Consider the following 57,671-nt stretch of genomic DNA (forward strand, 5'->3'; position numbering starts at 1 on the left):
GACAACTAAAACCGGAACTTTGGATTTTTCAAGAACTGAATAAGCATTGCTGCCAATAATCACTTCTTCAATTCCGCTTGCCCCTTTAGTGCCCATTATAATAAAATCAAACTTCCCTTCATCAACAGTTTTTTCGATAGCCTGTATTGTATTTCCTTCGGCAGTAATTTTATCGTCTACAAAATCTTTGAAGTCAGGATATGATTTTTGAAATTCCTCTATTAATAAATTTAAACCTTCTGAAGAATTTTCAGATGATTGCTTTATTACGTCAGATAAAATTTCAGGCGGCATGTTAGGATCGTAAACTGCAAAGTTGTAAACATTCATTAAGGAAAACTTACATCCTTTTTCTTTACAGTAATGATATGCGAATTTTACGGCATTTGCAGCATCGCTTGAAAAGTCAGTTGGAACCAGAATCTTTTTCATAAGCATTATTAGGTTTCTCAAATTTACTTATATAATGGCAATTAAAAAATGAAAAAAGGTCAGCCACATGCTAAAATGCGTTTTCAATAATATTTCTTCTGCAAAATAAAATTCATAGTTTATATACTATTTTTTTTCATTTAATTCTCTTAAATTTGCTTATTAATTATTGTAGATAACATATTGAAATATAACACAGGTATATTTACAATTTTTTACAATAATTTGATTTCTTTATATATATATTAAAAAGTAAATTTCTTATATATTCACTATTAAATTTCACTAGCGGGGAAATTTTAAAATTCTAACTAAAAAACGATAAATGAAAAATCTCTTCATTTTTATGAGCAGAACTGTTTTTCTGGTTTTGATCACAGGAATAATAGCACTCTCATCTGCAAACATAGCGTTTTCGGGCACGCCTAGAACTTATGATATCCAAATGTTCGAGACTGACCAGTACAATAAAGGACCGGTAAGTTCTTCGGTTTTCTTTTTTGACTCAAAACCTTACGTTGAGGATTATACAAACATTACTCTCGACGTAATCTATTCAAATGCAGAGATTATCTTGCCTCGTGTGAGTTTCATAACTATCGCTGTTAATAATATTCCCCTGGCTAGCCGTGAGGTGAATTCCAGAAATCCTGATACTGCTTCCTTTAAGGTAACCATCCCTAAAGACAAGCTTTTACCGGGATTCAATGAAATCAAGATTGTTTCAATCTTAAGAACATCTGATGACCCTTGTAAAGATATCTATAATAATGCTTGCTGGCTTAGAATTTTAAAAAGCTCAACAATGCATATAGAGGCAGTTCTTAATAATAACTACCCTCTATATTATTATCCTTATCCTTACATCGATACTTATATGAAGAACCCGATTCAGGCATCGGTATTTCTTCCACAGAAACCTTCAACAAATGAAATTGAGAACGTATTGAAATTAATCAGCGACTGGGGCATCGGCTCACCGTTCGGTAATTTCAATTTCAAAGTCAGCACAGATGCAACCGGAGTTCCCGGAAAACAAATTAAAGTCGGTGATATTACAAAATTAGGAACAGACGGATTCGGCGTTAGCGAAGGCAACGGTCTTGTAAAACGCGAAGGCGGACCTGACAGAGACCCTATTTTATTCGTATCAGGAAAAGGAACTGAAGGCTTAAATAAATCAGTTTCTGCTCTTACAAATACAGGAATGGTAAACCAGATGGACTCTACAGTTTCCATTATTACCAAATTCCCGAACGTAACCAACACAAATAAGAAATCAACTAAAGCAGGTTTATTCACCTTAAATCAGCTTGGTTTCCCGCAAATAGTTTTAGCAGGTATCTTCAATCAAAGAAAAGCATTCATTTTCAGAAGACCATTAAATTACGACATCAGCAACGATTCATACATCAAAGTAAATTACTATCACTCGGAAGTAATGAATCCGAGAATGTCCATTCTTGTTATCTATATTAATGGCGTTCCTGTAGGTTCTGCAGCATTAAATGAAACCAATGCAAAGGGCGGTTCATTCACAGTTAAAATTCCGGACAGCGAACTTGATAAAAACGAATGGTCAATTGAATTCTCAGCTTACCATGAAATCGGTGGTATCAAAGACATTAACTGCGACCACTGGTATGATGAATTAACATGGACAGTAGTAGAAGGAACATCAGAGCTTTACCTTTCACCTGGTAACTACAGCGCTCCTCCTTCATTAAAGAATATTCCTTTTGCAATTACAGATAACGGTTTATCTTCAGATCCTATAGTTTTCTGGCTTCCTGCAAAAATGACAGATGCTCACCTTACTTTAGCAGGTTTACTTGCAGCTAAATCAGGTCAGGCAAATCATCAGTTAACAGGTTACAGAGTAGTAGTCGGCGAAACATTAGATGACAGTTTAAAGAAATCTTCAACTATCGTAATGCTTGCTTATCAGAATGAAGGCGCAAGATGGAATACATTAAAAGACAAACTTCCTGTAACTCCGCAAGGACAGGGATATGCAGTTGATAAGAATTTTAATACAATCAATAACGAGTTAGCAACATCCAGCGCAATCTTACAGGCATGCGTAAACCCATGGAACTCTAAGGGAGTCATATACTCCATCATGGTTGATAACGATAACACAGTTAACACAGTCAATAATATTCTGATTAACAGAGAGTCGTTCATGAAACTGAACGGACCGCTTTGCTTAGTCAAAAAAGACGGAAGAATTGTTGAAGTAAGTCCTGCAAGAAGCATGTTCAAGAACGTAGAAAAAACTACGAACGTAAAATTATGGTACTTCTTAGTAGGCGCAGTATTAATATTAGCATTACTCTTGATTATTTTCAGAAGAAAGATTTTCAGACAAAAATAAAATTCAATCTGCAATAAACTGATATAATAAATTTGTCAGCAAAAAGAGTACTATTTGTAGAAGACAACAAACTTGAGCAGCAGGTCTTCCTGCAATACATGAAGTTTCATAAACTCCCTTATGAATTTTCAGTTGCAGGCTCAGTTGCCGAAGCAAAAGAAATCCTCACGAAGGAACGTTTCGACGTTGCCATTACTGACTATTTCTTAGGCGATGGCATTGCTTTAGATTTATTTGAAATGCTTACTGCCACACCTGTAATTGTTATTAGAGGCGCAGGAGATGAAGAGACTGCCATCAAGGCGATGAAGGCAGGCGCTTATGATTACTTTGTAAAAAGCTCGAACAAAAATCACCTTAAGCTTTTACCGCTTACGCTTGATAATGCCATAAAGCAAAAAGAGAATGAAAGTAAAATTAAAATTCTCTCCAATGCTTTAATGAGCATCAACGATGCTGTTTTTATCACGAACCTTAATGACCAGATAATCTACGTTAATAATTCGTTTACAAAGATATACGGATACACATTTGCCGAAGTAATGGGTAAAGCATCAAGCGTTATCTGGAAAGACGACGAATACAACGCTTACAAAAACTTATTAAACTCCGAAAAGCATAATAAGAAGTTCGAAGGTGAATTTACAAACTGCAGAAAAGACGGAACTACATTCCCGATTTCTTTGTCAGTATCTCATATAAAGGATAACTTCAGCGATCAGATAGTTGCTTACGTCTGTATCGCAAGAGATATCACGGAGAACAAGAAAATCCGTGAGGAACTTAAAAAATATTCAGAAGAACTTAAGAAATACTCTCAGGGACTTGAAGTAAAAGTTGATGAGCAATCCAGGAAGCTTGAAGAAGCAAAACGATTTGCCGCTATCGGTGAAACTGCTACAATGGTCGGTCATGATTTAAGAAATCCTTTACAGGTTTTAGTTAATACTATCTTCCTTGCGAAGATGAAGCTAAGCCCTAAGTTCCTTGAAAAAAATAAGAACTCAGTATCAGAAACTACTACCCATACGCTTCAGGTATTTCAGGAGCAGGTAGATTACATGAATAAAATTGTTTCGGACTTGCAGGATATTGCCCGGAACATAGTAGTTGACTGGAGAGATGTTCAGTTCAAGCCATATATCGAAGAGATTATGACTTCAATTGCTCATCCTTACGATATAAAACTGCATTTAAAGCTCAACCCAAGTCTGCCCCCTATAAAATTTGATAACGGACTTATGAAAAGAGTTCTGACAAACCTTTTAACCAATGCAGTACAGGCAATGGAAAAGATGTCAGGCGATATTGTTTTATCTGCCGATACAGAAGGCGGCAACTTTGTAGTTAGAATTTCCGATGAAGGCACGGGTATTCCCGATAATGTACAGCCCAAGTTATTCCAGCCGCTTGTTACATCTAAAGCAAAAGGAATGGGAATGGGGTTATCTGTTTGTAAAAGAATAGTCGAAGCTCACAACGGAACTCTTAACTTAGAAAACAACAAGAAAAAAGGCGCAACAGCAATTATAAAAATCCCTTTAAAATAGGAGAACAATTTAATGGAAAATGTTAGAATTATTATTGTCGATGATGACGTAAGTATCGTTCAGACAATCAAGGAAATCCTTGAGCTGACCGGTTACGACACTGATACTGCCGATACTGCAAAAGAAGGTCTGGAAAAAATCAGAAGAAACGATTACAATCTCGCATTGTTCGATATTATGCTTCCTGATATGCTCGGCACTGAGCTGTTAGCTGAGGCGCACAAGGAAAAACCGAAAATGAAAAAGATAATGGTAACGGGTTTTGCAAGTTTAGAAAATGCTGTGCTTGCTTTGAACTCCGGCGCCGATGCTTATATTATGAAGCCTGTTAATCCTGAAAATCTTTTGAAGGTTATCGAGGAAAAACTTATCGAACAGGAAAAAGAAGAAAGAATAAACGAAGATAAAGTAAGCGACTGGATCGAAGACAGATTAAACAATCTGGATACTTAACAGAGCAGTCAACTTGTTCAACTAAACTACATTGAATGTACACAGAAGAAACCAGAGGCATACTCGCTAATTATCTTAAAGAGCTTCTAAAAAAGTACGGCGTTAATAATGAAAAATTCTTAGGAACCGCTTCCAATGAGCAGAACTATATCAATATCTTACGCGATAAGAAAGTTCTTTTAGACGATGAATTCTTCAGACATCTTGCCAAGGACCTGAACCTTGAGTACATCGAGAAATCTGCCCTTCGCAACAAGAGCAATCTTGCAATGGGTCTGCCGTTCAATGTTATCAAAAAGAATTTAATTTTTATTCTAAGCGTTTCCGCAAAGAAAGTTAAGATAGCTACCGCTAATCCTTTCAACTTCAAACTTTTCAAAGAACTCGGTAAAATTTTCAAACGCGATATTGAGATATGTGTTGCGACAATTGATGCTATCGAAGAATCACTTGATTACGGCTACCGTGAAATTCATACTTACAAAGCACTTGGTGAACTAAGAGACAGAGCACCTGAAGAATCAGCATTCACAGTTTTATACAAATGGCAGAAGATATTTATTATCTGCTGCGCAATCTTCCTGATTATATGTCTTATCCTCGCTCCGATAGGCACAACGTTTATATTATTTCTTTCAGTTAATCTTTTATACTTCTTCTTAAATCCGTTCAAGCTTTATATATCGCTCCGCGGATTTGAAAACTCGGGTAAAGGTATTACAGTTACTGAAGCAGAAGTAAGAAACCTTAACGAAGATAATCTTCCTTTATACACAGTGCTTATTCCTGTTTATAAAGAGGCTGAAGTTCTTTCAGATATTATCATCAACATGAACAGAATGGATTATCCTAAGGATAAGCTTGATATCAAAGTTCTTGTTGAAGAAAAAGATGATATTACTTTAAACGAAGCAAAACGCCTTGGACTTATCGGCGGAAGACCTGAAGTTATGCTTGGCAATATGTCAGCAGAAGAATATCAGGAATACACAAAAATTTTTGAAATACTCATTGTACCCGATGCCGATATTAAAACAAAGCCCCGCGCATGCAACTACGGGCTTTACAGAGCGCGCGGTGAATATACCTGTATCTATGACGCAGAAGATGAACCGGATATTGACCAGCTTAAAAAAGCTATCATTGCTTTCAGTAAAGTTGATGACTCCTACATTTGTTTACAAGGCCACTTGAATTTTTACAACCCGAAAGAAAATCTTCTTGCAAGATGGTTCTCGCTTGAGTATTCTTTCTGGTTCGATTACTGGCTGCAGGGACTTGACTTCGTTGACGCTCCCCTACCGCTCGGAGGTACAAGCAATCACTTTAAAACAAAAACTTTAAAGCAGCTTGGCGGCTGGGACCCTTACAACGTAACTGAAGATGCAGATTTAGGTATTCGTATCTCTATCAGAAATTATAATACAGCAATGTTGAATTCATACACTCTTGAAGAAGCAAATCTTGAAGTGTGGAACTGGATTCGTCAGCGCTCACGCTGGTTCAAAGGCTACATGCAGACCTTCCTTGTACACATGAGATTCCCGTTAAGATTTATCCGCGGACTCGGCTGGAAGAAGTTTGCATTCTTTATGTTTACATTCGGCGGAAACATTCTGCTTCCTTTGATTAATCCCCTGCTATGGATTGTAACAATTTTAACATTGTTCTTCCCTGCTGCATCGGATTATCTTTTCCCGCCGGAGCTTCAGACAATCTGCGAATTCAATTTAATTCTCGGTAACTTAATTTATATCGTTCTGCATATCGGACCATATTTGTTAAAACGAAATTACGGGTCTATTCCCGTTGCTCTTACAATTCCGATCTACTGGATTATGATCAGCATCGGCGCATGGAAAGGTTTTGCACAGCTTATTACAAAGCCGTTCTACTGGGAAAAGACAACTCACGGACTCAGTTCGTTCAGTAAAAAATCCGCGTTCGTTTCGGTTCAGCAGTAAAAGTTCTTTAAATTTTATTACGATTCTACCAACCCCTCTTATGATTCTTTAAGAACTTTTTGAGGGGTTTTTTGTTTTAATCATATTATGAAATTATTCTTCTCAGGGATTTTCATTTTTACAGTATTTAGTTTATGTAACGCCCAGGATATAAAATTACTTCCACCTTCCACCGGCATATACCACGGCACGATGGCAGGCTGGGGAATTAATGGCGACTCAGTCAATGCTGAACGTGTAAAAAATTTCACACGCACTGCAGGCAAAGATGTTGCCGTAGTTTACTTCGGGCAGAACTGGTTCGACGGTATTAAATTCCCCGCTGCGCAGGCTCAGCAAATTTATTCAACAGGCGCTATTCCATTCATAAGCTTACTTCCCCGTTCAAGTTACAGGCAATACCGCATGGACTCAGTTTTTTCCATGCTTGAAATTGTCGAAGGTGACTTTGATAAAGAACTCACTCAATGGGCTATCGATGCGCGCAACTCAGGCATCCCTATGATGCTCGACTTCGCTCCCGAAATGAACGGCAACTGGTTTCCATGGAGCGGCCAGTACAACTTCTATGACGGCAACGTAAAGACTGCCGGCAAATTATACAAAGATACTTACAGACACATAGTGGATATCTTCCGCAAAGCCGGAGCAACAAACATCACATGGGCATTTCACCCTAACGGAGGCTCAAGCATTCAGGAAGAATGGAACAACATGAAACGTTACTATCCCGGCGATGACTATGTTGACTGGATAGGAGTCAGCATTTACGGCTCACAGCGCATCGGAGACCGCTGGCTTGAAATAATTGATAACTTCGATGAAATCTATGACGACATGGCTCACATCTCCGCTAAGAAACCTCTTGCTATTTTTGAATTCGGAGTTACTGAAGACAAAGATAAAGGCGATAAAAGCCAGTGGATAAAAGACGTCTTCGATTTTGTAACCGATAAAAAATACAACCGCATTAAGTTAATCTCCTACTGGAACCAGAACTTCCCTATTTACGATAAGCAGGGCAGAATAATAAACTACTCTCTCATGCAGATAGACACTTCACCCGAAGTTTTATACGTCTACCGCGAAAATATCAATAAAAATATTTTCATTTCAAAACCCATTTTAAGCCGTTAAATTACAGTATTAGTGTTTTCAGGGCTTACTTTTTACAACACTAATTGTTTACCCACACATAATTCCTTAATTAAAACAAATTCCTATGTCTGACATTTTTAAAAAAATCATTCTGCTTGGACGACCTGCATCAGGTAAATCCGAAACAATGGCTTATCTTAAGAACACTTCACCTGAAGAACGTATAAAAAGATTTCACGTCGGTAAAATATTAGAGCTTGACGACTTCCCTATTCTATGGGAATGGTTCGAGCAAGACCACATCCTCGAGAATAAATTAGGCAAGCCAAGAATGATGTCAACTCCAGATAACGATTTTATACACGAGCATCAATGGCATTTACTGATTGAAAAAATTTCAATGAACTATGATAAACTCTTAAGAGATAATCCGAATCTTCACGATGATACAACAGTATTAATAGAATTCTCCCGCGGCACACAGCACGGCGGATACAAAGAAGCATTCAAACATTTATCGGAAAATATTTTAAAAGACGCAGTGCTTGTTTACATAAATGTTCCCTATGAAGAATCATTAAGAAAGAACAGAAAAAGATTTAATCCCGATAAACCTGACAGCATATTAGAGCACGGACTTCCTGATGCTAAGCTTGAACAGCTTTACAAAGTTGTTGACTGGGAAGAAGTATCTAAAGGATTTACGACTCATATAAAAATCAACAACGTAGATGTTCCTTTCATGGTCTTTGAGAACATGCCTTCTAAAACAGATGACAGAGAACTTCTTGGACCCGAGCTCGACAGAATTTTCACAGCTCTCTGGAAGGAATATAAAAAATAATTTCATAGCATTTATTATTTGTTATAGAGTAAACACAAATAGAACTTCTCACTATTGTGCAAAATAATTTACCCGAAGAAATAACCGAATCTCTACATAAGCTTGAGCTTGCAGAGGGAGCTGAGAAAATTGATATTCTCAACTCCCTTGCTCATTATTATTTAGATAAAGACAGTTCCAGATCAATTCAATATTCCGAATCAGCTTCGCAGCATTCCAATTCAATAAAAGATGACGGAAGAATGGCAAACAGCATTCTTCTGCAGGGAGTAAGCCGTTTTCTTTCCAACGATATCATCACAGCGCTTGAACTCTTTTCAACGGCATCTATAATCTTTGAAAAAGCCGGAGACACAGAAAAACATTCTGAAGTGCTTTTAAGAATTGGCAGATGCCAGACATTCTTAGGTGATAATAACGGTGCGATGGAAACGCAGCTCAAAGCTTTGAAGCTTTCGCAGAGTATAAGCAGCATAAAATTGGAAAGCTGGGCTTATATGGAGCTTGGTCTTTCGTGCTGGTCGAACAAGGATAATAAGCTTGCTCTTGAGTACATGAATAAATCTTACGAACTAAGAAATAAGCATGAAGATAAAAGAGACCTTGCGGCAATTACAGGAAATCTTGGCAATGTTTATATTAGCTTAAACGATTATAAAACTGCTTACTATTATTTTGAAAAATGTCTCGGAATTTTTAAAGAACTTGATGACCATGAAGGCATGGGCAGAGCATACATCAATATGGGAATCTGTCTCTGGGGTCTTGAAAAATTTGATGATGCACTTGAGTTAGTCAATGAAAACCTCAGCTTGTTTTATGACCTCGATAACAAAGAAGTAATCACAGAAGCTTATTCCACATTAGGTTCTATCTATACAGATAAAAATGATTTTGCAAAAGCACAGGTATACTTAGATAAAGCGCTTAATACTGCCAAAGAATATCATCTTAATTATAAGTTTGAAAATCTCTATGAAGGCAAATCCCGCTGCGCATATTTAAGCGGCGATTACAAAACTGCATACGATTTTTCGCTCAAACATCACGAAGCATCTAATAAAAGAATCCAGCATGCATCAGAAGTAAAAGCAAAATATCTGACAACGATGCATGAAGTTGATTCACTTAGAAGTGAATCTGAAATTCTCTCTGCAAAAAATTCAGAGCTCAGCGAGTTAAACGAAGCGCTGAAATCCAAGAGTTTAGAAGTTGAAAGAGTAAACACTATTAACACAAAACTCCTTTCAATTCTTGCCCACGATTTAAAAAATCCGTTGTGGACTATTCAACAGGTTGCTGAAATACAAATTGCAGAGCCATTGCCTCCCGAAGATGTTGTTGAAGTTTTCCGTGAGTTAAAAAGCAGCGCTAATGCATCACTAAGCATGCTCGATGAAGTTCTTCAATGGGGAACATTACAGGTTGAGGGGAAAAACGCTGCTTCATTTTCTGATTTTAATTTTTATGAACTTATAGAAAAGCAAAAGGAAGATTACAAGCTTTTGCTGAAATCAAAGAATAACAGAATAGAAAATCTTGTAAGCGAAAATTTTACTTTCAAAGCTGATATAAATATGATAAGATTTATTATCAGAAATCTTATCATGAATGCAAACAAATTTATGCATAACGGAGTTATTTCTATTAGTGCTTCGGATAACAAAGAGCATACGCGAATAACTGTTTCCGATACAGGAATCGGAATGAAGCCTTCGCAGGTTGAAAGGCTTTTCGACTGGGATAAAAGGCAAAGTACAGACGGTACTTCCGGGGAAAAAGGCACCGGACTCGGTCTTCTTATCTGCAATGAGTTTGTACAAAATCATCGCGGTGAAATAAAAGTTGAAAGCGAACCGGGCAAAGGCAGCAGTTTTCATTTTACTATTTCAAAATATTTATAAAGAAATAGAATTTCATTTATGGATAATATTAATGATGTATCGGACCTGTTAAACCAACTTGAAAATACTGAAGGAACCGAAAAAATTGATGTACTCAACAAATTAGCTGTAAGTCATTTCAATATAGATGTTATTAAAGCTGTCAACTTTTCTTTCCAGGCAAAAACACTTTCCGAAGAGCTGAATGATAAAGAAAGACTGGCAAAAAGTTTACTGCTTCTCGGCAAAGGCTATTACAGAATTCCTGACTTTCTCTCTGCAATAGACCACCTTTCCACTTCAGCATTTATAGCAGAAGAAATTGAAAATATTCCCGCACAGATAGAAGCGTTAACTGCTCTTGGAATGTCACTGAACTTTGCAGGTGATTTTTCCCGCGCATTGGATTCACAATACAAAGCTCTCAACCTTTGTGTTCAAACAGCAAATAAAAGCGGCGAAAGCGAGTGTCTCATGCAAATAGGTCTCTCATATCTAGGTAACAAAGAGAACGATATGGCTCTCGAATTTCTTAACAAAGCCCTTCAGATAAGACTTAAATCCGGTACTAAAATGGAGCTGGCATCTGTGCTTGGCAATCTCGGCAATATACATATCAATCTTGAAAAACATGAAAAAGCACTGGAGTATTTTGAACAATGCAAGGCGCTTTTTGAAGAGCTGGGAAACAAAGTGCAAACAGGCAGAGCGTATATGAATATGGGCATCAGCTACGGAGCATTGGGCAGATACGAAGAAGCAGTTGATTATGTTAACACGGGTTTAAAAGCTTTTCTTCTTGTAAGTGATAAAGAACCCGTTTGTAAATGCATATATACTTTAGGTTATATTTTTGCCGAACAAAAAAATTATGAGAAAGCCATTCAATATTATGATGAAGCAATTATCATAGGAGAAGAATACAAATTGATTCATACACTTGAACATATTTACGGCGCAAAATCAGATGCTGCTGCAAAACTTGAAGATTATAAAACTGCTTACGAATATTACATTAAAAGCCATAGTATGGTTGAAGACAGACTTAAGAAGACTTCTGATTTTAAAACCCGTTATCTTAATGTTGCACACAAAGTCGATAAGCTGCAGGAAGAATCTGCAATTCTTTCAGAAAGAAATGCAAAGCTAAAAGAACTTAACGACAGACTTACTTTGCTCAACAATGAAAAAAGTGAATTCCTTGGAATAGCTGCGCACGATTTAAAAAATCCATTAAGCTCTATTTCACTTTCAGCATCAACATTAAAAAAATATCTAGATACTCTTCCGCATGAAAAAATCATAAGCCATCTTGAACGCATCGAGAATACATCGACTAAAATGAAGAACATTGTAACAAACCTGATTAACATGAACATCATAGAAACCGGTGAATACAAAATAAAAAAAGAAGAACTCAATTTATCAGCGCTTATCAGTTACATAATAGATGATTTCCAGCACAGAGCTGTTGAAAAAAATATTCAGATTATTTTCAATGAACCCAAAGAAATAAAAATTACAACCGATGAAAATGCTATATATAGTATTTTAGATAATCTGATATCAAATGCAATAAAGTACTCGCATCCGAATTCTTCCGTCTATCTCAATCTGGAAAAAAAAGATAATATTATTATTAAGATAAAAGATAATGGACTCGGAATACAGGAGTCCGAAAAAGATAAAGTATTCCAGAAATTCTCACGTATATCCAATAAACCCACAGGAGGAGAGAACTCAACAGGTTTGGGTTTATCCATAGTGAAAAAACTGACCGAACTCATCGGAGGCAATATAAACTTCGAAAGCGAATACGGCAAAGGCACGACTTTTACGCTGGAGCTTCCTCGGTAATAGTTCTCAGTTATTAGTTACTAGTTTCAAGTTTTAATCTTGAACCGCATAACTAATTTTCCTTTTTAACTTTTTGCCTATATAATATTTTCAAAGTAACATTATTGTCACATTTTATTGTTCACTGTTTTGTGGTTTCATATCTATAGCTTTCATTGTCACATTATTGTCACATTTTACTTTTTGCAGAGATTCTGATTCAGGGTCAAGACGAACCAAAGTGTTTTTAAATATTTTTTGAATTTCTTCCGGTTTATCTGAAATATCTTGCACAGTAGCGGGATGTGAATTCCTGAAACCGGCATTTTCTCTTTTGCTCTTATTTATATCTTCAATATACTCATTTATTTCCTCTTCGCTTTTATTCAATACATCATCGTCGGGTTCGTATTTTGTAAATTTTTCCTTATCGGTAACCCAGACAGTTGTATCGTATCCTTCTTCACCAAATTCTTCCAGATCATAGTCGATTTTTTTCAGATGTGCTTCTGCTCCTTTGTTATTTGTTTCAATCATAAGCAGACGTGTAAGTTTTGTGATTTTATCGAGTATGCTTGAAATGTTGAGTTCTTTATCTTTCCCTGACTCTTCCAGCAAGCTGTAATAAATTGTAGGAATTTTGAAATTTTTTCTATTCGGTTCAGCTTCATGCAGCCGTTTTCAAAAAGCATTTCGTTTATCATATCCTCTTTGGCAATGAGAATATAAGGGGCGAGTTCCCTGTTCCATCTCATTATGGTTACGCGGTGAACTCCCAGCTCGTTTGCAATTTTGTACATCGGCATTCCCATTGATTTAAGCTCGATGAATTTCATTTTAACATTCATGTTAAACATATTTATTTCCTTTCTTTGTTTTAGTTAAAAAAATTTTCAGAGAAAGTAGGAAATATGTTTTAAGAAAAAAATTGAGTGTTACGCATTAGTACTAATAGGTAAAAATATTTTTTTAGGGGTTGACAGGAGGAGGGGAAAGTAGAATGTAGAATGTAGAATGTAAAATGTAGAATGTAGAATTTTAACCACCCCCTTCCCCCTCCTTAGAAAAAGGAGGGGGCTTGAGCGAGATATAAAAATTGTTTCAGCAATATTATAATGCGACCTGACAGTCCGCCGCGCGGATCAATCCTGCCAGGTCAGAAAGTAACCACCCCCTTCCCCCCTCCTTGAAAGGAGTAGAATGTAGTAAGACCTGACAGGTTTTCAATCCTGTCAAGTCAAAAAGTAACCACCTCCTTGAATAGGAGTGGGAAGGAGTGAGATATTAAAATTGATTCAGGAATATTTTGAAGGTTTGAATATTTTTAATTTTCCAATATCGAATAGCTAATCGATCCCCTTCCTTTTTTACAAGGAGTGGGCAAGGGGCTTACAGTGCGACATGGCGGAGTGGTTTAATGTGTTTCTTGTATCTCGTTAGACCCCACCTAACCTCCCCCTAGTAAGGGGAGGAACATTACTCGCGCAGTCCCCCCTCCTTTTCAAGGAGGGGGCAGGGGGTGGTTTTTAAAAATTATTGTTTTAAAGGGAATACCCTGAAAAAATATTATCCCCGGCTTAAAGGCGTGGTAATTAAAAATCATATTACATAATTTTGATTTATGGAAGAAAATGAAATAAAAAAAGATTATTTATTTTTACCGGGAGTCATACTGATTTTTCTTGGTCTTATCATTTGTCTGTCATTATGGTTTATAATAATTGGTTTTCCTTTATTTCTCATTGGAGCAGCGTGTGTAGGTTTTAGCAAAAAATCTTCTGAATTAAAATTAAGATGGATTCTGTTACCTCTTGGATCTACTATTATTATAATTGGGATCTTCTATGCTGTGTATTTCAAAAGCAAACAAACAACTCCAAGGGACATTTTAATACCTGAAGGTTATAGAGGTAAAATTTACATTATTTATGATCAACCATGCGGAGTTGAAATTCCAAAAGAAAACGGCAGAGAAATTTATAGAATACCTTCAAATGGAATTTTAATTTGTAAGAAACAACAAGAATTTGGTACCTTGGATTACAATTATTATTTCGTTTCGAAAACAGGATTTCTTAAACTTATCCCTTATAAATACACAACTGATGGAGTGCCTAATACTGTTTATATTCAAAGTATGAGCGCTGGCAGTGCGGGCGGAGTTAATATACCTCAACATAACTTTGAAGATTTTTATATATTAAACACAGATAGCACTGAATATTATTATAAGGGGAATTATGAACAAAGAATCGATTCAATAAAAGCAAAGACATTAAGAGATTGCATCGGAAAATAAAAAAAGCCGTTCCGAAAATTTTTCCGAAACGGCTGATGGTTAAAGCGTAGTCAAAAATTTTATTACCTGCTGTAAACTCCTTTGGAAGTTGCTGTGTAAGTTTTTACAAGCTTATCACCGACATAGAGGTAACCCGTAACATCAAACTCTCCCCAATTCTCTTTTGTGGAAGAATAATAATCCTTCACGCATGTTTTTGCAACGTTGTCTAAATCGCGTGTAATTGTTTGTCCGTAGATGTAAACAGAATTGTTCTCGGGCTTCACTGTAACAATGTTCTTGCTGCGTGAGCGGCTTCTTTCAATGAAGTCTTCCTGCCATGCTTCATATTGCTTTCGGGAGTCAACAATATCAGGTGTTTCGATAGGGGTTGAAACCGTAGTGCTGTGGTCTAAAACTACGCTATCCTTTTTCTCTCCGAAGAAATAAAAGTAGCCTGCTGCACAGCCGGCAATAATCACGATGAAAAGAAGAAAAGGACCGATGCGCGTTCTTTCAGTTGTTGCGCCTCCTGCCTTTCCAGTCTTTTCTGTTTTTTTAATATACTTGTTCTCGACACCTCGAAATACTTCGTGATAATACTCAGGGTTATAGCGTGAATAAAATTCAGCTAACTGATTGTATTTTTCACGATTACTTACGATGTAGATTTCGAGTTCTTCTCTGGTCGGTTTGGCCATACCGTCAAAATTATTTACTAAATTCTTAAAATTAAATGATAATATTTCTAAAAATGAATATTTCGGTAAAGCTAAGTCTTGGGGATTTTGCATTTTTTTTCTGTTTTATTATCGTTTGACAGGCATTAATACATTTCCTGTGCCGTAACGCTTGGAAAAAAAATGGCAATTGTTTTAGGAATTTACGACCTTAAAACAAATCACAAAACTTAAAAATATACTTAGAGAAGATGAAAAACATTAAAATACAGCATATAAACGCTGTTTTTGGTGATTCAAAACGAGGGAAACATTTTTTATAAAATTCGTGAAAATACTTTTTGATACCGCCCCCTCAGTCCCCCCTCTCCCGATAAATCGGGACGTTCCGCTTATTCAGGAGGGGGAAGCTGGGAAATTATGATAACAAATTTTTGATTTTATAACTGACCTGACAGGATTGAAAACCTGTCAGGTCTATGTAGTATAAATTTTATTATTAATTACTCATTATTAATTATTAATTAGCGTTATCCGTTTCCTTCGGCTTTAAGCTTATCATACTCGGCAACAATTTTTACTTCAACTTCTTTCGGTACGTCTTCGTAATGTGAGAATTTTCTTCTATATGTTCCGCGGCCTTGAGTGAGTGAACGGAGCTTTGATGAGTACCCGCCCATTTCTGAGAGCGGCATCTGGCACTTTAATAACTGCATGTGCCCTTCTGCTTCCATACCGCCAATTCTTCCTCTGCGCGATGAAATGTCGCCTGAAACTGCGCCCATGAATTCTTCAGGGAAAACAATTTCAACATCGTAAATCGGCTCGAGTAGTACAGGCTTTGCATCTTTAAATCCTTTTCTGAATGCCTGCGCGCCTGCAATTTTGAATGACATATCGGATGAATCAACATCATGATATGAACCGAAGTGCAGTGCGACTTTAACATCTACAACAGGATATCCTGCAATAACTCCGTCAACCAATACTTCCTGAATTCCTTTTTCAACTGCGGGAATGAACTTGCCGGGAATTACTCCTCCCACGATTTCATTTATAAATTCAAAACCGCCGCCTCTTTCATTCGGCTCTAAGCGGATGTGAACGTGTCCGTATTGGCCGTGACCGCCTGATTGTTTTTTGTATTTGAACTCGGAATCTTTTACGACTGAACGGATAGTTTCTCTGTAAGGAATCTTCGGCTCTTCAACTTCAACATCAAGTCCGAACTTACTTTTTATTCTGCTGATGATAACGTTCAGGTGCATTTCACCTTGTCCGCTGATAAGTGTCTGATGTGTTTCAGGATGATGCGCAACAATAAATGTCGGGTCTTCTTCGTGCAATGTATGTAATGCTGCTGCAATTTTATCTTCCTCACCTTTTTTCTTAGGGAAGATTGCAAGCGTCATGTTATGCTCAGGATAAATTATATACGGCAGCACAACAGGGAAATTCTTTGAGCTTAATGTATTATTTGTATGTGTGTCTTTTAATTTTACAACGGCGGCAATATCTCCGCACTTCAGCTCCGTTACTTCTTTTCTGTCCTTACCGTTCATATAATAAAGCTGGGAAATACGTTCAGTCTTTCCGTTAGCTTCGTTAATTAAATCCATACCCGGCTTTATGCTTCCCGAGTAAACTCTGAAGAATGAAAGCTCACCGATATTTTTTTCTGAAACTGTTTTAAAAATAAATAAGCAGGGTTCGCCGTTAGGATTTGGAGCAACTTCAATAACGTCGTCTTTATTCGGGCTGTGACCGCGTTCGGCAGGTTTTTCCAATGGAGATTCTGCATACTCGCAGATGAAATCCATTACGGGTTTCACCCCTACACTATTTTTTCCCGATGCGCAGAACACAGGGAAAATTTTTCTTTCTTTCATTCCTTTATGAAGTCCGTAATTGATATCTTCTTCAGGAAGATTTTCATCGTTCTCGAAAAACTTTTCCATCAATGAGTCTTCTTCAGCAGCGATAACTTCCACAAACTGTTTATGATACTCATTTGCTTTATCTTTCAATGCATCCGGAATATCTTCTTCTGTGAAATCACCTTTGCCGTCTGATTTAAAACGAAGCACTTTCATTTTTGCCACGTCAACAACTGCATCGAATGCAGGTCCCGGATTTAAAGGGAACTGCACAACTGCAACTTCACTTCCGAAACTCTCGCGGAGCTGCTCTATACATTTATCAAAATCTGAATTATCCTGGTCAAGTTTATTAATTACAAAAATTATATTGTTCTCGTAATCTTTTGTGTAATGGAAGCTGAGTTCTGTTCCTACTTCCCTTCCTTTAAATGAATCAATTAAAAGAACTGATGTATCAGTTACACGAAGCGAAGATTTTACTTCGCCTAAGAAATCAATATATCCGGGAGTATCAATGATGTTAATTTTTCTCGCTTCGCCTTTTGAATTTTTCCACGTTGTATTTAAAACTGAGGAGTTAATTGAAATTTGTTTTTCTACTTCATCTTTGTGATAATCACTTACTGTGTTACCTTCTTCAATTTTTCCGAACCTGTTCGTTGTGCCCCCAACGTAAAGCATAGATTCTGCAAAAATTGTTTTACCAGTCGTTCCGTGCCCGATTATCGAAATATTCCTGATTTGATCTGATGTAAAAGTTGGCATATTTTCTCCTTAAAAGAATTTAATTAAGTAAAGTTGATAAATTTGAATGAATATTGATTTTAAAAACAGAGTATTGTTTGGTATAGAAATTGAGACTGTATGGAATGGTGAATGAAATGAGTTGGCGTTATTTCGGAAACCGCTGCCCCTAAAGCATAATTTTACTGCACAGTTATACAAAGAATTTTTATCCCCCTCCCATTCAGGGAGGGGGCGGGTGATACCGTGATCTGAATTATTGTTTAATCTAAACAAGGCTCAGTATAATAAAATTCTTGCAAAAACGTAACTTTTTTAGAAAAAATTACGTATATAATAAATTGTGCGACAAATGGGAAAAATTGTGTTTAAAAACCTGTTTATAGAAAATAACATTTAAAAATATAATTTGAAAGGAAAGACGATGACAATCAAAAAACTAAGGGAGCAGTCAGAAAATTTCAATCAGGAAATTTCGAAAGAGTTTTATCTTCAGGGCGCAGGACTTAAAAATGAAATTGACCTTGATGCAATTTATTCGAAGTATCCCGATATTCACAAGAAGGAAAACATCGACCTTATTCAGAAAGAAATTGAACACAACGAAGGTAACCCCTCAGAACAAAAAAAATTAACTATACTTCTCGAAAATCTTTACAATGAAATTATGGGATTCGAGCTCAGCGATCTTGCTATGCAGGAGCTTGCTGCTGAAACAAACGGCTCAATAGAGATTGATAATAAGAAGGTTCCTTTCCGTTCAGTCATGGGAGAGATATTAAGAACTCATGAACGCGAAAGAAGAAATGAAATTGAACTGAAGAAGGATGAATTTCTTGATAAGGAAATAAATCCTATTGCAAGACAGATGAACAGAAAGGAAAGCGGACTGATAAAGGGATTCGGCTTTAAGAATAAAATCGAAATGTTCCAGAAACTTTCCGGAATAGATTTATACAAAGTAAACTCGCAGATGCAGGACTTCCTTGCTAAAACCGAAGACATGTACATCGATACCCTTTCATTTTTTGCTAAGAAAAAACTGGGATTATCTATCGAGCAATTAAAGAGACATGACCTGATGTATATGAACAGAAGTCAGGAGTTTGATAAATATTTTCCTAAGAGCCAGATGATGGAAAAAATGAGCGGCTTTGTTTCAAAGATGGGAATAGATATAACTGCAAACAATAAAATTAGTTTTGATATAGAAAGCAGAGAGAATAAATCACCGAGGGCTTTCTGCTCACCGGTAAGAATTCCGCATGAAGTTTATCTTGTTCTTTCACCGCGAGGCGGAAAAGATGATTATACTACATTTCTGCACGAGCTCGGACATGCGCTGCATTTTGCAAATATAAATACTAATATGGGATTTGAATACAAATGGTTTGGTGATAACTCAGTAACGGAAGGTTTTGCAATGAACCTTGACCATCTGACATTAAATCCTTTATGGATGAAAAAAGTTCTTGATGTTGATTTTGAAAAGAACAGAGATTATTTCATTCAAAGAAATTTTGACGAGCTTATGATGCTCAGAAGATATGCAGGAAAAATTGATTATGAAATAAAGCTTGCAGAATCAGAAACTCTTGACGGAATGGATGAAGTTTATCAGAAGACACTAACCGAAGCAAATAAAATTCAATACAGCAAAGAAACTTATTTGCAGGATGTTGACGGATATTTTTATACCGCACGATATATAAGAGCGTGGATGTTCCAGGAAAATTTAAATGAAGTGTTGAGAAATAAATTTAACGAGGACTGGTTTGTAAATCCCGAAGCGGGAAAATTCCTGCTGGATATCTACAGTTACGGACAAAAATACAGCGCAGATGAACTGATGAAAATGCTGGGCAATGAAAATTTATCAGTAGAACCTTTGTATAAAAATATTTCAAAAGTGCTGACGAATTAAAAAATAAAAATAGTTATTTGATATGTGAAGACCTGATTTTGCGAAAGCGGAGTCAGGTTTTTTTGTTTGATACTATTTTTGATACCGCCCCCTCAGTCCCTCCCGACTTTGTCGGGACAAGCTCTCCTTGTAAAGGAGGGGGTTTGGTTCTTGACCTGACAGGTTTTCAATCCTGTCCGATCTCTTTAAATTAAACTTATATGATACCGCCCCCTCAGTCCCCTCCTTATAAAGGAGGGGGAAGCTCATGGTGAACTTGTGTACCACGGCTTAAAAGTAATCAGGTATCCAATCCCGATTTATCGGGGCCGTGGTAATTTTTTTTATTGTACTCCGTCCCAATTCGCCTTGGCGAACTGTTTGGGACGGAAATAATGAACGAAACTCTGTTTCGTTTTCATAAATGCGAAACGGAGTTTCGCACACTGTATTTCCAAACCGGAGTTTGGGAATGAGAAGAAACAATTTTTTAATCCTGACAGTTTTTTTGATACCGCCCCCTCAGTCCCCCTCCTTATAAAGGAGGGGGAAGAATCTCTTATACTATTTATCCGCGGCTTAAAAGTCGTGGTAATATGTTTTTAAATTATTTTTTATAGAGACATAAAATTTTGCGTCTCTACTATTAATTAATGCAAAGTAATCTTTGACCTGACAGGATTAATACGCCGCGATGGACTGTCAGGTCCACTTTCCCCACCCGTCATTTTCCTTTTATAACTTCAATATCTTTACTATTTTTACAGGTTAAATTAAAACAGATATAATCAAATTATGCCGAATCAGCTTCCAATTACTATATTAGGAATGGAAATATTAAGAAAGAAATCCAAGCCTGTAAAAAAAATCGATGCAGATTTTTTAGAATTAGTTGAAGATATGTTTTATACAATGAGAAAATCAAACGGGCAGGGTATTGCTGCGCCGCAGGTGAATTCTGATCTGGCAGTTTGCATTGTAGATGTCTCCCACCACAAGCAGTATAAAGATTTAAAGCCGTTTATATTAATTAATCCTGTAATTGAAAAAGAATCCGGCGAAGATGTAACAATGGAAGAAGGATGCCTCAGCATCCCGGGCTTCGGAGTAGATGTTACACGCAAAGAGAAAATTGTTCTTAAGTATGATGACTTTGCGTTAAAGTCTGTTACATTAGAAACAGATGATATGCTTGCACGGGTGATTCAGCATGAAGTTGACCATCTTAACGGAAAACTTATTACGGACTTCCTTACTCCCGAAGAAAAAAAAGAAAGAAAAGCAGAACTAAACAGAATTAAAAAAGGAGATTTTGAAATGAACTATCCTGTAATACTAAAAAAATAAGTTTGTAATTTTTAATACAAATATATAATTTTCCTTTTCGTTACCGCACAAAAGAAAATATCCTACAAACTAAAAAATAAAACAGCTATGAAGAAATTAATTACACTCTCATTGCTTCTTTTCGCATTCGCAGTCAACGCGCAATCGCTGCAACGGATACAAGAAGAAGAAAACCCTGTTTACAAAGAAGTAGTCGATAATTCTGAATATGCGCAGCTCTGGCGTCAGCTGTGCGATGCAAAAAAATCCGGTAACGAGCAGCTACATGCCTCAATACTTCGGGAGTTAAGAACAAACCACCCGGATAGATTGCATAGTGTAGCCCCGGAGTATGATGTTCTGAAAGTTAACGGACCTTTAGTTGAACCGCCGTTTATCGGCGACTGGGGTAATTTTAATACAAGAGTTTCTGCTTCATCAGTTTACTCAGGAGGAACAAATACATCTGCAGGTGAAAATCCAAAAACGCTCCGACTCAGGTCAGATAGTTTAGGTTCTTTATACTGCGCCTTTATTAAGTCAACGAGAGATTCATTAATCTTATGCAAAAGCTCAAACGGTGGAATGAACTGGAGTGTCATACAAAGATTTTCTGCTACTGCTCCATCCGTGTTTCACTCATTTGATTTTTATGCAACAGATTCAGCCAATACAACAAAGCTGGGTTTTGCAGTATCGATTGTAAGCGGCGCTGCAGCTACTGACGGGCAATTATATTTTGCACTCTGTAACGGTGACGGTTCAAACGTAAGAATCACTCAGGTGCAGGCTACTCCCGGAGGAAGAGGATTAATTAATCCTGCCATTATGTCCGATGGATCTCAGCACTCAGGCGACCTGACATACTGGTATATTACTTATTCAAGTTATAGTCCTTCAACACCAACAGCCAATGATGCGTTGGCTGCTATTACTCCTAACTGGGGAACATCATGGACTTATGCAATTGCAAGAAATACTTTTAACGATTATGATTTAGATATAGATTATGTGACATATCCGTCTGGTGACTCTGTTTATGTTATTCTTGCAAATAATTTAACCCTTACAAATGCAAATTTAAGAGTTCGTAAAATCTCGCTTGCAAGTTTCGGCGTAGGAGCCTGGGCTCAGGTAAACCCTGCAAATTCATCCGCTCCTGAATATGCATCGCAGCTTGCAGTAAACAGGGCAACAGGACAGATAGTCTGCACGTTTACTTCAGTACAAAGCGGAATAGAAACTATCGGATATAATTATACCACTCCGGGAGGACCAGGTTTTAATACTACAAGTTATCCATTTCTTGTAAACCAGTCTAACGCAACTGTTTTCCCGATGCTTAATATAAATCCGGCTGATAATATTTTCAGAGTTTCTTATCTAAGTAAAGGCGGCACAAGAGATACCGTTAAATACGCTTCATCCACTGATGTTTCAATAGGCTTTACAAGATTTGCAGGTCCGATTAATTACACTGCTAATGCTTCAAGTGATGTCGCTCCTGATGTAATGGGTGCAAAAGTATCTTCTTCATCTATTGGCGGCATAGTTTACGCAGCTTTTGGCAATGCAGGAACATATTATCATGGAGAGAATTTTCCACTAATAGGTATTTCAAACAATAACGGAACTCCTGAAGGATTTAATCTTTCGCAAAATTATCCTAATCCGTTCAACCCGACTACAAATATTAAGTTTAATATTCCTGTAAGCGGATTCACATCATTGAAAGTATATGATATAATCGGGAATGAAGTTGCAACACTTGTTAATCAAAATGTTCAGAAGGGAGAGTACTCAGTACAATTTAATACATCCGAATTAAATCTTTCAAGCGGAGTTTATTTCTATAGACTTACCACAGGAAACTTTACTGATGTAAAGAAGATGTCCCTGATTAAATAACTGAATACATTTATATAAAATTTTTAATTTGAACCTGACGGTCTTAACTGAACGTCAGGTTTATTTTTTTATTTATTTTTATTTAAAGAGGAATAATTTGAAAATAATATTTATGGGAACTCCGCAGTTTGCAGTTCCCTCACTGGATATATTAATAAAGAACGGTCACGAAATTTTATCCGTCGTAACCGTCCCCGATAAACCTAAAGGCAGAGGCCAGAAACTGGGAATTTCAGAAGTTAAGCAATATGCACTGGATAATAATTTGAAAGTGCTGCAGCCTGTTAAGTTAAGAGACGAAAATTTTCTGAATGAATTGAGAGAGCTTCAGCCTGATTTGATTATTGTGGTTGCATTCAGAGTTTTACCTGCAGTAATATTTGATATTCCGAAGTACGGAATATTTAATCTGCACGGCTCACTGCTGCCGAAGTACAGAGGCGCTGCACCGATTAACTGGGCAATAATTAACGGTGATAAGGAAACGGGAGTAACAACATTTTTCTTAAAAGAAAAAGTAGATACGGGAAACATAATTTTACAGTCGAAGATTGATATAAGTGAGAATGATACTTTCGGAGAAGTTTATGATAAGCTTTCAGCAATCGGCGCTGATTTAGTTCTGGAAACAGTAATAGAAATTGAGAAAGGCGAAGTGAAAATCATGGAGCAGAGAGACGAGCACTCCTCCCCTGCCCCAAAAATTTTTAAAGAAGATTGTAAGATTAACTGGAGAAAGTCATCTGAGGAAATTCATAATTTTATAAGAGGACTCTCACCGCATCCCACGGCATTTTCAACTCTGGATGGAAAGATATTTAAGATATACAGGACATTGAAAACAGAAATGAAATCAAATTCAGATGCAGGTACATTAGTGAAGGAAGAGAAAAAATTATTTGTGAATACGAAAGATTACATCCTTGAGATACTTGAGCTGCAGCTTGAAGGCAAAAAAAGAATGAAGGCAATAGATTTTTTGAATGGAATGGATATGAGTAAGGAACACAAATTGGTATGATTATTAATGATTATTAATGAGACTATGTAGTTGAAATGAATCATAAAAATCATTTAAAATCAGCGCAATCAGTGATTGAAATCACTCATTAATTGAATAGAATTAACCATTGGATTTAATTAATTTCAACAAAAATTTTTTATGGAGTATATATGGCTAAAGAAAAGAAAATAAATCCCACAGAACTCAGGCTCCAGGAGGTGGATAAAGAAATTTCCGAACTTACAGAACAGAGAAATTCGTTAATTGCTCACTGGAATCTTGAGAAAAACTTAATAAAAACAATCCGCTCTTCAAAAGAAGAAATTGAAAACTTAAAAGCAGAAGCGGATAAGCAGGAACGCGAGGGCAACCTTGCAAAAGTAGCTGAGATACGTTACGGCAAACTGCTTGACCTCAATAAAGTTATAGAAAAAAATACTGCTGAACTTGCCGAGCTTCAGAAGACAAACAAAATGCTGAAGGAAGAAGTTGATGCAGAAGATATTGCAGAGATAGTTTCAAAGTGGACGGGCATTCCTGTTACACGAATGCTTGAAAGTGAAAGACAGAAGCTGCTTACAATGGAGCAGAATCTTGAGCAGCGAGTTATTGGACAGGATGAGGCAGTGGTTGCAGTTTCAAATGCCATCCGACGCTCACGTGCAGGCTTACAGGATGAGAACAGACCAATCGGTTCATTTATATTTCTTGGTACTACAGGCGTAGGTAAGACTGAACTTGCAAGAGCGCTTGCCGAGTTTTTATTCGATGATGAAAAGGCAATGGTGCGGATTGATATGAGCGAGTACATGGAAAAATTTTCAGTCTCGCGATTAATCGGCGCGCCTCCCGGATACGTAGGTTATGAAGAAGGCGGACAGCTTACAGAAGCAGTGAGAAGAAGACCTTACTGCGTTTTACTTCTCGATGAAATTGAGAAAGCGCACCCCGATGTATTTAATATTTTATTGCAGGTGCTTGATGAAGGTAGATTGACTGACTCACAGGGCAGAACTGTTAACTTCAAGAATACAATTATTATAATGACTTCGAATCTTGGAGCACATTTGATACAGGAAAGATTGCAGACTATTAATGATGAAAACAAAGATGTAATAATGGGAGAGCTGCGTGTAAGCATGCTTGAGTTATTAAGGCAGACAATCCGCCCCGAGTTTTTAAACCGCATTGATGAAATAATTTTGTTCAAGCCTCTTACTGAAGGTGATATAAGAAAAATTGTAAATCTGCAATTAAAGCAGCTTGAAGAAAAACTTGCAAGAAATCAGATGACACTGAAAATTGATGCAGATGTGATGGACTGGCTGGGTAAGTTAGGCTTTGATATTACTTTCGGCGCAAGACCATTGAAACGAACAATTCAAAAACATATTACAAACGTTCTCTCTGAAAAAATACTGAATGCAGATTTTCTCCCGGGAGACATTGTTGAAGTAATTTTAGATAACAGGGGCTTAATTGAGTTCAGGAAAGGAAAACCGGATAAAGCTTAATGATTAATTATTTCCAGAATTATTTTGAACTCAAAGTTCTTAAGCTGAGTGATATTAAACTTCACGAAGCAACTGAAGCTGTCAGAAGAACGAGAGTCTTCGACAGGATTTCAGAAGCAAAATATCTGAACAATCCTATTATTGTCGGCAAGTATGATAATGAATTAATACTTCTCGACGGCGCGAACAGATATAGTTCGATTAAATCACTCGGCTGCAAGCTAATCATTGCTCAGATAATAAATTACAAGTCGCATAAGACTGTGCTTGATGTATGGAACCACCTAGTATATGATTTACGTTTGGAAGAAGTAAAAGAGTTTTGCAGGAAGAACAGAATCAGTTTTAAACACATTGCTTATTCAGCGGGAAAGAAAATTTTAGATAAGAATTTCCATCATATCTTAGTTACGGATACAGCCGGGACCGATACTATCTTAATTGACTTAAGCAAAAATTTTAAAAAATGTCTGCAGCAGCTTTCGGCCATAGGAGAATTGTACTTCACGAAGTATAGTTTCGACCGTTCGGAAAGCGAAATAAAAATAACAGAGCTAAGAAAATTCACTCGTAAAAAAGGTGTTCTCTTTGTTTACCCGAGATTTCAGAAATCACACATTGTAAAAATTGCAAAGAATAATCTGCGTGTACCCGCAGGTATTACAAGACATTTAATTCACAACAGAGTTCTGCATGTAAGATATCTGGTCAAACATTTGAAAGAAGTGGGCAACCTGGAAAAAAAGAACGAAGCATTTTTAAAAGAGATAACTGCAAAGATAGACGATAATAAAGTAAGGCAGTATAATGAATCAGTAATTATTTTTGACGAATAACAACCAGACCAATTGAATCTTTCCTTTTTTATAGCAAAGCGGTATTTATTTTCAAAAAAGAAATTTAGTTTTATAACTATTATTTCCCTTATCTCAGTGCTCGGTGTAACTATCGGAGTAGCAGCTATCATAATTGTTCTCTCCGTGTTTAATGGATTTCAAAAAAGAGTTACTGATAATCTTGTAAATTTTGACCCTCACATAAGAATTGAAGCAGCTGATTCAAACAAGCTTGCTGACTACAATACAACGATTGAAAAACTTACCGGTGAAGGAATTAAAGCAGTAGCCCCTTATACTTTAAACAAGGGTATGCTGACCAACGCGAAGTACAATAAAGTTTTATTTATAAAAGGAACTGACCAGAATAAGATCAGCGATGTATCGGGTATTAAAAATCTTAAATGGCTTGGAGAGTTTAATCTTGAAGATGAAGGTGACTATGGTGGAATTGTGATAGGTCTTACACTTGCTGACCAGATGCGTGTCAATCATATTGGTGACACGCTTACACTTCTTAGTCCCGTGGGACTTGAATCATCAGTTACGCAATTTGTTGAACCCAAAACTAAAAAATTTATAGTGAGAGGAATTTTTGATGCCGATGATAAAGATTATAATTTAAAGTATGCCTATATATCTATTGAAAATTCTCAATATCTTTTTGATTTAGGGGATAAGGTTAACGGAATTGAAATGCGGCTTGCAGATATAAATGATTCAGAAAAAGAGAAAACAAGACTGATGAGTCTGCTCGGCAAAAATTTTAACGTAATGACCTGGTATGATCTGCACAGTGATTTTTACTCCATCCTGAAACTAGAAAGAATTGTTGCATTTATAATTCTGAGTATAATCATTGCCGTTGCATCTTTTAACATTCTCGGTTCACTCACAATGACTGTTATAGAAAAGAAGCGGGACATAGGAGTATTAAAAGCAATGGGCGCAAGTGATAACATGATAATGAAAATATTTTTATATGAAGGAATTTCAGTGGGTTTGATAGGTATGATAAGCGGAAGCTTGCTGGGACTTGCTGTTACATTGGGACAGTTATATTTTAAATTTTACAGACTTGACCCTTCAATTTACAAAATAGATGCTATGCCTGTTGTATTAACTCTGCAGGACTTTATTTATGTACCTCTTGCGGCATTTGTTTTATGTTTTCTTGCATCACTTTATCCTTCAAAGAGAGCTTCTTCACTGAAACCTGTTGATTCAATCAGATGGGAGTAATTTAAATTCAATTATGGAAAAGAAATTATTATTAGATATTAGGGAAATTAAAAAAGCTTACAAAATAAGCAAAGAAAAAAATCTTGAAGTGCTGAAGGGTATCAATCTTCAGATCAACAGAGAGGAAATTGTAGCCATAGTTGGGAAATCCGGCGCAGGAAAAAGTACTTTGCTTCATCTGATTGGCACACTTGATACGCCTGATTCTGGTAAAATATTTTTTGACGGAACCGATGTATATGCAATGAAAGAAAAGGAACTTTCAAAGTTCAGAAACAGCAAGATAGGTTTTATATTTCAGTTTCATCATTTGCTCCCTGAGTTTACTGCTATAGAAAATGTTATGATACCTTCAATGGTAGCAGGAAAAGAGGACAGAGCAAAAGCTGCAGAATTGTTAAAGGAGGTAGGCATTGAAGATAGAAAAAATCACAGACCAAATGAAATTTCAGGAGGTGAAGCCCAGAGAATTGCAATTGCAAGAGCACTGATAAATTCACCTGATTTGATTTTAGCAGATGAGCCGACAGGAAATCTTGATACACAAAATGCAGAGGCAGTTATGAATCTGATTTTTAATCTTAGAAATAAATTCAAGCAGTCATTTATTATTGTAACTCACAACGAAGAGTTTGCGCAGCGATGCGACAGAGTAATACGAATGAATGACGGACTTATTGTATAACAGATATAATAATTTACAATTTATTAATATATACTTTGCTTTCAATATACTTATCTTTAGTAAAATTCAATCTTAATTAAGTTTTGAAACCCATTAAAATTCACGTAGAAAATTTAGATCTGTTTTACGGAAATGTTCAAGCGCTGAAGAAGATTTCCTTAGGATTGGAACCAAACAAAGTCACTGCTCTTATGGGACCATCGGGCTGCGGGAAATCTACATTCCTCAGAACGCTGAACCGTATGAATGATTTGATTGACTCATGCAGAATAGAAGGTAAGATTGAAATTGACGGCGAAGATATTTATAGCAAAGAAGTTGACGTTGTAGCGCTTAGAAAAAAAGTCGGGATGGTTTTTCAAAAATCAAATCCGTTTCCGAAATCAATTTATGATAACATTGCATACGGTCCCAGAATAAACGGCGTTACAAAAAAAAGCGAGCTGGATGAAATAGTTGAGACGAGCTGTATAAAAGCTGCGCTGTGGAATGAGGTGAAGGACAGGTTACATGAATCAGCAATTGGACTTTCAGGAGGACAGCAGCAAAGAGTTTGCATTGCGCGCGCGCTTGCAGTAAACCCGGAGATTATTTTAATGGATGAACCTGCATCTGCGCTTGACCCGATTGCAACTGCGAAGATAGAGGAATTAATTTTTGAGTTAAAGAACAACATCACAATTATAATTGTAACACATAATTTACAGCAGGCAGCAAGAGTAAGCGATAAGTGCGCATTTTTTTTATCGGGAGAATTAGTTGAGTTTAGTTCAACAAGAAAAATGTTTACAAAACCGGAAGATGAGAGGACACAAAGATATATTACCGGGAAGTTCGGTTAATGCAATTATAATTTATAAAAAATATTTTTATATTTTAAAAAATCTATTATGTATCAGTATTTAGAAGAAGAGTTAGACCAGCTCCGCACCAGAATTATAAAAATGGGAAGCTTAGTTGAAGAGCAGATTGACCTTGCTTTCAAGGCACTCTATGAGCAAAACCTTGAGCTTGCAAATATTGTAATCGAGCGCGATGACAAGGTAGATAAATACGATGTAAAGATAGATAAACAGTGCCAGAGAATTTTTGCGCTTACTCAGCCTGTGGCAATAGACTTAAGACTGATTATGTCTGCAATGAATATCAATAATGATTTAGAACGCATGGGAGATATTGCTGTAAATATTGCAGAGCGAACAATGAATTTCATAGGATATAAAGAGCTGCTTGAAAGAATTGAGCTTCCTGAGATGTCAAAAAAAGTGCAGTCAATTGTTAAAGGCGCGATAGATTCATTTGTAAATAATGATGCAGAGATGGCTTCGGAAATAATAAAGCTTGATAGAATTATTGATAAAGCTTACGAAGATATTTTTGACAGACTCATTCATGAGATGTCGGAGAATAAAGATCTGATAAAGCCGTGCTCGCATGCTATTACTTTATTAAGAAATATTGAAAGACTTGCAGACCACTCAACTAATGTAGCCGAAGATGTTATATTTTTAGTAGACGCAAAAATAATAAAGCACAGGAAAGATATTTCCGGTGCGGAAGACTCCCCTGCTTCATAGATTTTTCAAATTCTTTTATCATTGTAAAGACTTTTCAGATTAAATATTATTATGATATTTAATCTATATCTATCATTAAACTTTCGACTACATACCGTTTAAGTTTTTTATTCCTGCTGAGTTTTTTACAATACTCTGTTTGTTTTTCACAATCCGATTCACTTCATAGTCATTCAACATTCGATTCTCTTAAAATAAAAAATACAGTTCAGTTTTCATCTGAGTCAGATACGATTCCTTATAATGATTTTATCTGGAACGATAAACGCAATGTATCCGAAGTATTGAATGAGAAGTCAGGATTTTTTGTGAACAACAAAGGACTTGGGCAATATAACAGAATAAGTTTTAATAATTTTAATGATAATGAAATAGGATTTTTTAGAGACGGTATACAGCTTAACAATAGTCTTTTCGGAATATTTGACCCTGAACTAATTTCAATAAATGAGATTGAAAAAATTGAAGTTGTTTCAAACACCAGTTCGTTTATCTACGGAGTTAATTCATATGGTAAAGCAATAAACATTATTACTAAAGATAAGTTTGAACCGAAACCTTTTTCCCAGCTGAGATATTCACAGGACCGTTCAGGTTCATTGTTTGCAGATGTTTCTTTTACAATTCCTTTTTCCAATAAATTTAATTTTTTAATCAGAGCAAATAATCATTCAGGCGATGGTTTATATACAAATTCTGATTTCAGCGCATGGAGAGCAAACGGAAGAATGAGCTGGTTCCCTTCTGCAAAGTGGAACTTCAAACTTGATTTTGATTATTCTAAAATCTCACGGGGCTTAAACAACGGATTAGTTTTTTTAGGGAGAGATTTAAGCAGTCAATCTGTGATAGACAGTTTACGTGATCCTAAAGCTTCTGTTGTTGACCCGACAGGAAGAGAAGAGAATAGAAATTATAATGCTTCCCTTTCAGCATATTCAAGAATTTTCGGCAATAATTCGCTTGCTACTGCTCAACTTTATTATACACATTATTATAGAAGTTTTGGAGGGAAAGATTTCCCTTTTACACCACTGGCATCATCATTTCATGTTGACGACAAATATAACACGCAAAGATTAGGTTTAAATCTCACATTTAATAAACGTTTCGTTTTTTCCGACAACCAATCGGTAGAGTTTACATTGTTAAATAATTACTACAATGATAACTATGATATAAATCTTCAAACAGATAGTCTTAACAGAAATACTTCAGAATATAATATTGGTATAGGATTTCTTTCAGGAAAGATTGATTACTATCTTAATAAGATTCTTCTCTCAGCAATGGCAAAGGAAGAAAAGAACCTGAGTAATTCTACAGAGCCTAATTTCAGTTATGGAGGAGAAGGGAAACTTAAATTAATCAATAGAAATAATTTCAATTTAGGCATTTTTGCAGGTGCAAACCACGTAGTGTTTAGATTCAACGATAACTTCGACCCTGATATTATTTATGACAAACTTTATTATAATAATTATGAAGCCGGGATTGATTTTAAATTGGAAAACATTACTTCTTTAGTTGCTTTTAACAGTTCAAATTTTTACTCATCTGTAAAATTTAATCTAATCACAGGTGTATCTAAGTTTACTTTAAAGTCCGAAAATAATTTTAAGGTAAATAGTTTTTCCGGTTCATTACCATTTTTTTCTAAAAACGATATTTCTTACTCAGATAAATTATTTAAAAATAAATTAGACTTAAAAATAGGAGTAAACTTAAAATTTATTTCGAACTTCCAGTATTACAGTATTTATTATCCTGAAACTCTTTGGGATAGATTTTACGGTTATGGTTCTTTTACAAATTTATACGAAATCTCAAAACCCAGCAACAATAAATTCATCGCTGATTTATATATAGGGGCAAGAATCGGTCACGCTAATGTAAACTTTACGCTCGCGAATATTTTTAACAGTTTCTACTATGATACCTTTATGTTTCCTGCGGATGACAGAGGCGGTTTAGGAAATGTGATTTCGAGATTTACAATTGTGTGGGATTTTATAAATTAGCAATTAGCAATTAACAATTAACAATTAGCATTTAACAATTAACAAAAAGCAGTTTAATTTATCGTTATTAATTCTGTATTGGTAATGTAGTTTTCTCAAGTAATATTCTGCAGGCTTCAAATACATCTTCCACTGTAATTAACTTCATGCATTTATATTCATCTTTTCCTGTCCATAAGCATTGTACAGGTTTAGGCGAGTTGTAAAAGCAAGGGCTGCAATCGAGTTCAATTCTTACAATCAAATGTCTTGTTCCCCATGGGAAAAGCTCCTGAGCGTTAGTATATCCGAATATTCCCACAGTTGGAATTTTAAATGCAGCTGCGCTGTGAAGGAAGGCAGAATCGTTTGAGACAAACAAATTACAAAATCTCATACGTGCCATGGAGTCCATATAGTTGGAAGTAGAAGCAAGCACTCCCTGCCCGTCAAGCATCTCATCGATTTCAAGATTCAGATCAAATTCATTTCCGAACAGTAAAATCTTTGCACTATATTTTTCTCTGAGCAATCTTCCAAGCTCGGCAAATTTTTTCTTATCCCATCTTTTGTGGATATGATTTTTTAAAACAGCCGAACCTGCATGAAACCCGACAAGTGTTTTACCCGCTAATTCATTCTCTTTTAACCATTGTTCGGATTTTCTTTTATCATCTTCGCTTAAAAAAATTTCGAGTCCTTTAACTTCTTTTTCATCTGCTGATATTATTGTTTTCACTAAGTCAAAATTCTGGAGAACATTATGCCTGTTCGGTATTTCATCGGCAGTAACGTTATTAAGATTTTCAAGCCTGAGTACATCGGAATGAGTGTAGTGATGCCCCAGTCTTTTTTTTGCTCCGAGAAAACTATTTACAAGATTATATTCAGTCCGATTGGAAGGATAAACGTTTATTGAAACGTCATAATTATTTTTACGAAGAGTGAAAAGTTCTTTAACTGATTTGAACTTTGACTGTTTTAAAAAATTTACGTGGTAAATGTTATTAAGAAACGGGCTATGCTCATACATTTCTTTAACGGACTTAAACATCACAAGCATATCTATCTGAGCATCCGGAATTTTCTCCTTCAGTAATCTTAAAGAGGGAGAAAACATCAATGCATCACCGTTACCGGAAAGCGCATTTATTAAAATCTTCATAGAGCAAAATTAGGGGTTACTTCATTTCCGGAGCAATTATACTTAACTTCTCAAGCATCTTATTAGCATTTTCTGCATCGTTCTTTTGCATATATAACGAGTATAAAGATGTTAAAGCATTCACATTGAAGCTGTCAGCTTCGATTGCCTTTAGATAATTATTGAACGCTTCATCTTTGTTTCCATTCTGCAAATATATATCTCCAAGGTTCTGATAAGCAGCACCAAAATTCAGAGGAGCTTTATCAATAGCTCTCTTGAATGCATCTATTGCATCCTGCTTTTTGCTTCGCAGTATGTTCATACCGTAAACAAAATCACCGACGAATTTTTTATCGTATTTAGGGTTTGCTGCGAATGTTTTTACATTTGCAATATCATTATCGGATTTTCTCTTATAGACTACATCACTGTATCCTGATTCTTTAACACTGAATGGATATGCATAATAATTATTTAAGAAGCCGTCATAGGTGAGCAGAGCAATTTCAGCAAATGCGCTTGGCTTTATACCTGTAGAGAAATAAATATAATCCGGTTTACGCGATAAAACATACTCTGCATTATATTTACGTTCCTTCCAGTTTAATGGCAAAGCGGATACTTCAGGTATCTGTAAAGGTTTATGGGCAATGGTTTCATCAGTTAATCCCAGCATATCAATAACTATCACATCTGAGAAATACGATACTGCTCCTATTGTTGTTGCAGCAAGGACAAGCGGTCTGCCTAGCTGTGTTTGTTTTTTATTAAACCACGCTCCGGCAAGTTTCATTTTTTCAACCAAGCCGTTTTCTGTCTCAACATCTTTTTTAATTGCTTCTTTTTGAGAATTATAATTGAAAATTCCAATTACCAGAGAAACAACAAGAGCTAATGCTAATCCTGTTGAAGCTTTTGCTTTCATACGAAGCGAAACATCTTCAAGAAATTTTGCAAATAAAATATATATGAAAGGAAGTACCGGCAGGAAAAATCTGAACTGCTTCAGAACGTCTCCGCCAACCATTATTATATAAACTGAATACGAAATGGTCAACAAGTACATCAGAGAAATTTCAAAGAAATTTTCTTTTTTACGGAAGAGCAGTAACGGTAATGCAAATACTACCCCGTAAACCATATAAGCTTCAAAGAAATTTTTGAAGTATGTCCAGCCGGCTGATATATATGCGGCGTTAAATCCTGTCTTAGCATAAGCAGTATTCGGGAACGGATATCCGTAATAGCTTAATCTCCATAGTATAAATAACAACGTCGGTACTACATACACTGCATAAGTGATTAGATTACCTTTTGAGAAGATATCTTTTACAAATCCTGCCTTATTAACTTTTATAGAAACTATTACTTTGTGAATGATAATCAGGCCGAAGAAGTACAAACCTTCCGGTCTTGTAAGTGAGGCAAGAAAAATAAAAAGCGAAAACATATAATTCGGTGCATCGGAATTTTTATTCTTCATATAATAATAAATTCCCGCAAGAACGTATGCCATGAACATACATGTTTCCATTCCGCTGATAGCCCAGAAATTAAACGCTCCCGTAAGCACCAACAAAGCAACAGGAATAAAATTGAAAAGATATGAAGATTGCTGCTGCGTTTTTTTTGAACCATCTTTTAATTCCACCAATGAAGAGATCTTAAAAGTCTGGAACAGCACAAGGATTCCAAATCCCATACTAAGGTACTGAGAGATGGTTTCAATATTCATTTTCATTGCATAGAAAATGCTGAGTATCAAAACCCAAAGCAGATTTGTATATCCTTCTACTTTTTCGCCGGGATTAAACACCAATCCCTTACCCTCAACAAAATTTTTCACAAACCTGAAACTGATGTACGAGTCATCCTGAATGAATTTTACCTGATTACATAAATAGATAAGAACAAACGATAATGCAATTAAAAGAAAATATATAACGGGTCTGTTATCTTTCGGTTTTGCAGGAATTTTTATTTCCGGTTTTGCAGCGCTTACTTTTGCCATTAAAACTTTATTTAAAATCTTTAGTTAAATTCTTTTGGAAATAAAAAACGACTTTGTTTTTAAGCAAAGTCGTTTAATTTAAAACTGTTAATTATTTAAGAACATTTTACTTGCCCTGAGACATCTTACTTCTTATATCCTGCTCTCTTTGCTGTAAGCCCGGATCATTTCTACTATAAGATTTAAGCACTTCAATAATCCTTAAAGCATTGTTGTAATCTTTCTTACTTTCATAAGCATCCAGCAAAATTCTATATGGATTATAATAATCGTTAGGATTAATTGTCTTCGATACCTGAATTTCTTTTTCAGCCTGAACAATTACGTCACCAATTAATTCGTTATACTTATTATCGTTGTGTATATTTCGGTAAAGCATCGCAACGTAGTATTCCATTCTGTAATCCATTGGTATTGCCTTAGGAGAAATCACCTGCTCCATTCTATCTAAAGTCTGCTGAACTAAATTATATTTTGTAGAATCCTGAGCATAAGTTTCAGCTAACTTAAGGAAAATATTCCTGTAGCTTGAAATCATTCTTTGATGATTTTCATCATAGAAGATTGAAGCATCTGTTAAGCCTCTGAATTTAAAGCCATATCTTGGAGTCTTTGAAGCATCTTCCGGATTATCAAATAGACACTTTCTTGTAATAGCTGTATCAACTGTTATTCCTGTGCTTACACTTCCAACTTTGAAAGGATAAAGTTTTTGTGCCATTCCCTGCATTGAAAGATACTCGCTTAATCCTAAGTAGTTATCATTGGAAACTGTTGCGCACCAGTAAATAGGTCTTTCCCATTTATTGGCTTTCAAAATATCCATCATTACAATATCGCTGCCTCTTACTATCTGCATTGGTTTTCCGCCATCGCCTTGCTGATAAGGATATCCCTGGTAATTCCAGGTAAACTTAGTCGGCAAGTCCGAGCGATTTCTCATTGAGTCAGGAAAAGCAGTTTTTGGTAAATCAATTGAAAGAACTGTTTTCGGATCCCATCTGTCAGGGGCTATTTTTCTTAACTGTGTATCGGTCATTGTGAACGGAACCGGTAATGCTCCGTAAGGTCTTTCATTTTTCAACTGAATATTATACCACTCAGTCTGTGCTAATGAAAGGTTTACAATTCTAACGTCAGTTCTTATTCCGTAAGCAGCCTGCAAGCACCATAGAGGGAATGTATCGTTATCTCCGTTTGTAAATAAGATAGCATCCTTCTCTACACTCTGCAATATGTTATATGCATAATCATAAGGGAAATAATTTTTGCTTCTATCCTGCTTAGGATAATTTACTCTAAGCATATTTATAGGAACAAATATAAATGATGCGGCAAGTATTAATGTACCGCCTGCCATCATTGTTTCCTTATTTAGTTTTTCTCTTATTAATTCTATTAAGCCGTAAACTCCTATGCCTATCCACATGGAATAGACCATAAACGCCCCGACATAAAAGTAGTCCCTTTCCCGCGGCTGAGGATCCTGCTGGTTCTGATAAAGTGCCGTAACGACACCCATAGCTATAAACATCATCATAAATACGAACGCCATCTTCCAGTCCCGCCGGAAGTGAATCCAAATTCCCAGCAATCCGAACGCCATAGGTATTGCATAAAATTTACTGAAATCCCACTGGTCGCCCTGGTCATAACCTGCGCGGCCGATGTACTGCCAGAATAAATATCTTAAGAACATTTCCTTTATCTGATATCTCCACATAAAGTCAAAGTCACCTGTGTAATTATCCCAAGTTCTTGTATGTTGTGGTTCGTGTGAATATCTTCTGGGAAGAATCAAAGGCTGTTCGCCGTACTGTTCACGATTTAAATATGAAAGAAGTACAGGAAGATTATCAGGATTGTTTTCATCAATCGGCATATTTTGTACTGCCGATCTTTCAAGTACTGATACGTATGTTGAATAACCTAAAATTACTAAAAAGACAGATAAACAGAAGAGACTTAACATAGCCATTTTCTTGGCTCTGCCATAATAAATTCCGAATAATAAAAGACCAATGATAACTATTCCAATCATTCCGCTTACGTTAAGCATAGATGGGAATTTTTTTACTATTCCCGGATAAACTATAAAGAATGCAACTGCAGAAACACCAATCGCAATCAGCAGTGAATTTCTTGTGTAAGTATATCTTCTGAAGTAGAATAATAAACCTGCAACGAAAATCATTTGTGCGACTAATAAGTGAATACCAAGTGCAAGACCGCAAACATAGCATAATAACAATAAGTATTTATCAGAGCCCGGCTCATCTGCTTTTTCCCACCATACCATCATTATGTAAGCGCATAATCCTATAAGAAATGTTCCGAAACCGTAAACTTCAGCTTCCATCGCATTGAACCAGAATGAATCACTGAACGCATAAGATAAAGCTCCTATTGCAGAAGCGCCGCAAACCATTAAAATAGAGTATAAATTTTTTGGAGCACCTTTCCAGTTGTTAATTACTTTTACAGTGAATAAATATAACAACAAAGCGCAAAGTGAACTTGCAATAACAGAAAGATAATTCATTCGTAATCCTATATCCGGAGATGTAGGAATCATAGTAAATATTTTACCGACTAAAGTATGAAGCGGTGCCCCCGGAGGATGGGGAACGCCGACAGTAAATGCGCATGCAATGAACTCACCGCAATCCCAGAAGGAAAGCGTTGGCTGAACAGTCATTATGTAAATAACGGTCGCAAAGAGAAATACGAATAATCCCGTAATCTTATTAAAAGTCTTAAAATTCATTTAGTTTTTCTTGTATTTTCTGCTAAAAAATAATGGATAAGTAAGGAAATTAAAGTAATTATGCGTGATATTCAAGATAAAGAGAGGGTGGAAAAAGAGGTGTAAAATAATTATTTAGTCGTCAATTAGTTTAAACTTTTTTTCTTTTAAATCATATTCATAGTAAACCCATTCAAGCTCTTTTGGTGATACAGAAAAGCGATACCAATTAATTTTATCTATATTGTAATTATAGGTCTGATGTTTTTTATTATCAATATTCAGTACAGTTAATATTGAATCTATATTTTGCGGATATTCTCCTTTAACTTCCCGGGACCTTTCAATTTCTGTAACAATTCTATATCCTTCATTAATTTGATACTGTACTTTGAAAACCCAAATAATCGTAAAAGCAATATTGATATAAAGAAGTATTAAACATAATTTTCTAAAATTTTTATTTGCAGCTATTGTTTTTTGAAAAAGAAATAAATTAAGAATAACTATTATTGCGATTGGAAAGAAAATACAAATGCTACAGTTTTCCGGAACCATTAGTATCAAAAAAGCAGATGAAAGCCCATATGGGTTAAATCCTATGTAATTAATCAATAGATGTAATGCATAAACCGATTCCAAAATTACAATAATTATTAAACCTGCCATTTTTGCGAATTACGATTTTAAAAAAAAAATTAAAATACGATTGACAGTTAAAAATTTCAATCATTAACTTTTATTTCTTTTGTATTGGAATGATACTCAAGATGATTCCATTTAAATCCAAATGGTTCATACCATAATTCAAAATATTTATTATTACCAAATCTTTCATAACGGACAACTTTATTTTCCGATAAGTTTAAATTTTTACAAATATCATTCACATCCGACGGATATTCATTGTTCACATCATAGTAACTCTCCATTTCTTTTATCAATTTTTTAAAGTCATCCATTTGAATTTGAACTCTTTGAGAAAATGTAATTGTCAAAAAAATGTTTAGTCCCAACAATACAGGAAAGAGTATTTTTATAAAAACAGTTTGCCAATTTGTTTGCTTATCCGGTATTAAAAAGACAATTATGAAAAAAACAATTGTTACGCTCCAATAAAAAATTAATAGAAAAGGTTTTTGTACTCTGATCATATAGCCAAGAAAAAGATGTTCATAAATTCCCATAATATCCATTGGCCAATAAGGCTGCAGAATAAAAATGAGATAAGTCAAACAATATACTAATATAGCAATCCGTAGTTCTTTCATCTGTTTTGTTTAAACAAAAAAGCGGACTATTTCTAACCCGCTTTTCAAATCAAAATACTTTTATAAATATTATAAACCGATTTTAAATCCTAAACCTACTGCAACTGAAAAATAGCTGCTTGAAGGAACATCCTGAAAAATATTTGAGTTTACTGATGGATTGCTTCCTTCAATTGTACGAGTATTAATTACTTGAACATTCGATTTACTCATTAAATTATGATACTTTAAAGTTACGTTTGCCAACCCAAGAGGACCAAGTCCAATATTTATCCCTGCGCCTATGTTAAAACCTGTCTGAGTGTAAACGTTATGTCTATCAGTAGTAACAGTAAAGGGCGGAGTTGTAACTGTTGTTGTTACTCTATCACCTAGTCTTGTTGCATAAATTCCAAAACCTACATCTCCAAAAAATCTATATAAAATACTGCCGGGTAAATTAAAATAAAATCTGGGTCCGACACTTCCTGAAAGCATGTATGTATTATCCTGCGTAATTGTTTGTCCGATAGCAGACTGATCTTTAGCACTTAAAAAATCTGCGCTGAAATTTCCGTAAACACCAAAACTTGATGTAATATTACCCACGACTTCTAATTGACCACCGGGGAATGATTTAAATGAGTTTTTAAAATTATCATCCGAGAGCGGCGTTCCAAAAGCTCCCTTAACTATTATTTCAACGCTTGGTTTAATAGGCAGAAGTTTCTGAGCTGATGATATTGTTGTAACAAATAACAGAAGGAATGCGGTAAAAAGAATTTTTTTCAAATTTTCTCCTTTTTGTGGGGTTTAAAAATAATTAATACAATAATTTTAAAATTAAGAATAATAAAATTATTTAGCTACTGTATTATTTTTTGAGATATTTGAAAATGTCAATTGTGGAAGGTATAAAAAATCCCCCGCAGTTATTCCCTGCAGGGGATTCAAAAAAACAAATTATTAATTCCAATTTTAGAAGTGTACATTCATTATTACACTCATGATACCTGTACCAAAGTTTGTTGAAGAAGGACCTTTAGTTATTACTGATGTTCCTGCTCCGCCGTTTGCGTAAGGAATAGTTGTTGTTTCAGGTGCACCTGTTGTATTGAAAGATAATGTGTACTTTCCGCCTAATGAAATACCGGGTGTGAAATACCAGTCAAAACCAACATTGATACCTGCGCCAAATGTCATTCCTGAATATTTTCTTTGGTAAACAGAGTTAGGTGCAGTTGTTCTGTCATCTGTTGTGCTTCTTGAACCAATGTTAACATTTAAACCGATGTAAGGAGCTATGCTGTACATTGATTTCATATGCATGTCAAAATCAATAGAAGCGCCGAATTGTGTTGCTGAAGATTTAGTTGTATCGTTTGTGGTTGCGCTTGCTGTTCCAAATGCAACACCGAATGCTAATGACCAGTCATTGCTTACGAAATATTTGAATCCAAGACCGGCTAGTTGTGTTCCGTCAACTGATCCTGCATTTACAGGACCCAGGTCTGTTTGAAATGGTGTGTATGTGAACATCCAGGCTTTTGAGCCTTTCCAGACTTCAGGTTTTGTTCCGTCCCATCCTTTATTTGCCTGACCGAATGTTGTTGAAGCAACTACAAACAACAAAACAAGTAGTAAAGAAATTTTTTTCATAATTTTTCCTTTTATTTTAATCCAAGCCTCGTACAAAATTAATAAATATGAAAATATAATTCTATACATTTTGTAATAATATTCCTGATTGGAAGTTTTATAGGGAAGAATAGGAGAATAAATCCGAGATGGACATAAAAAAAGCGGCTTATTTCTAAACCGCTTCTTAAGAAATGTAAAAATATTTTCTAAACTATTAGAAGTGTACGTTTAATATCACACTCATAATACCTGTACCAAAGCCTGTTGTAGAAGGACCTTTTGTAATTACTGAAGTTCCTGCTCCACCATTAGCATATGGTGTTACTGTTGTTTCCGGAGCGCCTGTTGTGTTGAAAGATAATGTATACTTTCCACCTAAAGACATACCTGGTGTGAAGTACCAGTCAAAACCAACGTTAACGCCTGCACCGAAAGTTAATGTAGAGAACTTTCTTTGGAAAACTGCACCCGGTGCTGCTGTTCTGTCATCCGTTGAGCTTCTTGATCCAACATTAACGTTTAAGCCAATGTAAGGAGCAACGCTATACATGCTTCTCATGTGATAATCAAAATCTACTGAACCACCGAAGTTAGTTGCAGAAGTTTTTGTTGTATCATTTGTTGTTGAACTAGCTGTTCCAAAACCAACACCGAATGTTAAAGACCAGTCGTTGCTTACGAAATATCTGAAGCCAACGCCGCCCATTCTTATTCCGTCAGCTTCACCTGCGAATACCTGGCCAAGATCTGATTGGAATGGTGTGTATGTGAACTGCCATGACTTTGAACCTTTCCATACTTCCGGTTTGGTTCCGTCCCAGCCTTTGTTTGCCTGAGCAAATGTAGCTGATGCTACGAAAAATAGCATAACAACTAATAAAGTAATTTTTTTCAAAGTTTTCTCCTTTTGATTATAGACTAGATTAGTCCGTTTTAAAATTAAGAATTATTTTTTAATAATTCCACATAAATTTAATGTTATGGTTTAATGCCTCTGTATAAACGTGTTAAATAAAGCATAGTTACCATTTTTTTTAATTTGCAGAAAATTTATTTCACATAAATTTTAAAAAGCGGTTTATTTCTAAACCGCTTCTGCTAAATTAAAGACTGCGGTTACTTTAGAATCTGAAACCTACACCTGCATTAAATTGCAGGTAGCTGTACTCACTCAGATCTTTGGAAATAGAATATGATGAGCTGACTCCATTGACATCTGTAGTAGTTCCTGAAACTAAAGCATCTGAACTCTTCATAACAAAATGATACTTTGCGCCAAATGTGACAATCATTCTGGAACCTACGACAACATTGGCACCTGCTCCGGCATTAAAACCAAATTGTGAATTTGCATCCTGAGTAGTTGTTGAAGTTCCTAATGAAGTAGTAGTAGTTATATCTCCGGGTTTAGTTCCGTAAAGTCCTGCACCAACATCAGCATAAATTTTCCAAAGATGAGCATTCTTCATGTTGATATAATATCTGGGTCCAATAAATACAGGAAACTGCATTGCAGTTTTTTGAGTGGTTGTTGTTCCGCCTGTGGTAAGTGTGCTGTTCTTGGCACTGATGAAATCTGCGCTGAGATTTCCGTAAACTCCCCAGCATGGACTGAAGTCGTAAGCCAGTTCAATCTGTGCTCCCGGAAATCCGCTTACATTATCTTTAAAATCCTGATGTGAAAGTGGCACTGAATAAGAACCTCTTGCAATAACCTGTAAAGATGGTTTAAATGATGTGTGATTTTGTGCGTTTGATATGCCAGTTACTGCGAAAACGAGCAGCATGGCAATTAGGATTTTTTTCAATTGTTTCTCCTTTAATAGAATTTTCTAAATATTTTAATTTAATCAATATTTATTATTCCCATCTGTGCGAGAAATATATCCTGGGGTTTTTGTGAATAAATATATTTTAAGTTTACGGCAATCTGTTAAAAAAGTTATATAAAAAAAGGCGGTCTATTGCTAAACCGCCTTTTGTAATTACGTATATAAGGATTTATTAATTATAATCTGAAGCCTAATCCTAAGCTGAATTGTAAGTAGCTTCTTTCAGGAACATCTGCTGCCGGACTATTATAAGGCAGACTTGTAGTTCCGTCTGAAATTGTACCTGTTTGCGAATAAGCTGATTTCTTCATTATGAAGTGATACTTTGCTCCCATTGTTACAACCATTTTGGAACCTACAACTACGTTTGCACCTGCACCGAGATTAAGTCCTACCTGTGAAAAAGCATCTTGTGTTACTGTAACTGTTCCTTGTGAGCTTGTTTCTGTATTATCGCCGCGTTTAACAGAGTATATTCCTACACCTACGTCAGTATAAATTTTCCATAATGGAGCTGAACGCAGATTGAAATAGTATCTTGGTCCGATTGAACCTGATAACTGTGTACTGGTTTTAAGGTCAGATGTAACCCCACCTGTTGTAACAGGAAAATCTTTAGCTGAAATAAAATCTGCGCTGAAATTTCCATAAACTGCCCAGCATGGATTGAAATCGTAAGCTAACTCTAATTGTGCGCCCGGAAATCCGCTTGTGAAATCTTTAAAATCCTGATGTGATAGCGGAACTGAATAAGCGCCTTTCACGATAACCTGAAATGTAGGTGTAAAAGGTGTCTTTACAATTTTGGATGTCTGTGCTTGTGATAATCCTGTTATCATGAGCATGAAAATGAATACGTAAATAATTTTCTTCAAAGTTTTCTCCTTTTTATTTTTGAAGTTTGAGGTTGTTTAAATAAGCCGGCTTATGCCGGCTTAAAATTCTATGATATTTATTATAAGCCAAATCTAAAACCAAGACCGGCTGTAATTTGTAAGTAATTTCTATTTGGAATATCCTGAATTACAGTAGTTTCCTCAGTAGGGGTACCATTGTTATAAACTACTGTAGATGTTAGCGTCTGGTCTGATTTTTTAAAGAGGTTATGAAATCTTGCTCCGAAATTTAAAAATAACCCCGGGGAAAGATTTACATTTAAACCGCCTCCAACATTCATACCGATTTGAGTAGCTCCGGGAAATGTAAATGTTTTAGTGTAAGTAGGATTTGTAGTAGATGTAAAAACTGCATCAGATGGATTAAATGAATAAACTCCGGCAGCTGCATCTACATATACCTTTATGTATCTTCCGTCTTCAGGAGCAAAATAATAACGTGCACCACCGTATCCTGAATATTCATTCGAAACTGAATATTTAAATGAACCGGTTCCCTGCGGTCTTGCAATATCTTTTGACGGGATAAAACCCATGTTGAATGTACCGAAAATTCCCCAGTGTGATGATAAATTCACAACAGGTTCAACCTGGAAACCTATAAAGGCATTATCTGATGTATTTTCGCTGATGGGCTCATAAAAGGGTGCGTTCATTACACCTTTTACAATCAACTGCATATTTGGTTTGTAGTATTGGGCTTGTGAAAAACCTGATATAAGAAATGTGAAAATGAGTATGCTTAAAATCTTTTTCATTACTGCTCCTTCTAAATTTTTATTTTAAAACTTTAATGTGACATTTTGAAACAATTGTCATGTCAAATTATACAAACAAAAAAAGCAATTTCGAGACCGAAATTGCTTTCCCTGTTAAAATATCAATTTAAAATGCAGTTCTATATTTACAATATATTATTTTTTCTCTGGTTTTTCGCGCTTTGTTAGAATTACATCAATTAAACCGTAATCTTTTGCCTGCTCTGCTGTCATATAATTGTCACGTTCGGCATCCTTCATAATCTGGTCAGTCGGTTTGCCTGAGTGCTTTGAAATTATATTATATATAGTATCGCGGGTTCTGAGCATCTCTTTTGTATAAATTTCGATGTCAGTTGCCTGTCCCTGAGTGCCTCCTAAAGGCTGGTGCATCATAATTTTTGAGTGCGGTAAAGCAATTCTTTTACCCGCTGCTCCGCCTGTTAATAATACCTGTCCCATAGATGCAGCCATACCTACACAGATTGTGCTGATTTCAGGACGTACGTATTGCATGGTATCGTAAATTGCAAGACCTGCAGAAACACTTCCTCCGGGTGAATTTACATAAAGCATTACATCTTTATCGGGATCTTCAGATTCTAAAAAAATCAACTGAGCTACAATAAGCGAAGCCATTTCATCGTAAACCGGAGTTCCTAAAAATATAATTCTTTCTTTTAATAATCTTGAATAAATATCATAAGCGCGTTCGCCTCTGGAAGTCTGCTCGACAACCATCGGGACTAACTGGCTTTTGAATTGCTGAGCCTTATCTAATCCGTGATGGATAAGGTCTTCATTTCTTTTAATAACACTTGTAAAATCCATTTTTGTTTTTGAGGTTTTTAAAATTTATTTTTCTTCGGCAGGGGCATTACCAAGCTCCTGTTTCTTTCTTAATTCGTTTTTCTCCGTTACCTTTGCATTGGCAATTAAGAAATCCAATACTTTATCATTCAATATTCTCATTCTGATATCTTCATTTTGTTTATAAATTCCCAGAAGATTTTCAGCAGGAATATTAAATCTTGAAGCAGTCTCTTCGGCAAGCTTCATAAAGTCAGCATCATCAGCTTCAATGTTTTCAGCTTTGATTAATTCTTCGCGCAGGAGCATCCACTTTGCAGCAACAATGGCATCTACTCTCTTTTGCTTTCTGAACTCAACTTCATCTAAGCCGTGATTATGTCCTTTATGTTTCTCTTTTTCTTCTTTAACGAAGTCATCAAGGAAGTACTCAACGTATTTATCGGGTACAACAACATCGTTTGCCTTTATCATTTCATTTACAACATCGTTCTTCATTTTATTTGAAGTCATGTCGTCATAAACTTTTTTGATATCCTTTCTTATGTAATCTCTGAATTCCTCCTCAGTTTTAATATCGTCTTTTCCTAAGACCTTTTTGAAGAATTCTTCATTCATATCAGCAAGGATAACTTTTTCAACCTTAGTTGCCGTTACCTGAACTTTTTTCGGACCGCCGTCAGCATTCTTTGTTTCAACAACTCTTGATTCGCCTTCTTTGATGCCCTGGAAACCTGCTTTGAACTCAGGGTAAATATCAGGATTTGCAAGATAGATCTGCAAGCCTTTCTGAGTCTCCCCTTCTATAACATTTCCTGCGTCATCTAAGTTCTGTATATCAACTGTTATCATGTACTGGTCATCCATTGCCTGGCCGTCGAGCTCAAACGTAGCATTTCTGAATCTGAAATAATCTATCTCTTCATCTACTAAAGATTCATGAATATCATAAACAGTTTTTGTCAGCTCAAGACCTTTGTACTCTTCAAGCTTTACGATTGGTTTTGTTTCGTAAGCGATTTTAAAAGTAAATTTTTCTTTCGGCTTGTAATCCATATCAAGGATTGCGCCGATATCGATAATATCAATTTTATTATCTCTTACATATTCTTTAAATACATCGTTTGTGATATCTTCAAGCGCGTTGAATTCAAGGCTCTCTCCGTACATTTTCTTTATCATAGAAAGCGGCGCTTTTCCTTTTCTGAATCCGGGAATATTAGCTTTTTTACGGAATTTTTCCGTAGCTTTATCAAAGTGTGGTTTTAATTCATCATAAGATAGGGTGGCTTCGAACTCTTTTTTAGTGTTCTCTAATTCTTTTATATTAGTTTCCAATGGATAAGTATTAAAAATTTAGTAAACGTTAAAAATAACCATAATAAATATGTGTTACAATCCGATAAAATGCCCACTTTTTTGTTTCAGTTTCAAACTACAAGTTTCAAATTGTAGCATTATAGTAACATTTTTTGTCATACTTATTTATGGAATTGTCACATTATTGTCACATACTTTCCCAAGCTCCGTCCCAAACTCCTGTTTGGGACGGCAATTGAAAAATGAAACTCCGTTTCATTGCGAAACAGAGTTTCGCTTACAATGCATTCCTAAACGGAGTTTGGGAATGAGGTAAGGTAAGATTCAAATTGTAACATTATTGTCGCATTTTGTTACTATCATTCCGCTACTTTTCAAGGAGGCGGTTGGGTTGATCAATAAAACTATTCAACCTTGAATTGCTCCCAATAAAATACCAAATAAATTCTCCCACTTCAATCTTGACTTCCCTATTCCTACTAATAGGGAAAATATTTTATGGTATTTGCAATCAATTGTAATTTTATATTCAAATAAGGATATTTTGATAATGAAAATCCTGACTCTTCTAAAATTACTTTTTTTATTTATAACTCTGCCGGCTATTGCAAATGCGCAATGGATGAATACTAATTCGCCTCATTTCAGTGAAGTAACAGCTAGCGGAAAAAATCTCTTCGCTGCGGAGCAATTCAATGGAATTTACATTTCAACCAATAATGGGAATAACTGGTCACTTACTTCTCTGGCTCAATCAGGATTCAATAAAGTCACTTCCTCAGGAGCAAATATTTATTCGGGGACTTTATATGGAGACAACCGCGGAATTTATATTTCAAGTAATAACGGACTGAACTGGACTCACACACTCTCCCCTTCCGAACTTTACGGAATTACTGCCATCTCTGCAAGCGCTAATAATGTGTTCACTTCAACAGGGAGATTTATATATCACTCAACAAACAGTGGAGCTAACTGGACTCAAACTCCCGTGACTTTCTTTGTATATGCACTTGCAATAAACGGCAGCAATATTTTTGCAGGAGTAGAAACTGAGGGTGTTTATTTATCAACAAATAACGGAGTAAACTGGGCACAAACTTCACTCAATAACAGAAATGTAATTTCATTAGCTTTTAGTAATAACAACTTATTTGCGGGAACGGATGAAGGTGTGTATTTCTCCACAAATAACGGAACGACATGGACTCAGACATCACTGAACAATCGTTATGTATCTTCGCTGGTTATTTCTAACGGAAATATTTTTGCAGGAACAGATGCAGGTGTATATTTATCAAAAGATAACGGTTTGACATGGATTCAAAAAAATCAGGGACTGGGGACAGATGTTTCAGACGGTCCGCATCTCGCATGTTCTAATGATTTTATCTTCGCATCGAATCCTTCATCAAGAACTTACCGAAGAAATTTATCTGAGATAATAAGTGTTCGACAGATTTCTTCTTCATTACCTGATAAATTTTCTCTTGAACAAAATTATCCTAATCCATTTAACCCCGTTACAAAAATAATTTTTTCATTACCGAAATCTACTTTTGCCTCATTAAAAATCTTTAATCAGTTAGGGAAAGAAATAACAAATCTCGTAAAACAAAAATTGAATGCAGGAAGTTATGAATTAATTTTTGATGCAACTTCACTTTCTTCGGGAGTGTATTACTACAGACTTGAAACAGAGAATAGTTCACTAACAAAATCGATGGTGCTTATAAAATAATCTTTTCTATTCACCAGTTACAGGAGGCGCTCTCGTCACGCCGAAGGCGTGCCCTGTTCAAAGCAGAAAACAGATTTCATCTGTTTTCTGCTTTGTGACAGCCGTCCCGACTTAGTCGGGACGGGAGAGCGCCCCCACCACTCAAAAAATAGGCATCAAAAAACCCGGATGAATTTCTCCAGCCGGGTTCAGTTTAAAATCTTATTTTTATTTTTTTAATTATCTGTATCTTCGTCAGGTTCAGGAGTCTCATTTTCTTCTTCGTCATTATCGGCAACCGATGTTGCTCTTCGCATATTTCTTACAGGAGCAGTAGAAGATGTTAACTTACCTGTTGTATTGCAGGAAACTCTGGTCTGCTTGTTAGGATTCTGCATTGAGTTCACAATTACATTATTCATATTTGCGCTCTCATTTCCGTAAATTACTTTTATTTTCTTAAAGCACTCTTCAATTTTCTTTACATTTTTTAAAGTCACGGTTGAAACTATCATTTCAATATCTTCTTTTGATACCTTATCCGGTACTGTGAAGCTGCTCGGATTATCCCTGCAGATTTGTTTGTTAGGATTGGGAATAGCTTCCGGTGAAATTGTTCTCTGAAGAATTACTTCAGGATTCTCATTTCTTACACCGTACTTAAACTTATCATTAATTTTTATATCGGGAGTTCTTTTGCTTCTTTCGGATTCAAGTAAAGCGCCGGTTAATCCTGCAAGGAATTCTTGAGCATCTAAATTAGTCTCAGCTATTATATCCACCTGAGGAGTTTTCAACTCATCCTGCTGAACAGCATAAGCATAAACAACTTTGGGAAGCGGAAGTTTTTTCTGCTTTACAGAATTGTTTATCTGGTACATTCTGAACGGAACTCCGAGGGATGAAAATGTTTTGAGCTTTATATCTGAAACATTAAAATCAGTGAGGATGTAGTAGCCAAATGCCGCAACTAACGCAATCAATAATGAGCTGAAGTACCGGGATTTACTGTTCATGCCTTTGTTATTTTATTGATTTGGATTTATGTAAAATTAGAGAGTTTAATATTTAAAAGCAAGAAAAAAATTACATAAGTGCTTATGGAAATTCGGCGGGCGTAAACAATTATTTACGGAAGCCGCTTTTAAAAGTTTCAGCACTTTGAAAAATAATTTGAAATCAGTCTGTACGAGTTCAATTTATCTTCAAAATCGTCTGAAATCGAAACTAAGGTGAACTCATGCACTGCCAATTTCTTCATGGTATCTTCAAGTTTTTCACAAACTGTTTTTACATCTCCCACATACGCGCTTCTGCGTTTAAAATCAATCATCATTTTTTCTTGAAAGCTGAATGTATGATTTTTAGCTTCTTCATTCGAAGGGAAATTTTCGTTCTTACCGTAAAGCATACTGTTAATTGCCCAGACTTCTACAGGCTTAACAATTTCACGCGCCTTCTCTTCAGTATCTGCGGCCATTGCAAATACTGCAAGATTTATATACGGCTCTTTTAAATAAATTGACGGTTTAAAATTCTGATAATAAACTCCAAGCGACTCCACGCATCTCTCATCATTTATAAAATTAGCGAATGAATATCTCAATCCATTCTTGGCAGCATACATTGCGCTATCCGGTGAAGTCCCCAGCACCCAGAACTCAGGAGTGTTTTCTATTATCGGGGAGGCAATATGAGATGATGCTTCCTTTGGATTAAAATATGAAATCATCTCATCGAACTTTGCAAACACATCTTCGCTGATTGGATTTAATTTATTATTCGTTCTTGCATCTGCTCCGCCTGCGCGGCCTATCCCTAAATCAATTCTTCCGGGATAAAGAGTCTCCAGCATTTTGAACTGTTCTGCAATTTTTAAGGGACTGTAATGCGCTAGCAAAACTCCGCCTGAACCAATACGGATTTTTTTTGTGATAAATCCTATTGCGCTTATTAAAATTTCGGGACTTGCTGATGCAAATGATTTAGTATTATGATGCTCTGCAAACCAGAAGCGGTGATAACTATTTTCATCTGCAAACTTTGCAAGTTTTATAGTTTCATTAATTGCCTGTGAGTATGATTTGCCAGTGAATAAAGGCGACTGGTCAAGAATGTTTAGTTTCATAGGAACGGAAATGCATTAAAAATAAATTTTAGAATTTGTAATTTACGGATTAATAAGAAAAACTATAATTCAATATTTCTTACTTTGTGAATTATTCTTTATTAATTTTAAAAGCTCTCGTAGTGTAATGGATAGCACAACAGATTTCGGCTCTGTTTGTGAGGGTTCGAGTCCTTCCGAGAGTACTGCGAGAGTACTGATTAAGTACTTATAAGTACAAACAAAAAAGCCCTGAGTTCTTCAGGGCTTTTATTTTTAGCTTCTTGCTGAAAGTATTAAAATTATATTCGCCGAAATAAATCCAACCAGTAATACAGCAAAACTTATTCTGTCTATCCTTTGAGATTTTGCCTTCATCCTTTCATCTTCCGTATCAGACCACTTTAACGAAACGACTGTCAACGCAATCATAATAAGTATCGCAACAAACGTAAGATTATGAATACTATCCAGCAGCGTATTGGCTGTAGAGGAAGGAACAACTGACTCAATAATATATTTATTACCGACTGCTGCAAAAATTCCGCCAACACAAAGTCCCAGCCTGTCTGCAAGTGATGGCTTTATTAAAAATCCAAGCAGTGCAATAGAAAAGGCAACATAAACTCCCGTCAGCATTTTTACAAGTATTCCGTTTGAGTGAGCGCGTGTTATAATTATTTCCGTTTCAATTCCTGGATAGGTACTGGAACCTTTCAACACCGGGTCTCCGAATGTAGTATTATAAGTTCTCTGCATCCCTTTAATCTTAAAAGAATTTATATTCCAGTCATCGAACAAAAATGTCGAATCAATTTTTGAATTTTCCGAATCGGCTATGAACACAACTTCATTTGCATCTAAAGTTGTATGTTCAAGTTTGATATACAGCTCCTGCCTGTCAAAGGGAAATTTAGTTACATCCCAGCTTTGATTAATAACTGCTTTACACTTTACCTGTGCCCAGTTTTTACCGCCGCGCTTCTCTACAGAGAAATTACTGAACTCAACCGATTTTGCATTTGTAATATCAATAGCATCTTTTATTTCAAGGCTGTCATTGTTATATAAAAACCACAGCCAGAAATCTACTTTGTAACTGGCATCATCAATTTTAAAATCGGTGAATGATAAAATATACATTCCGATTTTACATGTATCTTTCTGAGCAAAAGAAATATTACAAAAGAACAATAAAAGAAACAGAACAACTCCGGGGATTTTTTTCATTTATAAATTTAAATATTTGGTAATGGATTTAGTATGGATGGCTAGGTATGTTTATTGCAAAATTTTAAGGATAGAATTTTAAAAAAGTAATCTATAGAATTTGTAATTTAATAAAATTGAAAAACAATCATAATTCACAATTCAATACAGTGAATCAATTATTAATTGAATTTATCTTTTAATTATTTTATATAACACAACAGATTTCGGCTCTGTTTGTGTTAAATTTAGTCTTTCCGAAAATTATAATTTTACCTGCAGATTTTTGCCATCAGCTCCTCAGCTTCTTTGGAACCATAGTTTATAGCTGCTGCAAGATCACTACATACTTCGGGTTTTAAATAATCTCCAATTTTAATTTTAGCTTTTGCCCTGTATAAAAACGGCAGCGGATCTTCAGTACGCCAGTTTAAGACTTCATCCAGTATATCAATTGTTTTCTGATAATCTTTCATGTTGTAATAAGCCATAGCAATTCCTGTGCTAGCCTGCTTGTTATCCGCATCCGTAATCTTTGCCTTTTCAAAATCTTTGATTGCATCAGAATTTTTTCCCTGAGTCAGCAAAATTCTCCCTCTGTATAGCAAAGAATATAATGAGTATTTGTTAAGGGTAAGAGCTTTATTAAAGTCATTAATAGCATCACTGAATATCTGCAGATTATAACTGCAAATACCTCTGTTTTCAAGTGCATCAAAATCATTTGCATTCAATGAAATATACTCTGTAAAACTTCTGATAGCAGCTGAATAGTCACCGTCATTCATAGCAGATATACCTTCGTTATAAGTATCATATTTTGTATCACTGCTTACTTTCTTTAGCTTTCTGTCTTCTCTTGTTTTTGGTTTTGTATTTTTAGGAGAGTCTGCGCTTGTTACATCATCATCTGTATCATTGCCGGCATCACCGTATGTATCTTTCTTTGCAATTCTTCTCGGGTCTTTCCCTGATTCGTCACTCTTCGCGCTGTAAGTTTCATCAGATTTTCTTTTATCTTTTTTATCTTCTGAAACATAGGTATTTGCTTTCTGCTGCAGCTCAGCTACAAGTGAAACCGGAATTGCAAAATTTATATTCTGTCCTTCTTCTATTGTAGAAGTTGTTATTCCTATCAATTCTCCGTATGAATTTATCAGCGCGCCGCCGCTGCTCCCGTGAGATATGCTTGCTGATATCTGTATATAATTTATGTCGGTATAACGGGAAATTTTTCTGACTCCGTTAATGATTCCTTCGGAAATGGAATTCTCAAAACCAAGGGGGCTTCCTAATGCAAATATCTTTTCTCCAATTTTTACTCCATCACTGTTTCCCATTGGCATAGTTTTAAATGAACCGGAAGAAACTTTAAGAAATGCGACATCCTCTCTTTTCTTTCCCCAAAGATATGAGCAATCATCTATTATGACATCGTTATGCTTGATTATTATTTTTGAGTGTCCATCAATTACATGATAATTTGTAACAATAGTGCCATCGTCACTGATTACAACACCGCTTCCCATACTCTCGGGATTTCCATACCTGTCACATGCTATCACTACCACTACGGCATCATTATACATTGAGTAAATCTGTTCAGCTTCATATTTCTGAGCGTATAATTTTGAGTAAGAAAATAATAAAGGAAGTATAGCAAATAGTAAAATCTTTCTCATTTCTGTATCCTTGTTTATAAGTGTAATATTTGTTTTAATTTATAAATTTTATTTGCAATATTGGTCTATATATTCCTTGGCATCATCAAGGCCGAGCGAATATGCTCTATTGAAATCTTTACATTCGTCCAGATTTTCATAATCAAGATTTCCTTCAACTGTACATCTTCCCCTGATATAATAAGCCCATGGGTCAGTGTTATCTATAAGAATGTACGCCGTCATACACAAGACCGATTTTTCATATTCATCTAATTCATAGTAACAACTTCCCAGACCGTACAGAGCATATTTATTCGTTCTGTCCAGTTCCAGTGCAGAAGTATAATCCTTTATAGCATCATAATATTTTTCCATTTTTTCATATATGTGGGCACGTGTTGTATATGCTAAAGATACGTCCGGACTTAACCTTATTACATAATTCAAATCACTTAAAGCACTTTCATATTTTTTTAACTGAGCGTAACAAAGTCCTCTGCAAAAATAGCCAAGCGCATTATCAGGTTCTATTGAAACGCATTGATTAAAATATTCCAATGCGGAATTAAAATCTTTTCTTGTATAAGCTGCATCACCTTTATTATAATTTTCTTTAAACGATGTACCTGATGGCTTTTCACTCTTGCTGCTTCCCGGATTTTGAGTAATACCTGTACTGGATGAACCGCTGTATATTTCTTCACTGTCTTTCTTTTTCTTTTTGCGAGGCTTCTTTGTTTTCTTTTCAGTATCAGTGCTTGTTATAGAATCATCTTTTTTCTTTTTCTTAGTCTTCTTTTCTTTCTTCTCAACAGTTTCATCTTCCTCAAATTTATTTGCCGCATAAATGCCTGATGCTAAAATTTTATTTATCGGTAATGCGAAATTTATATTCTGTCCGTCTTCAATGCCTCCGCATGTGATGCCTACGAGCTTACCTCCTGCAGTTATTAAAGCTCCGCCGCTGCTCCCGTGTGAAATGCTTGCAGATATCTGTATATAATTATCTCCGCTGTATCTTGAAATTTTTCTTATGCCGTTTACAATTCCTTCAGTGATGGAATTTTCAAATCCAAGCGGACTTCCCAGCGCATAAACTTTTTGTCCTATCTCCAGCTTATCGCTGTTACCGGCAGGTATGTAATTAAAATTATTCTGAGGAACTTTCAAAAACATTATATCATCATCTTTATCTCCGCCTAAAACAGTTACATCCTCTATAATTAAATCTTCGTGTTTTATTTTAATAATAGATGCTCCGTCACAGACGTGGTAGTTTGTAACAACAAGTCCCTGGCTGTTCAGGACTACTCCGCTGCCCTGAGCAAACGGCTTACCGTAGCTATCGCAGGCATAGATTACAACAACTGCATCATTATATTTTTTGAAAATTGATTTTGCTCCGTAGTTCTGAGCATAGGAAGTGGATAAAAGGACAAAGAAAATCAGAAGGGGGAAAAGTTTTCTCATATTAATGTTAGGTGTACATTAATATTGAAAAAAATAATTAATTACTCAATTCAATTATATTTTAAGTGTGCTTTAGGTTAAATTATTTTCGTTCACATACTTTCTTATCTGCTCTTCTATCTCGAACTGCTTTCTGTCACGTTCGTTTGAGTGTTCTTCTATCAGCTCGTCTTCAGTTCTGTTTGAAACTTCAAGTTCTTTAGCAAGCTTATCTCGGGTTATAAGTTTGGGCAGGTCTTTTATTTCATCTGCTTCATTTTCAATTTCCTGAAGACGCAGGTCAATTCTTTGAATCTCTATTTTTGTTTTATCGTCCGGATTTTCCTGCTTAGCAAAATCAGTTTTTCTGGAAATAAGAACCATCTCTTCTTTTTCCAGTTCAACCAATTTTTTTATTTGTTCTTCGGATAACATATTTATTATCTCCTTTCAGAAATTACAATTGGAGATTTTTTAAAAAAGTTTCCGCTACTCTATAATTTTTATGACAGTTTCTTCTATAAAATATCTGTCTTCTTTAGAGCCTTGCATGGTTTTCAATTGCTCATCGGTTAAACCTTTAACAATTAAAAGTTTTCCTGAGACTTCAATCTTTCTATCGTAATATTTTTCATATTCATCTTTTGTTAACTGAATATAAAATCCGTTTATACCATAACCCGATTTCGATTCCATTTTTTCAATGTAACCAATTGTTGAAACTGGCTCACCGGATTTTTGTTTTGTATCTTTTGCATCCTGAGCAAAACTGACATTAGCAAGAATGATTGTAAATAAGAAAGCAAATAATAGTTTCATATTTTTTTATTTAGCCCATAAGTTATGAAATGTTTTTTAAAATAAAAAGAATAATTTATTTTCTGTAATATTATGTTTAATTAATATCGTATTTCTTCTTGATTTTTTAAAATAAAGTCTATAAATTTAAATCCCCAATGTAATCCCCTGCAAAAATAGCATTTTCTTTTTTTCCTGGCAGAAAAATTTGAGAGTGCTTCAGCTTAAAAATCCGGCTTTAGTCTCTTAATAAACTAACTTTTTTTATTAACTTAATTGCTAAAGTTATGAAAAATTACAAAGTAGTTTATGCCTTTCTACCATTGGTGATTTTTGCAATTGTAAGTTACTTCTCTACAATTGCTTACAGTTCTGAGAATCCGCTCCCGGTAGTGGGTGATAACTCTCATCAATGCACCTGCGGATACAAAGTACATATTCCAACTACAGGGCCTTGCGCCACGGGAAGTTATAATATTTGTGTAAACGGTGTTTCAGATCATGTCACAGGGGACTTTTTATCTTACTTACCTTGTAATGGCAAGTCAACTATTTGTGTTTCATCAAGCAACGGCTGTGTCGGTACATTGATTATCAATGTAGGAAGCGGACCATGCGGTATAACAGATGTATATCTTACATTTAGCGGTCAAGGTCAATGTGATTGCCCTGACAGCTAATTTATTAAACTGAATAGATAATCTTTCCGGATTTTTCAGGAAAGATTATCTATCAATAATATCTCATCCTTCTGTATCATTCTTCTGGCAAAAAATTTGAGAGAACCTCAGCTTAAAAATCGGGCTTTAGTCTCTCACTCAAAAAAATCTTTTTTAACTTTAATTAAAAAGTTATGAAAAATTTAAGAATCGGAGTATCAGTTTTACTAATAATTTTATTAGTAATAATTATTAATTTTTCAGGTACAGCTTTTTCTGAAGGACAAAGCCAACCTAATGTCAGTACTCAGTGCAGCTATGATATTTATGTGATAGGTGATAGTGGTTGCCTGAATCCTCCTTATGATTATTGCATAAATGGCGGAACTTCTTACAGAGCGACTACAAATCCATTTAATGTTTTGTTGACAGCAGGGCAGTCAAACACAATTTGTATTAATGCCGGAAACTCCTGTATAGCCGTTCTAAAAGTTACACCTTCGGCACCCTGCTTTACAACCTCTTCTATAGAAGCCGAAATGATTGCAGATGGGGGAAGTTGTGAGTGTTTTAACAAATAGGCAAGATAATCAACAGTCCAGGAACATTTTTTAAAGCAAATTCACTGCATCCACATCTACAGTAAGCTGTGTTTTTGTCGGTAGGTTTTTATCGGCGTAAATTTTTACTGCGCGTAAAACCGAATTCAGATAACTCCCCGAGGCATCTTTTTGTTTCGGGGATTTTATTAAAAGATGATACCTGTATTTATCACGCAGCTTTGAAAACAACGGCGGATTCGGTGGCAGCATATCAAGCTTATTCGTTTCATCTTTCATCTTCACAAAATTATAAACTTCCTTTATCTTGCTCTCAGCAAGCAGTCTGTCTTCGCACTTAATTTCAATTATAGCGACTCTGCTAAACGGCGGATAATTCGCTGCCTCTCTCATTTTTATTTCTTTTCTATAAAACTCTAAATAATTATGCTCTTTAACGTTTGTAAATAAAAAATATTCGGGATGGGTAGTCTGTATCAAAACTTCTCCTTCCTTCTCAGCGCGGCCGCTTCTTCCCGCAACCTGTGTTAATATCTGGAACGTTCTCTCCCCTGCTCTGAAATCGGGATTCAGCAATCCGATATCCGCATTTACTACTCCTACTAACGTTACATCAGGAAAATCCAGACCTTTTGAAATTATCTGAGTGCCGACAAGTATATCAATTTTCTTATCGTAAAAGTCTTTCAGGATTTTCTGATAATGATTTTTGGATGTAAGCGAATCCGAATCCATCCTTGTAATTCTTGCATCAGGAAATAATTTTATAAGTTCTTCTTCAACTCGTTCTGTTCCTGCTCCCATTTCCACTAGCTTCTGAGCTCCGCAGTTTGTACAGAGCATCGGTTTCTTTTTTGAGAATCCGCAATAGTGACACTTCAGCAAATCAATTGCCTTATGATACGTTAACGCAATGCTGCACCGGGGGCACATTTCAACAGTGTTGCATGACATGCATTCTATATATGTATGAAATCCTCTCCTGTTTTGTAAAATTATAACGCTCTCTTTTCTTTCTAAGCGTTTATCAATATCTACAAGCAAGTCCTTTGATAAAAACTTTAATCTGACCTTATCAATT

At 35.7% G+C, this 57,671-nt stretch carries 49 protein-coding genes and 1 tRNA gene (2 of these 50 cut by a window edge); 24 read left to right on the forward strand and 26 right to left on the reverse strand.

The window, feature by feature from the left end:
* Nucleotides 1-432, reverse strand: partial view of a universal stress protein gene (locus tag JST55_02100; GenBank protein MBS1492271.1) — the 5' portion only. 405 nt of this gene lie to the left of the window's left edge; the window shows 432 of its 837 coding nt (coding positions 1-432); its start codon is at nt 430-432; its stop codon lies off the left edge, out of view.
* 325 nt (nt 433-757) lie between these two features.
* On the opposite strand from JST55_02100, the gene JST55_02105 reads away from it, so the two are divergent.
* The 8 genes from JST55_02105 (at nt 758) to JST55_02140 (ending at nt 12,458) form a co-directional block, all read left to right on the forward strand.
* Nucleotides 758-2,809, forward strand: coding sequence for a cellulose biosynthesis cyclic di-GMP-binding regulatory protein BcsB (locus JST55_02105; protein ID MBS1492272.1), 2,052 nt, complete (start codon nt 758-760; stop codon nt 2,807-2,809).
* A 32-nt stretch (nt 2,810-2,841) separates the two neighbouring features.
* Entirely contained in the window at nt 2,842-4,359 is a 1,518-nt protein-coding gene (locus tag JST55_02110) for a PAS domain S-box protein (GenBank protein MBS1492273.1), read from the forward strand.
* A gap of 12 nt (nt 4,360-4,371) precedes the next feature.
* A complete protein-coding gene (locus tag JST55_02115; GenBank protein MBS1492274.1) occupies nt 4,372-4,812 on the forward strand; it encodes a response regulator in 441 nt (146 codons plus the stop codon).
* 35 nt (nt 4,813-4,847) lie between these two features.
* Entirely contained in the window at nt 4,848-6,776 is a 1,929-nt protein-coding gene (locus JST55_02120) for a glycosyltransferase (GenBank protein MBS1492275.1), read from the forward strand.
* 87 nt (nt 6,777-6,863) lie between these two features.
* Nucleotides 6,864-7,913: a hypothetical protein gene (locus JST55_02125; GenBank protein MBS1492276.1), complete on the forward strand. Its 1,050-nt coding sequence runs from the start codon at nt 6,864-6,866 to the stop codon at nt 7,911-7,913.
* An 85-nt stretch (nt 7,914-7,998) separates the two neighbouring features.
* A complete protein-coding gene (locus JST55_02130; protein MBS1492277.1) occupies nt 7,999-8,718 on the forward strand; it encodes a hypothetical protein in 720 nt (239 codons plus the stop codon).
* 56 nt (nt 8,719-8,774) lie between these two features.
* Entirely contained in the window at nt 8,775-10,622 is a 1,848-nt protein-coding gene (locus tag JST55_02135) for a tetratricopeptide repeat-containing sensor histidine kinase (GenBank protein MBS1492278.1), read from the forward strand.
* Between the two features lie 18 nt (nt 10,623-10,640).
* Complete coding sequence (locus tag JST55_02140; protein ID MBS1492279.1) at nt 10,641-12,458, forward strand: tetratricopeptide repeat protein; 1,818 nt, start codon at nt 10,641-10,643, stop codon at nt 12,456-12,458.
* A 114-nt stretch (nt 12,459-12,572) separates the two neighbouring features.
* On the opposite strand, the gene JST55_02145 is transcribed toward JST55_02140, so the two are convergent.
* The gene (locus tag JST55_02145; protein MBS1492280.1) at nt 12,573-13,055 is read right to left on the reverse strand and encodes a hypothetical protein; all 483 of its coding nucleotides are present in this window, start codon (nt 13,053-13,055) and stop codon (nt 12,573-12,575) included.
* Entirely contained in the window at nt 12,971-13,294 is a 324-nt protein-coding gene (locus JST55_02150) for a hypothetical protein (GenBank protein MBS1492281.1), read from the reverse strand. Before JST55_02150 ends, JST55_02145 begins: the two co-directional genes overlap by 85 nt.
* A 764-nt stretch (nt 13,295-14,058) precedes the next feature.
* Between JST55_02150 and JST55_02155 the strand changes: the two genes are divergently transcribed.
* Nucleotides 14,059-14,736, forward strand: coding sequence for a hypothetical protein (locus JST55_02155; protein ID MBS1492282.1), 678 nt, complete (start codon nt 14,059-14,061; stop codon nt 14,734-14,736).
* A 62-nt stretch (nt 14,737-14,798) separates the two neighbouring features.
* Here JST55_02155 and JST55_02160 read toward each other — a convergent pair whose 3' ends face one another.
* Together JST55_02160 and fusA are read right to left on the reverse strand one after the other, a co-directional pair.
* The gene (locus JST55_02160; protein ID MBS1492283.1) at nt 14,799-15,509 is read right to left on the reverse strand and encodes a hypothetical protein; all 711 of its coding nucleotides are present in this window, start codon (nt 15,507-15,509) and stop codon (nt 14,799-14,801) included.
* Between the two features lie 416 nt (nt 15,510-15,925).
* On the reverse strand, nt 15,926-18,040 hold the full coding sequence (gene fusA, locus JST55_02165; GenBank protein MBS1492284.1) for an elongation factor G: 2,115 nt from the start codon (nt 18,038-18,040) through the stop codon (nt 15,926-15,928).
* 403 nt (nt 18,041-18,443) lie between these two features.
* On the opposite strand from fusA, the gene JST55_02170 reads away from it, so the two are divergent.
* The 11 genes from JST55_02170 to JST55_02220 all read left to right on the forward strand — a co-directional run bounded on the left by JST55_02170 (nt 18,444) and on the right by JST55_02220 (nt 32,034).
* Complete coding sequence (locus tag JST55_02170) at nt 18,444-19,943, forward strand: hypothetical protein (protein ID MBS1492285.1); 1,500 nt, start codon at nt 18,444-18,446, stop codon at nt 19,941-19,943.
* A gap of 774 nt (nt 19,944-20,717) precedes the next feature.
* The gene (gene def / locus JST55_02175; GenBank protein MBS1492286.1) at nt 20,718-21,269 is read left to right on the forward strand and encodes a peptide deformylase; all 552 of its coding nucleotides are present in this window, start codon (nt 20,718-20,720) and stop codon (nt 21,267-21,269) included.
* 1,317 nt (nt 21,270-22,586) lie between these two features.
* Nucleotides 22,587-23,156 carry a T9SS type A sorting domain-containing protein gene (locus JST55_02180; GenBank protein MBS1492287.1) on the forward strand — a complete coding sequence of 190 codons (570 nt, stop codon included), beginning with the start codon at nt 22,587-22,589 and terminating at the stop codon, nt 23,154-23,156.
* 112 nt (nt 23,157-23,268) lie between these two features.
* The gene (locus tag JST55_02185; protein MBS1492288.1) at nt 23,269-24,177 is read left to right on the forward strand and encodes a methionyl-tRNA formyltransferase; all 909 of its coding nucleotides are present in this window, start codon (nt 23,269-23,271) and stop codon (nt 24,175-24,177) included.
* Between the two features lie 152 nt (nt 24,178-24,329).
* Entirely contained in the window at nt 24,330-25,673 is a 1,344-nt protein-coding gene (locus JST55_02190) for an AAA family ATPase (GenBank protein ID MBS1492289.1), read from the forward strand.
* Nucleotides 25,673-26,509 carry a hypothetical protein gene (locus JST55_02195; protein MBS1492290.1) on the forward strand — a complete coding sequence of 279 codons (837 nt, stop codon included), beginning with the start codon at nt 25,673-25,675 and terminating at the stop codon, nt 26,507-26,509. Before JST55_02190 ends, JST55_02195 begins: the two co-directional genes overlap by 1 nt.
* A 12-nt stretch (nt 26,510-26,521) precedes the next feature.
* Entirely contained in the window at nt 26,522-27,751 is a 1,230-nt protein-coding gene (locus JST55_02200; GenBank protein MBS1492291.1) for an ABC transporter permease, read from the forward strand.
* Between the two features lie 13 nt (nt 27,752-27,764).
* Nucleotides 27,765-28,436 (forward strand): ABC transporter ATP-binding protein, encoded by a 672-nt coding sequence (locus JST55_02205; protein MBS1492292.1) that lies wholly within the window; start codon nt 27,765-27,767, stop codon nt 28,434-28,436.
* Between the two features lie 83 nt (nt 28,437-28,519).
* Nucleotides 28,520-29,278 carry a phosphate ABC transporter ATP-binding protein gene (locus tag JST55_02210; protein MBS1492293.1) on the forward strand — a complete coding sequence of 253 codons (759 nt, stop codon included), beginning with the start codon at nt 28,520-28,522 and terminating at the stop codon, nt 29,276-29,278.
* Between the two features lie 48 nt (nt 29,279-29,326).
* The gene (gene phoU, locus JST55_02215; protein ID MBS1492294.1) at nt 29,327-30,013 is read left to right on the forward strand and encodes a phosphate signaling complex protein PhoU; all 687 of its coding nucleotides are present in this window, start codon (nt 29,327-29,329) and stop codon (nt 30,011-30,013) included.
* Between the two features lie 284 nt (nt 30,014-30,297).
* On the forward strand, nt 30,298-32,034 hold the full coding sequence (locus tag JST55_02220; protein MBS1492295.1) for a TonB-dependent receptor plug domain-containing protein: 1,737 nt from the start codon (nt 30,298-30,300) through the stop codon (nt 32,032-32,034).
* Between the two features lie 67 nt (nt 32,035-32,101).
* Here JST55_02220 and JST55_02225 read toward each other — a convergent pair whose 3' ends face one another.
* The 13 genes from JST55_02225 to tig all read right to left on the reverse strand — a co-directional run bounded on the left by JST55_02225 (nt 32,102) and on the right by tig (nt 46,442).
* Complete coding sequence (locus JST55_02225; protein ID MBS1492296.1) at nt 32,102-33,178, reverse strand: glycosyltransferase family 9 protein; 1,077 nt, start codon at nt 33,176-33,178, stop codon at nt 32,102-32,104.
* Nucleotides 33,179-33,194: 16 nt separating this feature from the next.
* Nucleotides 33,195-35,171: a hypothetical protein gene (locus tag JST55_02230; protein MBS1492297.1), complete on the reverse strand. Its 1,977-nt coding sequence runs from the start codon at nt 35,169-35,171 to the stop codon at nt 33,195-33,197.
* Between the two features lie 106 nt (nt 35,172-35,277).
* Nucleotides 35,278-37,938: a DUF2723 domain-containing protein gene (locus tag JST55_02235; protein MBS1492298.1), complete on the reverse strand. Its 2,661-nt coding sequence runs from the start codon at nt 37,936-37,938 to the stop codon at nt 35,278-35,280.
* Nucleotides 37,939-38,052: 114 nt separating this feature from the next.
* Complete coding sequence (locus JST55_02240; protein ID MBS1492299.1) at nt 38,053-38,586, reverse strand: hypothetical protein; 534 nt, start codon at nt 38,584-38,586, stop codon at nt 38,053-38,055.
* A 56-nt stretch (nt 38,587-38,642) separates the two neighbouring features.
* Nucleotides 38,643-38,879, reverse strand: coding sequence for a hypothetical protein (locus JST55_02245; protein MBS1492300.1), 237 nt, complete (start codon nt 38,877-38,879; stop codon nt 38,643-38,645).
* Nucleotides 38,880-39,257: 378 nt separating this feature from the next.
* Nucleotides 39,258-39,959: a hypothetical protein gene (locus JST55_02250; protein ID MBS1492301.1), complete on the reverse strand. Its 702-nt coding sequence runs from the start codon at nt 39,957-39,959 to the stop codon at nt 39,258-39,260.
* Nucleotides 39,960-40,145: 186 nt separating this feature from the next.
* Nucleotides 40,146-40,826, reverse strand: coding sequence for an outer membrane beta-barrel protein (locus JST55_02255; GenBank protein ID MBS1492302.1), 681 nt, complete (start codon nt 40,824-40,826; stop codon nt 40,146-40,148).
* Nucleotides 40,827-41,022: 196 nt separating this feature from the next.
* The gene (locus JST55_02260) at nt 41,023-41,703 is read right to left on the reverse strand and encodes an outer membrane beta-barrel protein (GenBank protein ID MBS1492303.1); all 681 of its coding nucleotides are present in this window, start codon (nt 41,701-41,703) and stop codon (nt 41,023-41,025) included.
* A 226-nt stretch (nt 41,704-41,929) separates the two neighbouring features.
* Nucleotides 41,930-42,616: an outer membrane beta-barrel protein gene (locus tag JST55_02265; GenBank protein ID MBS1492304.1), complete on the reverse strand. Its 687-nt coding sequence runs from the start codon at nt 42,614-42,616 to the stop codon at nt 41,930-41,932.
* 200 nt (nt 42,617-42,816) lie between these two features.
* Nucleotides 42,817-43,515 carry an outer membrane beta-barrel protein gene (locus JST55_02270; GenBank protein MBS1492305.1) on the reverse strand — a complete coding sequence of 233 codons (699 nt, stop codon included), beginning with the start codon at nt 43,513-43,515 and terminating at the stop codon, nt 42,817-42,819.
* Between the two features lie 80 nt (nt 43,516-43,595).
* Entirely contained in the window at nt 43,596-44,294 is a 699-nt protein-coding gene (locus JST55_02275; protein MBS1492306.1) for a hypothetical protein, read from the reverse strand.
* Nucleotides 44,295-44,450: 156 nt separating this feature from the next.
* Complete coding sequence (gene clpP, locus JST55_02280; GenBank protein ID MBS1492307.1) at nt 44,451-45,125, reverse strand: ATP-dependent Clp endopeptidase proteolytic subunit ClpP; 675 nt, start codon at nt 45,123-45,125, stop codon at nt 44,451-44,453.
* Nucleotides 45,126-45,149: 24 nt separating this feature from the next.
* Entirely contained in the window at nt 45,150-46,442 is a 1,293-nt protein-coding gene (gene tig / locus JST55_02285; protein MBS1492308.1) for a trigger factor, read from the reverse strand.
* 532 nt (nt 46,443-46,974) lie between these two features.
* Between tig and JST55_02290 the strand changes: the two genes are divergently transcribed.
* On the forward strand, nt 46,975-48,165 hold the full coding sequence (locus JST55_02290; protein MBS1492309.1) for a T9SS type A sorting domain-containing protein: 1,191 nt from the start codon (nt 46,975-46,977) through the stop codon (nt 48,163-48,165).
* Nucleotides 48,166-48,380: 215 nt separating this feature from the next.
* Here JST55_02290 and JST55_02295 read toward each other — a convergent pair whose 3' ends face one another.
* Both JST55_02295 and JST55_02300 read right to left on the reverse strand, forming a co-directional pair.
* Nucleotides 48,381-49,160 carry a hypothetical protein gene (locus tag JST55_02295; GenBank protein ID MBS1492310.1) on the reverse strand — a complete coding sequence of 260 codons (780 nt, stop codon included), beginning with the start codon at nt 49,158-49,160 and terminating at the stop codon, nt 48,381-48,383.
* A gap of 137 nt (nt 49,161-49,297) precedes the next feature.
* The gene (locus JST55_02300; GenBank protein ID MBS1492311.1) at nt 49,298-50,272 is read right to left on the reverse strand and encodes an LLM class flavin-dependent oxidoreductase; all 975 of its coding nucleotides are present in this window, start codon (nt 50,270-50,272) and stop codon (nt 49,298-49,300) included.
* Nucleotides 50,273-50,385: 113 nt separating this feature from the next.
* On the opposite strand from JST55_02300, the gene JST55_02305 reads away from it, so the two are divergent.
* Nucleotides 50,386-50,457, forward strand: a tRNA-Arg gene (locus tag JST55_02305).
* 70 nt (nt 50,458-50,527) lie between these two features.
* Here JST55_02305 and JST55_02310 read toward each other — a convergent pair.
* The 5 genes from JST55_02310 to JST55_02330 all read right to left on the reverse strand — a co-directional run bounded on the left by JST55_02310 (nt 50,528) and on the right by JST55_02330 (nt 55,392).
* On the reverse strand, nt 50,528-51,481 hold the full coding sequence (locus JST55_02310; protein ID MBS1492312.1) for a hypothetical protein: 954 nt from the start codon (nt 51,479-51,481) through the stop codon (nt 50,528-50,530).
* 251 nt (nt 51,482-51,732) lie between these two features.
* On the reverse strand, nt 51,733-53,142 hold the full coding sequence (locus tag JST55_02315) for a trypsin-like peptidase domain-containing protein (GenBank protein MBS1492313.1): 1,410 nt from the start codon (nt 53,140-53,142) through the stop codon (nt 51,733-51,735).
* A 48-nt stretch (nt 53,143-53,190) separates the two neighbouring features.
* Nucleotides 53,191-54,594 carry a tetratricopeptide repeat protein gene (locus JST55_02320; protein MBS1492314.1) on the reverse strand — a complete coding sequence of 468 codons (1,404 nt, stop codon included), beginning with the start codon at nt 54,592-54,594 and terminating at the stop codon, nt 53,191-53,193.
* A 72-nt stretch (nt 54,595-54,666) separates the two neighbouring features.
* The gene (locus JST55_02325) at nt 54,667-55,008 is read right to left on the reverse strand and encodes a hypothetical protein (protein MBS1492315.1); all 342 of its coding nucleotides are present in this window, start codon (nt 55,006-55,008) and stop codon (nt 54,667-54,669) included.
* A gap of 54 nt (nt 55,009-55,062) precedes the next feature.
* The gene (locus tag JST55_02330; protein ID MBS1492316.1) at nt 55,063-55,392 is read right to left on the reverse strand and encodes a hypothetical protein; all 330 of its coding nucleotides are present in this window, start codon (nt 55,390-55,392) and stop codon (nt 55,063-55,065) included.
* Nucleotides 55,393-55,658: 266 nt separating this feature from the next.
* Here JST55_02330 and JST55_02335 point away from each other — a divergent pair, with 266 nt between their 5' ends.
* Nucleotides 55,659-56,051, forward strand: a complete 393-nt coding sequence (locus JST55_02335) for a hypothetical protein (GenBank protein MBS1492317.1) — start codon at nt 55,659-55,661, stop codon at nt 56,049-56,051.
* A 173-nt stretch (nt 56,052-56,224) separates the two neighbouring features.
* Nucleotides 56,225-56,611 (forward strand): hypothetical protein, encoded by a 387-nt coding sequence (locus JST55_02340; GenBank protein MBS1492318.1) that lies wholly within the window; start codon nt 56,225-56,227, stop codon nt 56,609-56,611.
* Nucleotides 56,612-56,641: 30 nt separating this feature from the next.
* On the opposite strand, the gene priA is transcribed toward JST55_02340, so the two are convergent.
* On the reverse strand, nt 56,642-57,671 hold the 3' portion of the coding sequence (gene priA, locus JST55_02345; protein ID MBS1492319.1) for a primosomal protein N'. Its footprint extends 1,505 nt past the window's final position; only the last 1,030 of its 2,535 coding nucleotides appear in the window; its start codon lies off the right edge, out of view — the gene reads right to left on this strand; the stop codon is at nt 56,642-56,644.

This window comes from Bacteroidota bacterium, from assembly GCA_018266835.1.
Classification (GTDB): domain Bacteria; phylum Bacteroidota; class Ignavibacteria; order Tepidaquicellales; family Tepidaquicellaceae; genus JAFDZO01.

What these genes read in the sequence shown, in the direction of transcription:
- JST55_02105 (MBS1492272.1), top strand. Translation starts at nt 758, where the DNA reads ATGAAAAATCTCTTCATTTTTATGAGCAGAACTGTTTTTCTGGTTTTG.
- JST55_02115 (MBS1492274.1), top strand. Translation starts at nt 4,372, where the DNA reads ATGGAAAATGTTAGAATTATTATTGTCGATGATGACGTAAGTATCGTT.
- JST55_02120 (MBS1492275.1), top strand. Translation starts at nt 4,848, where the DNA reads ATGTACACAGAAGAAACCAGAGGCATACTCGCTAATTATCTTAAAGAG.
- JST55_02125 (MBS1492276.1), top strand. Translation starts at nt 6,864, where the DNA reads ATGAAATTATTCTTCTCAGGGATTTTCATTTTTACAGTATTTAGTTTA.
- JST55_02130 (MBS1492277.1), top strand. Translation starts at nt 7,999, where the DNA reads ATGTCTGACATTTTTAAAAAAATCATTCTGCTTGGACGACCTGCATCA.
- JST55_02140 (MBS1492279.1), top strand. Translation starts at nt 10,641, where the DNA reads ATGGATAATATTAATGATGTATCGGACCTGTTAAACCAACTTGAAAAT.
- JST55_02150 (MBS1492281.1), bottom strand. Translation starts at nt 13,294, where the DNA reads ATGTTTAACATGAATGTTAAAATGAAATTCATCGAGCTTAAATCAATG.
- JST55_02155 (MBS1492282.1), top strand. Translation starts at nt 14,059, where the DNA reads ATGGAAGAAAATGAAATAAAAAAAGATTATTTATTTTTACCGGGAGTC.
- JST55_02160 (MBS1492283.1), bottom strand. Translation starts at nt 15,509, where the DNA reads ATGCAAAATCCCCAAGACTTAGCTTTACCGAAATATTCATTTTTAGAA.
- fusA (MBS1492284.1), bottom strand. Translation starts at nt 18,040, where the DNA reads ATGCCAACTTTTACATCAGATCAAATCAGGAATATTTCGATAATCGGG.
- JST55_02170 (MBS1492285.1), top strand. Translation starts at nt 18,444, where the DNA reads ATGACAATCAAAAAACTAAGGGAGCAGTCAGAAAATTTCAATCAGGAA.
- def (MBS1492286.1), top strand. Translation starts at nt 20,718, where the DNA reads ATGCCGAATCAGCTTCCAATTACTATATTAGGAATGGAAATATTAAGA.
- JST55_02180 (MBS1492287.1), top strand. Translation starts at nt 22,587, where the DNA reads ATGCTTAATATAAATCCGGCTGATAATATTTTCAGAGTTTCTTATCTA.
- JST55_02185 (MBS1492288.1), top strand. Translation starts at nt 23,269, where the DNA reads ATGGGAACTCCGCAGTTTGCAGTTCCCTCACTGGATATATTAATAAAG.
- JST55_02190 (MBS1492289.1), top strand. Translation starts at nt 24,330, where the DNA reads ATGGCTAAAGAAAAGAAAATAAATCCCACAGAACTCAGGCTCCAGGAG.
- JST55_02195 (MBS1492290.1), top strand. Translation starts at nt 25,673, where the DNA reads ATGATTAATTATTTCCAGAATTATTTTGAACTCAAAGTTCTTAAGCTG.
- JST55_02205 (MBS1492292.1), top strand. Translation starts at nt 27,765, where the DNA reads ATGGAAAAGAAATTATTATTAGATATTAGGGAAATTAAAAAAGCTTAC.
- phoU (MBS1492294.1), top strand. Translation starts at nt 29,327, where the DNA reads ATGTATCAGTATTTAGAAGAAGAGTTAGACCAGCTCCGCACCAGAATT.
- JST55_02225 (MBS1492296.1), bottom strand. Translation starts at nt 33,178, where the DNA reads ATGAAGATTTTAATAAATGCGCTTTCCGGTAACGGTGATGCATTGATG.
- JST55_02230 (MBS1492297.1), bottom strand. Translation starts at nt 35,171, where the DNA reads ATGGCAAAAGTAAGCGCTGCAAAACCGGAAATAAAAATTCCTGCAAAA.
- JST55_02235 (MBS1492298.1), bottom strand. Translation starts at nt 37,938, where the DNA reads ATGAATTTTAAGACTTTTAATAAGATTACGGGATTATTCGTATTTCTC.
- JST55_02240 (MBS1492299.1), bottom strand. Translation starts at nt 38,586, where the DNA reads ATGGCAGGTTTAATAATTATTGTAATTTTGGAATCGGTTTATGCATTA.
- JST55_02245 (MBS1492300.1), bottom strand. Translation starts at nt 38,879, where the DNA reads ATGGATGACTTTAAAAAATTGATAAAAGAAATGGAGAGTTACTATGAT.
- JST55_02255 (MBS1492302.1), bottom strand. Translation starts at nt 40,826, where the DNA reads ATGAAAAAAATTTCTTTACTACTTGTTTTGTTGTTTGTAGTTGCTTCA.
- JST55_02275 (MBS1492306.1), bottom strand. Translation starts at nt 44,294, where the DNA reads ATGAAAAAGATTTTAAGCATACTCATTTTCACATTTCTTATATCAGGT.
- clpP (MBS1492307.1), bottom strand. Translation starts at nt 45,125, where the DNA reads ATGGATTTTACAAGTGTTATTAAAAGAAATGAAGACCTTATCCATCAC.
- JST55_02290 (MBS1492309.1), top strand. Translation starts at nt 46,975, where the DNA reads ATGAAAATCCTGACTCTTCTAAAATTACTTTTTTTATTTATAACTCTG.
- JST55_02295 (MBS1492310.1), bottom strand. Translation starts at nt 49,160, where the DNA reads ATGAACAGTAAATCCCGGTACTTCAGCTCATTATTGATTGCGTTAGTT.
- JST55_02300 (MBS1492311.1), bottom strand. Translation starts at nt 50,272, where the DNA reads ATGAAACTAAACATTCTTGACCAGTCGCCTTTATTCACTGGCAAATCA.
- JST55_02310 (MBS1492312.1), bottom strand. Translation starts at nt 51,481, where the DNA reads ATGAAAAAAATCCCCGGAGTTGTTCTGTTTCTTTTATTGTTCTTTTGT.
- JST55_02315 (MBS1492313.1), bottom strand. Translation starts at nt 53,142, where the DNA reads ATGAGAAAGATTTTACTATTTGCTATACTTCCTTTATTATTTTCTTAC.
- JST55_02320 (MBS1492314.1), bottom strand. Translation starts at nt 54,594, where the DNA reads ATGAGAAAACTTTTCCCCCTTCTGATTTTCTTTGTCCTTTTATCCACT.
- JST55_02325 (MBS1492315.1), bottom strand. Translation starts at nt 55,008, where the DNA reads ATGTTATCCGAAGAACAAATAAAAAAATTGGTTGAACTGGAAAAAGAA.
- JST55_02330 (MBS1492316.1), bottom strand. Translation starts at nt 55,392, where the DNA reads ATGAAACTATTATTTGCTTTCTTATTTACAATCATTCTTGCTAATGTC.
- JST55_02335 (MBS1492317.1), top strand. Translation starts at nt 55,659, where the DNA reads ATGAAAAATTACAAAGTAGTTTATGCCTTTCTACCATTGGTGATTTTT.
- JST55_02340 (MBS1492318.1), top strand. Translation starts at nt 56,225, where the DNA reads ATGAAAAATTTAAGAATCGGAGTATCAGTTTTACTAATAATTTTATTA.